This window comes from Cohnella thermotolerans DSM 17683 (assembly GCF_000429825.1).
Lineage (GTDB): Bacteria > Bacillota > Bacilli > Paenibacillales > Paenibacillaceae > Cohnella > Cohnella thermotolerans.
The window spans coordinates 1-47,571 of sequence record NZ_AUCP01000054.1; the positions used below are offsets into that span (position 1 = coordinate 1).

The 47,571-nt window shown below is 59.2% G+C and carries 40 protein-coding genes and 1 other annotated feature; of the genes, 38 read left to right on the forward strand and 2 right to left on the reverse strand.

From position 1 onward, the window contains the following. Positions 1-260, reverse strand: a 260-nt coding sequence (locus tag G485_RS26105; protein WP_027093796.1) for a transposase, incomplete at its 3' end; no start/stop codon positions are given. Positions 261-567: 307 nt separating this feature from the next. After that, positions 568-818, forward strand: a binding site (T-box leader). 47 nt (positions 819-865) lie between these two features. Between G485_RS26105 and G485_RS0111440 the strand changes: the two genes are divergently transcribed. The 38 genes from G485_RS0111440 (at position 866) to yajC (ending at position 46,275) form a co-directional block, all read left to right on the forward strand. After that, a complete protein-coding gene (locus G485_RS0111440; RefSeq protein ID WP_027092673.1) occupies positions 866-3,532 on the forward strand; it encodes a valine--tRNA ligase in 2,667 nt (888 codons plus the stop codon). Positions 3,533-3,548: 16 nt separating this feature from the next. Beyond that, complete coding sequence (locus tag G485_RS0111445) at positions 3,549-4,928, forward strand: bifunctional folylpolyglutamate synthase/dihydrofolate synthase (protein WP_027092674.1); 1,380 nt, start codon at positions 3,549-3,551, stop codon at positions 4,926-4,928. A 7-nt stretch (positions 4,929-4,935) separates the two neighbouring features. After that, positions 4,936-6,321: a UDP-N-acetylmuramate--L-alanine ligase gene (murC, locus tag G485_RS0111450; RefSeq protein ID WP_027092675.1), complete on the forward strand. Its 1,386-nt coding sequence runs from the start codon at positions 4,936-4,938 to the stop codon at positions 6,319-6,321. 403 nt (positions 6,322-6,724) lie between these two features. Beyond that, positions 6,725-8,140: an SPOR domain-containing protein gene (locus tag G485_RS0111455; RefSeq protein WP_169732312.1), complete on the forward strand. Its 1,416-nt coding sequence runs from the start codon at positions 6,725-6,727 to the stop codon at positions 8,138-8,140. A gap of 249 nt (positions 8,141-8,389) precedes the next feature. Then, positions 8,390-8,632 carry a DUF4321 domain-containing protein gene (locus G485_RS0111460; RefSeq protein WP_027092677.1) on the forward strand — a complete coding sequence of 81 codons (243 nt, stop codon included), beginning with the start codon at positions 8,390-8,392 and terminating at the stop codon, positions 8,630-8,632. Between the two features lie 41 nt (positions 8,633-8,673). Continuing rightward, positions 8,674-9,291 (forward strand): Maf family protein, encoded by a 618-nt coding sequence (locus tag G485_RS0111465; RefSeq protein ID WP_051318197.1) that lies wholly within the window; start codon positions 8,674-8,676, stop codon positions 9,289-9,291. A gap of 76 nt (positions 9,292-9,367) precedes the next feature. Further along, complete coding sequence (radC, locus tag G485_RS0111470) at positions 9,368-10,057, forward strand: RadC family protein (RefSeq protein WP_027092679.1); 690 nt, start codon at positions 9,368-9,370, stop codon at positions 10,055-10,057. Between the two features lie 39 nt (positions 10,058-10,096). Beyond that, positions 10,097-11,131: a rod shape-determining protein gene (locus tag G485_RS0111475; RefSeq protein WP_027092680.1), complete on the forward strand. Its 1,035-nt coding sequence runs from the start codon at positions 10,097-10,099 to the stop codon at positions 11,129-11,131. A gap of 61 nt (positions 11,132-11,192) precedes the next feature. Then, positions 11,193-12,044 carry a rod shape-determining protein MreC gene (mreC, locus tag G485_RS0111480; RefSeq protein ID WP_027092681.1) on the forward strand — a complete coding sequence of 284 codons (852 nt, stop codon included), beginning with the start codon at positions 11,193-11,195 and terminating at the stop codon, positions 12,042-12,044. Positions 12,045-12,046: 2 nt separating this feature from the next. Beyond that, entirely contained in the window at positions 12,047-12,571 is a 525-nt protein-coding gene (gene mreD, locus G485_RS0111485) for a rod shape-determining protein MreD (RefSeq protein ID WP_027092682.1), read from the forward strand. Positions 12,572-12,657: 86 nt separating this feature from the next. Next, positions 12,658-13,317 carry a septum site-determining protein MinC gene (minC, locus tag G485_RS0111490; protein ID WP_027092683.1) on the forward strand — a complete coding sequence of 220 codons (660 nt, stop codon included), beginning with the start codon at positions 12,658-12,660 and terminating at the stop codon, positions 13,315-13,317. Positions 13,318-13,321: 4 nt separating this feature from the next. Beyond that, positions 13,322-14,116: a septum site-determining protein MinD gene (minD, locus tag G485_RS0111495; RefSeq protein WP_027092684.1), complete on the forward strand. Its 795-nt coding sequence runs from the start codon at positions 13,322-13,324 to the stop codon at positions 14,114-14,116. Between the two features lie 6 nt (positions 14,117-14,122). Next, positions 14,123-15,271 carry an FtsW/RodA/SpoVE family cell cycle protein gene (locus G485_RS0111500; protein WP_027092685.1) on the forward strand — a complete coding sequence of 383 codons (1,149 nt, stop codon included), beginning with the start codon at positions 14,123-14,125 and terminating at the stop codon, positions 15,269-15,271. A gap of 196 nt (positions 15,272-15,467) precedes the next feature. Continuing rightward, entirely contained in the window at positions 15,468-16,721 is a 1,254-nt protein-coding gene (locus G485_RS28360) for a M23 family metallopeptidase (RefSeq protein WP_051318199.1), read from the forward strand. Next, on the forward strand, positions 16,714-17,589 hold the full coding sequence (locus tag G485_RS26115) for a M50 family metallopeptidase (RefSeq protein WP_035155829.1): 876 nt from the start codon (positions 16,714-16,716) through the stop codon (positions 17,587-17,589). The genes G485_RS28360 and G485_RS26115 overlap by 8 nt, the downstream gene beginning before the upstream one ends. A gap of 34 nt (positions 17,590-17,623) precedes the next feature. Continuing rightward, the gene (locus tag G485_RS0111515; RefSeq protein WP_027092686.1) at positions 17,624-18,859 is read left to right on the forward strand and encodes an Rne/Rng family ribonuclease; all 1,236 of its coding nucleotides are present in this window, start codon (positions 17,624-17,626) and stop codon (positions 18,857-18,859) included. A gap of 364 nt (positions 18,860-19,223) precedes the next feature. After that, positions 19,224-19,535, forward strand: a complete 312-nt coding sequence (gene rplU, locus G485_RS0111520) for a 50S ribosomal protein L21 (RefSeq protein ID WP_027092687.1) — start codon at positions 19,224-19,226, stop codon at positions 19,533-19,535. Between the two features lie 14 nt (positions 19,536-19,549). Next, positions 19,550-19,882: a ribosomal-processing cysteine protease Prp gene (locus G485_RS0111525; protein WP_027092688.1), complete on the forward strand. Its 333-nt coding sequence runs from the start codon at positions 19,550-19,552 to the stop codon at positions 19,880-19,882. Between the two features lie 18 nt (positions 19,883-19,900). After that, positions 19,901-20,212, forward strand: coding sequence for a 50S ribosomal protein L27 (gene rpmA, locus G485_RS0111530; protein ID WP_027092689.1), 312 nt, complete (start codon positions 19,901-19,903; stop codon positions 20,210-20,212). Positions 20,213-20,402: 190 nt separating this feature from the next. After that, positions 20,403-21,170, forward strand: a complete 768-nt coding sequence (locus G485_RS28365) for a Spo0B domain-containing protein (protein ID WP_051318200.1) — start codon at positions 20,403-20,405, stop codon at positions 21,168-21,170. 20 nt (positions 21,171-21,190) lie between these two features. Beyond that, positions 21,191-22,528: a GTPase ObgE gene (obgE, locus tag G485_RS0111540; RefSeq protein WP_027092690.1), complete on the forward strand. Its 1,338-nt coding sequence runs from the start codon at positions 21,191-21,193 to the stop codon at positions 22,526-22,528. Between the two features lie 170 nt (positions 22,529-22,698). Continuing rightward, positions 22,699-23,136, forward strand: a complete 438-nt coding sequence (locus tag G485_RS0111545; RefSeq protein WP_027092691.1) for an ACT domain-containing protein — start codon at positions 22,699-22,701, stop codon at positions 23,134-23,136. A 97-nt stretch (positions 23,137-23,233) separates the two neighbouring features. Next, complete coding sequence (locus tag G485_RS0111550) at positions 23,234-24,520, forward strand: homoserine dehydrogenase (RefSeq protein ID WP_027092692.1); 1,287 nt, start codon at positions 23,234-23,236, stop codon at positions 24,518-24,520. Positions 24,521-24,530: 10 nt separating this feature from the next. Beyond that, positions 24,531-25,565: a homoserine kinase gene (gene thrB, locus G485_RS26125; protein ID WP_084423263.1), complete on the forward strand. Its 1,035-nt coding sequence runs from the start codon at positions 24,531-24,533 to the stop codon at positions 25,563-25,565. Next, positions 25,562-26,440, forward strand: coding sequence for a prephenate dehydratase (gene pheA / locus G485_RS0111560; RefSeq protein ID WP_027092693.1), 879 nt, complete (start codon positions 25,562-25,564; stop codon positions 26,438-26,440). Before thrB ends, pheA begins: the two co-directional genes overlap by 4 nt. A 21-nt stretch (positions 26,441-26,461) precedes the next feature. After that, a complete protein-coding gene (gene ilvE / locus G485_RS0111565; RefSeq protein ID WP_027092694.1) occupies positions 26,462-27,343 on the forward strand; it encodes a branched-chain-amino-acid transaminase in 882 nt (293 codons plus the stop codon). 244 nt (positions 27,344-27,587) lie between these two features. Then, a complete protein-coding gene (locus G485_RS30625; RefSeq protein WP_027092695.1) occupies positions 27,588-29,585 on the forward strand; it encodes a LysM peptidoglycan-binding domain-containing protein in 1,998 nt (665 codons plus the stop codon). A 64-nt stretch (positions 29,586-29,649) separates the two neighbouring features. Then, positions 29,650-30,354 carry a BofC C-terminal domain-containing protein gene (locus G485_RS0111575; protein ID WP_035155847.1) on the forward strand — a complete coding sequence of 235 codons (705 nt, stop codon included), beginning with the start codon at positions 29,650-29,652 and terminating at the stop codon, positions 30,352-30,354. A gap of 672 nt (positions 30,355-31,026) precedes the next feature. Further along, positions 31,027-31,971, forward strand: coding sequence for a copper amine oxidase N-terminal domain-containing protein (locus G485_RS28375; RefSeq protein ID WP_051318203.1), 945 nt, complete (start codon positions 31,027-31,029; stop codon positions 31,969-31,971). Positions 31,972-32,525: 554 nt separating this feature from the next. Next, positions 32,526-38,699 carry a PKD domain-containing protein gene (locus tag G485_RS0111590; RefSeq protein WP_027092697.1) on the forward strand — a complete coding sequence of 2,058 codons (6,174 nt, stop codon included), beginning with the start codon at positions 32,526-32,528 and terminating at the stop codon, positions 38,697-38,699. A 156-nt stretch (positions 38,700-38,855) separates the two neighbouring features. Beyond that, positions 38,856-39,359, forward strand: coding sequence for a crossover junction endodeoxyribonuclease RuvC (gene ruvC, locus G485_RS0111595; RefSeq protein WP_027092698.1), 504 nt, complete (start codon positions 38,856-38,858; stop codon positions 39,357-39,359). Next, positions 39,356-39,982: a Holliday junction branch migration protein RuvA gene (ruvA, locus tag G485_RS0111600; protein WP_027092699.1), complete on the forward strand. Its 627-nt coding sequence runs from the start codon at positions 39,356-39,358 to the stop codon at positions 39,980-39,982. Before ruvC ends, ruvA begins: the two co-directional genes overlap by 4 nt. A gap of 39 nt (positions 39,983-40,021) precedes the next feature. Next, positions 40,022-41,026, forward strand: a complete 1,005-nt coding sequence (gene ruvB / locus G485_RS0111605; protein ID WP_027092700.1) for a Holliday junction branch migration DNA helicase RuvB — start codon at positions 40,022-40,024, stop codon at positions 41,024-41,026. After that, positions 41,023-41,484: a thiol-disulfide oxidoreductase DCC family protein gene (locus G485_RS0111610; protein WP_027092701.1), complete on the forward strand. Its 462-nt coding sequence runs from the start codon at positions 41,023-41,025 to the stop codon at positions 41,482-41,484. The genes ruvB and G485_RS0111610 overlap by 4 nt, the downstream gene beginning before the upstream one ends. Positions 41,485-41,486: 2 nt before the next feature. Continuing rightward, positions 41,487-43,592 carry a SpoIID/LytB domain-containing protein gene (locus G485_RS0111615; RefSeq protein WP_169732313.1) on the forward strand — a complete coding sequence of 702 codons (2,106 nt, stop codon included), beginning with the start codon at positions 41,487-41,489 and terminating at the stop codon, positions 43,590-43,592. Then, positions 43,589-44,641: a tRNA preQ1(34) S-adenosylmethionine ribosyltransferase-isomerase QueA gene (queA, locus tag G485_RS0111620; protein WP_027092703.1), complete on the forward strand. Its 1,053-nt coding sequence runs from the start codon at positions 43,589-43,591 to the stop codon at positions 44,639-44,641. The genes G485_RS0111615 and queA overlap by 4 nt, the downstream gene beginning before the upstream one ends. Before the next feature lie 101 nt (positions 44,642-44,742). After that, positions 44,743-45,879 (forward strand): tRNA guanosine(34) transglycosylase Tgt, encoded by a 1,137-nt coding sequence (gene tgt / locus G485_RS0111625; RefSeq protein WP_027092704.1) that lies wholly within the window; start codon positions 44,743-44,745, stop codon positions 45,877-45,879. 18 nt (positions 45,880-45,897) lie between these two features. Then, on the forward strand, positions 45,898-46,275 hold the full coding sequence (gene yajC, locus G485_RS26140; protein ID WP_051318205.1) for a preprotein translocase subunit YajC: 378 nt from the start codon (positions 45,898-45,900) through the stop codon (positions 46,273-46,275). 79 nt (positions 46,276-46,354) lie between these two features. On the opposite strand, the gene G485_RS0111635 is transcribed toward yajC, so the two are convergent. Further along, positions 46,355-47,224, reverse strand: a complete 870-nt coding sequence (locus tag G485_RS0111635; protein ID WP_027092705.1) for a phosphatase PAP2 family protein — start codon at positions 47,222-47,224, stop codon at positions 46,355-46,357. Positions 47,225-47,571 lie beyond the last annotated feature (347 nt).

The window sequence follows — 47,571 nt, forward strand, 5'->3', positions numbered from 1 at the left end:
AAAATGGCCTGAAACCAGCGGGTAAGCGGCGTAGAGCTGCCTTCCATGACGGTGCCGGCGATAACGGACGTCTGGTGGCCGCAGGAGGCGCATTCATATAAAGGAAGTCTCCGCGTGGAGATCCGATAGGAACGGGAATGGCCGCAAAGAGGGCAGCGGAAGCCGTCGGGCCAGCGGGCGCGGAACAGCGCGTCGGCGCAAGCGTGCTCGGAATCGTACATTCGGCAGAAGTCGGAAAACGACAGACGCTCGATCCCCATCCGCAACCCTCCACAAGAACATTTGTTCGCAACTTCATTATACCAAACAAACGTTCTCGTATCAATCGATTTGACTCAAAAAAAAAGTAAATTTCTTGACCGGCGATTGGCGAGCAAATTGCCGGTCGTTTTCCTTATCGAAGGGGATAGTGGGAGGAGTGGCAGACGAGGCGAATGAAGACACCAGACTGATCGAAAGGGATAATGGGAGGGGTCAGGGGAAACGAGACACCCGCCGGGGGGAGGCCCTGAAGGAAGGGGACAAGGCCTTATTGACTGCGAACAGCGGGAAAGGTATCATAGTGGAATAAAGACGAGGAAAGGGAAGAGTACGCAATACGCCCCTTCAGAGAGCGGAACCGCTGCCGACCGGCAGCGCTGGAAGGTCCCGCAGGATGGCCGTTGCCGAAGTCGCCCTGGAGTCTCCCGTTCGAACAGTGGGGTAGAGCGGGACGGCGGCAGCCGTTAACATGCTTTGGAGCGCCGGACGGCTATGAAGGCAAGGAACGCCGTTCGGAATGAAGGTGGTACCACGGAAGCGAACCTTTCGTCCTTTGCGGCGGGAGGGTTTTGTATTTTTGTCCCTAATGGAGGTTGTGTCCCTGATGAGCGAAACGCGCGAACCGAATTCCGTCGACATGCCGACGACTTACGATCCGACCAGCGCGGAGCAGAAATGGTACGACGCCTGGATTAAAGGCGGCTACTTCAAGGCCGGACGCCGGCCCGATGCACCCAAATATACGATTGTCATCCCGCCGCCGAACGTCACGGGCATGCTGCATATCGGCCATGCCCTCGATTTTACGCTGCAGGACATCTTGATCCGCTTCAAGCGGATGCAAGGCTACGACGCGCTCTGGCTGCCCGGCACCGACCATGCCGGCATCGCGACGCAAGCGAAAGTGGAGCAGAAGCTTCGAGAGGAAGGCAAAAGCCGCTACGATCTCGGCCGCGAGGCGTTCCTGGAGAAGGTTTGGGAGTGGAAAGAGACCTACGCGAACACGATTCGGAGCCAATGGGGCAAGCTTGGGCTGAGCCTGGACTATTCACGCGAACGGTTCACGCTCGATGAAGGGTTGTCCCGCGCCGTGCGCGAAGTGTTCGTCCGGCTGTACGAGAAAGGCTTGATTTACCGCGGCAAACGGATCATTAACTGGGACCCGGCCGCCCGCACGGCCCTTTCGGACATCGAAGTCGAGTACAAGGAAGTTAACGGGCATCTGTACCATTTGCAATATCCGCTCGCAGACGGCAGCGGTACGCTGACCGTGGCGACGACTCGTCCGGAGACGATGCTCGGCGATACGGCCGTTGCGGTGCATCCCGAGGATGAGCGGTACAAGCATCTGATCGGCAAAACGCTGAAGCTTCCGATTGTGAATCGCGAAATTCCGATCATCGGCGACGAATACGTCGATCGGGAATTCGGAAGCGGTGCGGTCAAGATTACGCCGGCGCACGATCCGAACGACTTCGAAGTCGGCAATCGCCACGATCTTCCGCAAATTATCGTCATGGACGAATCCGGCGTCATGAACGAGAACGCGGGGCCGTATCAAGGCATGGATCGCGCGGACTGCCGGAAGGCGATCGTGAAAGACTTGCAGGAGCTAGGCGTTTGCGTGCGCATTGAAGATCATGTGCACCAGGTCGGACACAGCGAACGCTCCGGCGCGGTCGTCGAGCCGTATTTGTCGACGCAGTGGTTCGTCTCGATGAAGCCGCTGGCGGAAAAAGCGATCGAATCGCAAAAATCGGGCCATGGCGTCAACTTCGTTCCCGACCGGTTCGAGAAAATTTATTTGCAATGGATCGAGAACGTCCGCGATTGGTGTATTTCCCGTCAGCTGTGGTGGGGGCATCGCATTCCCGCTTGGTATCATGAGCAGACGGGAGAAATCTACGTCGGCATGGAGGCTCCGGAAGGCGCGGATCGGCCGGATTCGCCTTGGCGCCAGGACGAGGACGTGCTCGACACGTGGTTCAGCTCCGCGCTCTGGCCGTTCTCTACGCTCGGCTGGCCGGACGACAGCGAAGACTTGAAGCGTTATTATCCGACCGACGTGCTCGTGACCGGCTACGATATCATTTACTTCTGGGTTGCCCGGATGATTTTCACGGCGCTCGAATTTACCGATTCGATTCCGTTCAAAGACGTGCTCATCCACGGGCTTGTTCGGGACGCCGAAGGGCGCAAAATGTCCAAATCGCTCGGCAACGGCGTCGATCCGCTCGAAGTGATCGAGAAATACGGAGCGGACGCGCTGCGCTTTATGATTTCCACCGGCAGCACGCCGGGGCATGATATGCGCTTCCGCTGGGAGAAGGTCGAGCAGGCTCGCAATTTCGCGAACAAGATTTGGAATGCGTCCCGTTTTACGTTGATGAACCTGGAAGGCTTCACCGCCGAACAAATCGATCTGTCCGGCCCCCTGTCGACGGCGGATCGCTGGATTTTGCACCGGTTCAACGAGACGGTTCGCGACGTTACCCGCTTGATGGAGTCTTACGATTTCGGCGAAACCGGACGGCTGCTTTACAATTTCATCTGGGACGATCTGTGCGACTGGTACATCGAATTCGCCAAGCTTACGTTGTACGGCTCCGATGCCGAGGCCAAGCGCAGCACGCAATCGGTTCTGTCCTTCGTGCTGGATCGGACGCTCCGCTTGCTGCACCCGTTCATGCCGTATCTCTCCGAAGAGATCTGGCAGCACCTGCCGCACGAGCCGGGCGAGACGATTACGCTCGCGGCTTGGCCGACATACGACGCCGCATTTGAGTCGCCGGAAGCGGTCGGCGAGATGGGGCTTCTGATGGACGCGATCCGCGCGGTGCGCAACGTTCGCGCCGAAGTGAACGTCACGCCGGGCAAAAAGATCGAGCTGCTCGTGAAGCCGACAAGCCCGGCGACGGAAGAAATTTTGCGGCGCAACGAGGAGTATTTGCGGCGTTTCTGCAACACGTCGCAATTGACGCTCGACGCCGGGCTGACGCCGCCGGACAAGGCGATGACGGCGATCGTCACGGGCGCCGAACTGTATTTGCCGATCGCCGGTCTGATCGATATCGGGCAGGAGATCGCCCGCTTGGAGAAAGAGCTCGCTCATCTCAACGCCGAAGTCGAACGGGTGGAGAAGAAGCTGGCGAACGAGGGATATATCGCGAAGGCGCCTGCCCACGTAGTCGAGCAGGAGAGAGCCAAGGGACAGGACTACCGCGACAAGCGGGACAAGGTACTGGCCAGAATCGCCGAACTGCGCGGTTAACGGAGGCGTAACAACGATGAACGACGACAGAGTGCAAGACGCGTTTCAAACGGCCGCCGAGGCGGTCGCCTGGATTACCGGTCTGATGCCGACCGTCGGCATCAGACCGGGCCTGGAGCGGATGAACCTGCTGATGGAGAAGCTGAACCATCCGCACCGGAGGCTCAAGTTCATTCATGTGGCCGGAACGAACGGCAAAGGCTCGGTATGCGCTTATTTGACGAGCGTGCTGCGCGAGGCCGGCTATGACGTCGGGACGTTCACGTCCCCTTACATTACTTCGTATTCGAACCGTTTCCAGTATAACGGAGAAGACATCGCGGACGAGGATTTGCTGCGGCTGGCCAACCGGCTCAAGCCGCTGTCCGACGAGCTCGCGGCAACCGAATGGGGTCCGCTTACGATGTTCGAAATGACGACCGCGCTGGCGATCCTTTATTACGGAACGGTTGTTTTTCCCGACTATGTCGTGTGGGAGACCGGGCTGGGCGGACGTCTCGACGTTACGAACGTCGTTACGCCCGTCGTCAGCGTCATCACGAATATCGGCCACGACCATATGGATATTCTCGGTCCGACGATCGCCGATATCGCTTCGGAGAAGGCGGGCATCATCAAGTCCGGCGTGCCCGTCATTTCGGCCGCCACGCAGCCGGAAGCGATCGAGGTCATCCGGCGGACGGCCGAGAGCAAGAAGTCGACGCTGTACCTGCTTGGGGAACGGTTCCGCTACGAGACGCTGTCCGTCGCCGAGGGAGAGACGCGCTTTTCATTCGAAGGGCCGTTCCGTTCCTTGCCGTCATTGACCGTCTCCCTGAACGGCGCTCACCAAATCGTGAACGCCTCGGTGGCGCTTATGACGCTCGAAGTTCTTCGTCAATATTATGCTTTGATCGTCGAAGACGAGGCGCTGGAGGCCGGACTCAAAAAGGTGTCGTGGCCGGGCCGGCTGGAGATGGTGTCGCGCGATCCGCGCATTTTGCTGGACGGCGCGCACAATCCGGAAGGCATGCAGGCGCTGGCGGACGCCCTTCGCGACGTTTATTCCTACGATTCGCTGAACATGATGATCGCGATGATGCCGAATAAGAATCACGCCGAATCGCTTCGGCATATACTACCAATGGTGAATTCTCTGATCGTTACCGAGCCGGATTTCCATAAAAAAATGAATGCCGCCGAATTGGCCGACATTGCGAAGCGGCTGCAAGGCGAACTCGGCGGACCTCGTAACATCGTGGTTGAACCGGACTGGCGGCGTGCTCTGGAGTTGCTGCAGCATAAGGCAGAGGAAGGGTCCGAACGAATTCTGTCCGTGGTGACCGGAACCTTGTACCTGATCGCCGATGTAAGGTCGTGGCTGCTCCATCAAACGAATTCAGAAAAAGGCTGGTGAAACTTCGTTGCGAACGGCAGAGCGCGTACATTTTATCGGCATCGGCGGGTATGGCATGAGCGCTATCGCCCGGGTCATGCTTGAAATGGGTTACGAGGTTACCGGGTCGGATGTCGCCCGGCAGGAGTTGACGGAGAAGCTTGCGGCCAAAGGCGCGCGAATTTATATCGGCCATGAGCCGGAACATGTGCGGGGAGCGAATCTCGTCGTCTATTCGACGGCGCTGCCCAAAGACAACGTGGAGCGCAAGGAAGCGGAATTGCTGAACATTCCGACGCTGCATCGGGCGCAAATGCTGGCCCGGCTGCTGAACGACCGCACGGGCGTGGCGGTTGCGGGGGCGCACGGCAAGACGACGACGTCCTCCATGATCGCTCTCGTCATGGAGACGTGCGGTTTGGATCCGACTTATATTATCGGCGGGGAAATCGTCAACGTCGGCACGAACGCCAAGGCGGGAAAAGGCGATTACGTCGTCGCCGAAGCGGACGAGAGCGACGGGTCCTTCCTGCAGTATCGTCCGGCGATCGCGGTCGTGACCAACATCGAGGCCGATCATTTGGAGAACTACGAGGGCGACTTCAACAAATTGAAGGAAGCGTACGTCAAGTTTTTGAAAAATGTGAGACCGGAAGGCTGCGCGGTCGTCTGCGCGGACGACGAGAACGTGCGGGACCTTCTGCCCCAAGCGTCGTCCACGAGGACGATTACGTATGCGATCGACGGCGAAGCGGATTATGTCGCCGCCAACATCCAGTTGGGCGATCGTTTGGCGTCCTTTGACGTGCTCCGGGGAGGACATACGCTCGGGACGATCCGGCTGTCGGTGCCGGGCCGCCACAACGTCTATAACGCGCTGGCGACCGTTATCGTCTGCCTGGAGGCTGGCGTGGCGTTCGAGCGAATCGCCGAGGCCATCGTGGAGTTCCGGGGCGCCAAACGGCGTTTCCAAGTGCTTGGCGAAGTGAAGGACATGCTGGTCGTTGACGACTACGCGCATCATCCGACCGAGATCGAAGCGACCATTCAGGCGGCGAAAGCGACGCATAAAAGGATCATCGCGGTGTTCCAGCCGCAGCGCTATACGCGCACGTTCTTTCTGCTGGATGCGTTCAGCCGGGCGTTTAAAGATGCGGACGAGGTGATTATTACCGATATCTACTCGCCTGCGGGCGAGCAGCGGATCGAGGGCGTCACTTCCCAGCGGTTGGTCGAGCTGATCGCGGAGAACAGCAATCCGAACGTATCATACGTTCCGACCAAGGAAGAGGTGCTTGACCTCCTTGCGGCGCGGATCGCTCCGGGCGATCTCGTGCTGACGATGGGGGCGGGCGACATTTGGAAAACGGCCGACAGCCTCGCCCGTTTGCTTCGGGAGCGGGAGGAAGGCTGAGCGATTGAGAAAGCCGTCTCTTCGGAGGGCATTGGCCCCCGGGAGGCGGCTTTTTTCACCTCGTGCCACTATCCCCTTCGATCAGAATCTCCGTTCAACTGCTCTCCATTCATTTCTGGGCCGGAAGAATCGGGGCAGTCCTCGTTACACTGAACCGAAGGGATAGTGAGACGGGCGGCGTACAAGGAGAACACCGGCCGCTTGCAACCAAATCTCTCTCATATTTGTTCTCTCCTCTTCATAGACTTTACTAGATTAAGGGACAAGGGGAGACCGACTCATGCAGCCAAAAGCGAGAATGACGTTTCGCTTCGACGGGACCGTTCCCGCGAAACCGGAGCCGCAACAGCCGAACAGGACCGAAAAGTTTCGAACGGAAGCGCATCGAACGGAAACTCATCGGGTGGAAGCGCATCGGGCCAAGGAGCATTCCGTTTCCCGGGAGACAGCCCCGCATACCGAAGGCATGCCGGAGACGGCGAACCCGGTGAGCCCCGCGAGCCCGGCGGCTTCGCGAACGAACGATTTTCAAGCTTGGAACGGTCCGTACCAGGACGATATACACGCGCTCGAAGAGATGATTCGAAATACGGACCCGATGCCGGTTGCGGGCTTCAGCAAGACGGCGAAAAGCGGCGGATCGCGCCCGCAGACCAAAACGCAGCCGAAGGCGCTTCAGGCGGAGCCGGCGATCGTCTCTCCGATCGAGCCGATTCTCCAGCCGCCGATCGGCGCCCGTATCGAACCCATGCCGGAGCTGCCCGAAAAGCCTGCGCATAATCGACAGCAAAGCGGGCAGACGGGGCGGACGATTCCTTTTCCCGGATCGTACCGGGGGAACCGGCCGGAAGCGGAGGAAGAAGAGGAGACGTTCGAGGAACAAGCCGAGTTCGATCACGGCTGGATCGCTGCGGAACGATATTCGCGTGGGGAAGGCCCCTCCTGGTGGAGGGTGTTCGTGACGGTCGTCGGAGCGATCGCCACCGGCGGCTTGTTCGGTTATTTGCTCTTGACGCTGTTTACGGGCGAACCGCTTTTTCCGAAAAACGGGGAAGCCAGCCCGGATGCGCTACCCGCCGCGGCGGCTCCTTATGCGCTATCGTCGGGCGAGCCGGCCGCCTCGCAGGGAGGGCAGGCTTCGTCCGGCACCGCCGCGGGTCAGGCGGAGCAGGGCGGTACGAAGCAAAGCGCGTCCATGCAAACGTTCACCGCACCGGCCGTCTCGCTGTATTTGCTGCAATACGGCGTGTTTCAAACGGAAGAGAGGATGAAGGAGGCGGCCAAGGAGCTGCGCGCGAAAGGAATCGCCGCCGCGACCGATCAAACGGACGGCTACCGCGTCTATGCCGGCGTCTCGCCGACAAAAGCGGAAGCGGAAGCGTTGGTCGAGCATCTTGCCGGAACGCAAGTTTATCTTAAGACTTGGGAAGCCGAAAAGCTTCAAATCGCCGGTTCCGAGCACGCTCGCGAATACGCCGATTTCTTGAGCGCAAGCGCGTCGCTGAACAGCAAAATCGCCGGTTACGCGTCGTCCGTCCTTGCCGGTTCGGACCCGGCCTCCGGAGACGACATTCAGTCGGTCCGCACCGCGCATCAGGTGTGGCTGGAGAAGGCGAAAGCCGCCGAATCGTGGCAAGGGGCCGCCAAGGAGTCCGCTCAAGCGGAGATCGTGCAATTGAACGCCGCCATCGCGGCCCTTAACACCTACGCCGACAAGGCTTCCGAATCGTTGCTGTGGGACGCGCAATCCGCGGCGATGGAAGCGGCGTTCGCAGATCGCAGTTTGCGTACGGCAATCGCGCAAGAGAGCGGGAGCTGAGCGCTGCAGGCGGGAAGCCGATTCTATTCCGGCGGAGCGGGACGCATCGCGGCGCGCCGGTCAAAGCAGGGGAGGGAGAAGAACGACCCGGATCGATAGGGACGAAGAGCTTGGCCGCCACGGGTCCAGGCTCTTACTGCTTTCGTTTGCGGTTCGGAGGTCCTGGTCGGAAATAGGCGTTGTGCGCTTCCCCCGGGGGGACGTATAATGGAATCGTTAGTGTCAAAAAATGGTGGGAGACGTTGAAACGTGAAGAAAAACGGTTGGATACTGCTTCTGTTCGTGCTCATCGGCTTGCTGGGCGGCGCCATGGTCTCTCGCTGGCTGGCGACGGTTCCCGGTCTGGACTTTCTGACCCGCACGTACCCGGTGAACTGGTCGCCTTCCGCCGACTTGCTGGTGATCAACTACCATATCCAGATCGGATTCAATCTGAGCCTCCTCAGCGTCGCGGGAGCCGTGCTGGCCATTTGGATCTATCGCAAAATGTAAAAAACGCGGCAAAATTGTCGACACGAAAGGAAACCTGAACGATGGGTGCAACGTCTAATTCGAGATCCCCGATTACGCTGGTGCTCGCCTCCTCTTCTCCCCGAAGACGGGAGCTGATCGCCACGCTCGGTCTTCCCGTACATATTCGACCCAGCCATGCCGACGAGACGACACCGCCCGGCTGGCCGCCCGCCAAAATCGTCGAGGGGCTGTCCCTGCGCAAGGCTCGCACGGTCGCGGAGGCGCTTGAAGCGCCCGCCGGCGAAACCTATATCGTCGTCGGGAGCGACACGATCGTCGTCCTGGACGGCGAGATCATGGGCAAGCCGAAGGATGCCGAGGACGCCGCGCGCATGCTCGCCCGGCTGTCCGGACGGGTGCACGAGGTGTTTACGGGCGTCACCTGCCTGGAGGCGGGAAGCGGCCGGACGGTCACCTCGCACCGGGCTACGAAAGTCCGCATGCGGACGCTCACGTCCGGGCAAATCGAGCGGTACGTGGCGACAGGAGAGCCCCTGGACAAAGCCGGCGCGTACGGCATCCAGGAGAAGGGCGCGTTGCTCGTGGAAGGAATCGAGGGCTGCTTCTATAACGTTGTCGGCCTTCCGCTGTCGTTGCTCGCCGGTATGCTTGGCGAATTCGGCGCGGAACTGCCCTGAGCCGTTCGCCATTCGAAGCCCGATGACCCCAGACGAAACCCGCGGCCGACGCGGACAACGGAGAAGAGGGTTCATGATGGAACAACGAGCTTATATGCTGCGGGAATTGCCGGCGGACGAGCGTCCGCGGGAACGGATGCAGCGGCAAGGGCCGGCCGCGCTCAGCCACGCGGAGCTGCTGGCGATTCTTCTGCGTACCGGCACCCGCAACGAATCCGCCGTCAGGCTGGCGGAGCGCATTCTGAACGAATGCGGCGGTCTCCGGCGGTTTGCCGAGCGCAGTTGGGACGAGCTGACGCATATTCGCGGCATCGGTCCGGTCAAGGCGCTTCAGCTGCAGGCTTCGATCGAGCTCGGGCGCCGGGTCGCCCGTTCGCGGCTGCCGGAGACGGTTCGCATCACCCGGCCGCAGGATGCGGCGGATTTGCTTATGGAGGAGATGCGGCATCTTCGCGAGGAGCATTTCGTCTGCCTGTTCCTGAACACGAAAAATCAGGTGATCGGACGCCAGACGCTCTCCATCGGAAGCCTGAACGCCTCCGTCGTCCACCCGCGAGAAGTTTATAGAGCGGCCATCCGGCGCAGCAGCGCGTCGATTCTGTGCGCCCACAATCACCCGAGCGGCGATCCGACGCCGAGCTCGGAGGACATTCAGCTGACCCGCCGTCTGGCGGAGGCGGGAAAGCTCATCGGAATCGAGCTGCTCGACCACCTGGTAATCGGTGACAATCGCTTTATTAGTTTGAAGGAGACCGGATGCTTGTAATATAATAAGAAGGATTGTCCCAACAGGAGGTAGCAGCATATGTTTGGTGGATTTACGCGAGATCTGGGAATTGACCTCGGAACTGCAAACACGCTTGTTTATGTCAAAGGTAAAGGAATCGCGGTCAGGGAGCCGTCCGTCGTCGCCCTGCGTACCGATACGAAAAAAATCGAAGCCGTCGGCGAGGCGGCCAAGAAGATGATCGGCCGCACGCCGGGCAACATCCGGGCCATCCGGCCGATGAAGGACGGCGTCATCGCCGACTTCGAGACAACCGCAACGATGATCAAATACTTCATCCGCAGGGCCCAGAAGGAGCGTTCGTTCCCGCCCCGCCATCCGAACGTGATGGTGTGCGTGCCGTCCGGCATTACCGCCGTCGAGAAGCGCGCGGTCGAGGATGCCACCAAGCAAGCCGGCGCCCGCGAAGCGTATACGATCGAAGAACCGTTCGCAGCCGCGATCGGCGCCGATCTTCCGGTATGGGAACCGACCGGCAGCATGGTCGTCGACATCGGAGGCGGCACGACGGAAGTCGCCGTCATCTCTCTGGGCGGCATCGTCACGAGCCGTTCCATTCGCGTCGCCGGCGACGAGATGGACGAAGCGATCATGCAATACATCAAGCGGCTGTACAATTTAATGATCGGCGAGAGAACCGCGGAGCAGCTCAAGATGGAGATCGGCTCGGCCCTTCCGCTCGACAAAGTGGAATCGATCGAAATTCGCGGCCGGGACCTCGTCACCGGGCTGCCCAAGACGCTTGCGATCACCTCGGACGAGATTACGGAGGCACTGTCCGACACGGTGAACGCCATCGTGGAAGCGGTCAAGGTGACGCTGGAGAAATGTCCGCCCGAGCTGTCCGCCGACATTATGGATCGCGGCATCGTCCTGACGGGCGGCGGCGCCCTGCTGCGCAATTTGGACAAAATGCTGTCGCGCGAGACCGGAATGCCCGTCATCGTGGCCGAGCATCCGCTCGATTGCGTCGCGATCGGGACGGGAAGGGCGCTTGAGAACATTCACTTGTTCAAGTCTTCCAAGAGCGGTTCGGGCTCGCGGAGACGTTAATTCTCCGTATGGATCGGAGCCCGGTAGGAAGGGAAGCAGGTGATCGGATATTTTTAAGATAATGCGCAACAAGCGTCTGTTCATTCTTATGATCGGGCTGATCCTGTTTATCGCTATGCTGGGCTTCACATCGGGACGAACCGGCCTGAGTTGGCCCGAACGCTTCGTCAACGACGCGTTCGGGACCGTACAAGGGGCGTTGTACCGGCCGGTCGGGGCGGTTACGGAATTTTTCCGCGACCTCGGCCGGCTTTCCGATGTCTACAAAGAGAACGAGCAGCTTCGGCTGACGGTCGCCCAATATACGCAAGACAAGATTCGCTACAATCAACTCGAGAGCGAGAATGCGAGACTGAAGGATGAGCTCGGTTTTACGGAACGGCAGAAGCAATTATACAATTATAAGTATTTGATCGCGCAAGTCGTCGCCAGCAGCTCCAATCCGTACGACAAAACGATTAAGATCAACCGCGGCGCCCACGACGGCGTCAAGCCGAAGATGGCGGTGCAGACGGTGGATGGGCTGGTCGGCATTGTAAGCAAGGTCTCCGAGTTCACGTCGACGGTTATGCCGATCACGGAGCTCGATCCGACCTCCAGCGACCGGATCTCGATCTCGGCGACGGTGCTTGGCAAAGAAGACCAGACGTTCGGCATCGTCGATTACGATAAAGAGAGAAATATGCTGCAGATGAGCAAAATCGACGAGAACGCGCCGATCAAGGAAGGCGATCTGGTCATCACGTCGGGGCTCGTCAACGTGTTGCCCAAAGGCATTCTTATAGGCACGGTAGTCAGCACCCAAGTAGGGGATTTCGGGTTGACGCACACCGCTACCATCAAGCCCGCAGCCAAATTCGACCATCTGACGGAAGTGTTCGTCGTCGTCGCCCCGGATGTGGACGCGCCGTGAAGATGCGCTTCAACCGGACGATTCTGCTGACGCTCGCGCTCGTTCTGATTCAGACTTCGATTGTGCCGTGGCTCGTTCCCTATCAATGGAGCGACCGCCTGCTGCCGAACCTGGCTTTCATTATGACGGTATACGTCGCCTTGTTCGGCGGCAGGCACGCGGCTTTTCTGTTCGGCCTCGGTTTCGGGCTTCTGGAAGATTTGCTGTTTTACGGCCATCTGATGGGGTCGTACGGCTTCGGCATGGCTTTGCTCGGCTATTTGATCGGGCTCGTAAGCGAACGCAGGCCCCGGACGCTGGCCTATACGCTGCTGGCCATCGGCGTCGGGAGCTATCTGCTGGACACGATCGTCTATTTGGTCTACCGGTTGTTCCAGCTTACGGACGTAACGTACGGATTCGCGGTTTATTGGCAGATCCTCCCGACACTTCTCTTGCAGTTGATTATCGCCCTGGTCCTCTATCTTCCGGTTCGGCGCCGGCTGCTCAAATCCGCTTCCGTCTCCGGCGAAGAGAACGCCGCTTGACGAACCGCAGGGCGCCTATTCGCCGCCGGCAGGAATTCGGGTTCGCCTGGCAGAATCTTAGATAACGTGGGGAGGGGCGGACGAAGGTGAGCGTCAAATCGGCCATTACGATTAAGGGCACGAAGGAAGGACTCGTATTTCTGCTTGACGATCAGTGCGATTTCGTGTCGCTGCTGGACGAGCTTCATCGGAAGCTGGACAAGCACGAGCAGCAGCTGTCCGGCCCGATCGTGCACGTTTTCGTCAAGCTCGGCTCCCGCAGGCTGAACGAGGAAGACAAGGAACGAATCCGCTCCGCGATTCGGCGCCAGGGCAATTTTCTCGTGCAGAGCATCGAGAGCGACGCTGCGCCCGAAGAGACCGAAGCGGCCAAAAACGTCATCAAGACGGTGACGGGCATCGTCCGCTCGGGTCAGACGATCCGGCACGAAGGCGATCTGCTGCTGCTGGGGGACGTGAATCCGGGCGGGACCGTGTTATGCACCGGCGATATTTACATCATGGGGGCGCTTCGGGGCACCGCCCATGCCGGCTGCGAAGGCAATGAGAAGGCCATTATCGCGGCTTCTCTTATGACGCCTACGCAGCTAAGGATTGCGGAAGTGATCAGCAGGCCGCCGGAAGAATGGGCTTCGGCGGAACCGTCGATGGAATACGCCTATTTGCGGGATGGCGTCATGGAGATCGACAAACTGACGCATTTGCATCAATGGCGCAGGGAACTCATGCCATTCAAAGGAGTGTAGAACGATGGGAGAAGCGATTGTCGTTACGTCCGGCAAAGGCGGAGTGGGAAAAACGACAACCTCCGCGAACTTGGGAACTGCGCTCGCGCTGCTCGGGCGCAAAGTGTGCATGGTCGACACCGACATCGGTTTGCGCAACTTGGATGTCGTCATGGGGCTTGAAAACCGCATCATCTACGATTTGATCGACGTGGCGGAAGGACGTTGCCGGTTGAATCAGGCGCTCGTGAAGGACAAACGGTTCGACGAGCTTTATATGCTTCCGGCCGCCCAGACGAAGGACAAGCAAGATATTACGCCCGAGCAGGTCCGCAAAATCGTCGAGGAATTGAAGCCCGATTACGACTATGTGATCATCGACTGCCCTGCCGGCATCGAGCAGGGCTTCGACAATGCGGTGGCCGGCGCGGATCAGGCGATCGTGGTGACGACGCCGGAGAACGCCGCGGTTCGCGACGCGGACCGGGTCATCGGGATATTGGAGCAGAGAGGCTTCAAATCGCCCAAGCTGCTCATCAACCGGATTCGTCCCAATATGCTCAAGTCCGGCGACATGCTGGAGATCGACGACATTTGCCAAGTGCTCGCCATCGATCTGATCGGGATCGTTCCCGACGACGAGATTGTCATTAAAGCCGCGAACCAGGGAGAGCCGACCGTCATGAACCCGTCCTCCCGCGCCGCAATCGCTTATCGCAACGTGGCACGCCGCATCCTCGGAGAGACCGTTCCTCTTATGCAATTGGAAGAGAAGAGCGGAATGTTCGGACGGGTGAAGAAGTTTTTCGGAATGGGATGAGCCGACTTGCTTAACCGATTCAAGAAAATCGACTGGCTGATGATGCTCATTCTGGGCCTGTTCATGGTCATCAGCACGCTCATTGTCCGCAGCGCGACGCACAACGATCCGAAGTATTACCATTTTGACGTCAAAACGCTCATCTACTACGCAATCGGCTTCGGAATCATCCTGATTTTCACGATGATCGATTACCGGTTGCTGCTCAAAAGCTGGTACATCTGGTACGCGATCGGCATCGGGCTGCTTGTCGCCGTTTTCTTCCTGGCTCCCGTCCGGAACGGCGCGCGAAGCTGGTTCGAATTCCCGGGCGGCCTGACTTTCCAGCCGGCGGAATTCATGAAGCTCATTCTCATCCTTGCCGTAGCCGCCGTCCTTGGCCGAAGGCAGGGGGATCCGCTGCGAATGCGCACCGACGTGTCGGCCATCGCCGCCGTCTCGCTCGTGCCGTTCATTCTCGTCATGATCCAGCCGGACCTCGGGAACGCGATGATTTACATTTTTATCGTGCTCGGCATGCTCTGGATCGGCAATATCCGCTACTCGTACGTCGTCATCGGACTGACGGCGGTCATCGGCGGACTGGTGCTGTTCGTGACGTTGTTCAACACGTTCAATACGGACATCAAGGATTATCTCGAGAAGCATCACAAGGAGCACTGGTACCAACGGATCAATACGTACATCCATCCGGACCAGGCCACCGCGGACGAGCGCCGGCAATCGGAATACGCGAAGATCGCCATCGGCTCCGGCGGCTTGGCGGGCGACGGCTACATGCAGGGAGAATCCAAAAACCGCAAGTTCATTCCGTATCCGTATTCCGACTCCATCTTTGTCGTCATCGGCGAGGAATTCGGCTTTCAGGGCTCGGCGGTGCTCTTGCTGCTTTACTTTATTTTCATTTACCGGATGATTCTGATCGCTTACCAATGCTTCGACTTGCGAGGATCCTTCATTATTATCGGCATCGCGTCGATGATGGTGTTCCAGATCTTCCAGAACATCGGCATGATGATCGGCCTGATGCCGATTACCGGCATTACGCTGCCTTTCATCAGCTACGGCGGCACCTCGCTGCTGCTCAATATGCTGTCGATCGGCATGATCTTCAGCATCCGGGCGCATCAGGAGAAGTATACGCTGGATACGTAACGATCTCGCAGCTTGCAGCGGCTTTGCGCCGCTGTTTGTTTTTTTATGGAGTTGTACGGTCTGTACGTCCGGGGTTGGCTTCGCCGTTCCCGTCGTTCCGTTGCCGGCTTGCGAGAAGCAAGTCCTCCCGTCTGGTCTAAACCCGGCCGGCTTGCCATATCGTGATACAAAGAAGCGGACAAGGGAGGAAGCGGCTATGCAGGTGCGGAACAACGTCCGCCAGCGCCGGCGGGACAGAATTCAACAGTTGACGGGAGCTCGTTCGGAAGGCTGGCGGGGGGCTCCCGAGCCGCCGCACGATTTCGCCGGGGAAGCTGCGGCCCCGGAGTTCGGGATGCCCGAAGCGGTCTCGCAAGACGGAGAGTTCGGACGTCAAGCCGGTCCGGGAGGAGGGGCGGAGGCGGGTCCGCCGATCGATACGCTTCGGCCGGAGGAAGGGGTGGACAGCCTGGCCGGTATGGACGAGCTTTTCGATACGCGGCAGGAACGTCCTATCCCCCCGGCTCAGAGCCGCATCCCGGCCTACCGCGGGCCGCTGGCCGACACCGAACCCGATCCCGAGAAATGGTGGAAGGAGAAGCAGCGCCAGGAGCGCTCGCGCACAAGCCATACCGGCCTTCGCGACTCGCTTGTTCCCGCGGGCCCCCCGCCGGCGGCTTCGCCCGATCCGCGGCTGCGTTCCTTATGGGAATCCGCCTCGCCTTCGGGCTCCAAGCCGCCGGGAAAGGGACCGATCGGCTCCTTGCCGAACCTGAGTTCCTTCGGCGGTTTGGCCGGTCCGCCGACATGGGACGACGGCCCTCCCGGCGGCTCCTCGGGCCCCTTCCTGAGCCGCATTTTCCGCGGGCTCACGATGCGCCTGGCGGTCGCCGCCGTTCTGTTCGGCGCCGTATGGGGCTGGTTGCGACTGGAGCTGCCCGGGAACGAGCTCGTTCGGGGCTGGACGGTGCGGGCGGTTACGGAAGATATGGATTTCACCGCCGTGGAAGCCTGGTACGAGCGAACCTTCGAGGGATCGTCGTCGTTCCTGCCGATATTCAAGCAGCAGGACGAGACGCAGGCCGTGTCCGCCGAATGGAGCCGGGAGGTGACCGTCCCGCCGCTAGCCGGCCGCATCTTGCAGACGTTCGCTCAAGACGGAGAAGGCATTCGCCTGGCGGCGCCGGCGGGCACGCCCGTCAAGGCGGCGCATACCGGCCGGGTCGCCGAGGTGACGCTGGACGCCAAAGGACTCGCGACGATTGCGATCCAGCACGCCAATGGCGTCGAGACCGTCTATGGCAACGTGGACAATGCGGCGGTCAAAAAGAACGACTGGGTGGAAGTCGGCCGAACGCTGGGCGAGCTGGCGTCCTCCACATCCGACGGCAAAGGGGAAGGAACGCTTTTTTTCGCCGTCAAGCAGAACGGCAAAACGCTGGACCCGGCGGAAGTGGTGCCTTTTGATTAAATGGCGGGGAGTTGCGATCAAGCTTCATCCGCTGTTCGTCATCCTCATGCTGCTCTCCGTCGCGACCGGACAGTTTCTGAACATCCTGACGCTGTTCGGCATCGTCCTGCTGCACGAACTCGGCCATTTGGCCATGGCGCTCCGCTTCGGCTGGAGAATCCGGGAGATCAAGCTGCTTCCGTTCGGAGGCGTGCTGGAGGTGGAGGAAGCGGGCACCGTTCCGGCACGCGAGGAAGCGCTCGTCGCGATCGCGGGGCCGCTGCAGAACGGCATCCTTGCGGCGTTCGCGGCGCTTGCGGGCTGGGCGGGCTGGGTCGACGCCCTCTGGGTGGACGAATTTATAAAAGCTAACGCGCTCATCGCGCTGTTCAACCTGTTCCCGGTGCTGCCGCTCGACGGGGGGAAGCTTCTGCAGACTTGGATGAGCTTCCGGATTCCTTTTCACCGCACCCTGCTCTGGAGCACGCGGATCAGCCTCCTGTTCAGCGCTTTGGCTGTGCTCGCTTCCTTTTACCCGCTGCTGGGCGGAGGTTTGCTCCACCTGAATTTGCTGCTCGTCGGCTCGTTCCTGCTCGCGACCAATTGGACGTACCGGCGCAACATGCCGTTCGTTTTTTTGCGCTTCCTCGTTCACCGGGCGAAGCGTTCGGAAGGGCGCATCGACGGCGGCACGTTGGCCCAGCCGATCGTCGTCTCCGAGCAGCGTCCGCCCTCCGCGGTCGTCAAGCTGCTCATGAGGGAGCGGTATCATCTCGTGTACGTGATGCGTCAAGGCAAAATCAAAAGGGTCGTCCCCGAAGGCCAGATGATCGACGGCTTTCTGAACTCGCTGACGAACGGGCATGCGGATTTGCGTTTTTTCATGTAAAATGAAGAAAAGGATTCGAAAGCGGGAGGTCGCCATGAAGCAGCTGTTCGTACACTGCACGCGCAACGCCACCTATTCGGCCCTCCTGGAAGACGGAAGGTTAACGGAGTTCGGCGTGGAACGGTCCGAAGGCACGTCGATCGTCGGCAACCTGTACAAGGGCCTCGTCGTGAACGTGCTGCCCGGCATGCAGGCGGCGTTCGTCGACATCGGTCTGCCCAAGAACGCGTTTCTTTACGTGGACGATGCGCTTCATCCGCACCTCGACAAGCAGCCCAAGGACAAGCCTTCCATTACCGAGCTGCTGAAGCCGGGGGACGAACTGATCGTTCAAGTGATGAAAGAACCGCTGGGCGGAAAGGGCGCGCGGGTGACGACCCACTACTCGCTCCCCGGCCGCTGGCTCGTTTATATGCCTGGCGCGGACTATATCGGCGTCTCGAAGAAGATCGAGCACGACCACGAACGGACGCGGCTCAAAACTTTGGCCGAGCAGCTGCGCAAACCGGGCGAAGGCGTCATTCTGCGGACCAACGCGGAGGGAGAGAGCGCGGATGCGCTGGCCGAAGATCTGAAGGCGCTGCGCGGCGTTTGGGCCGATATTGTGGCGCGGGGCCGGCGGGCGGGCGCTCCGGAGGAGCTGCACCGCGACTTCGGCCTCGTCCAGCGGATGGTCCGGGACGTGTTCACGCCGGACACCGAAGAGCTCGTCATCGACGACGAGACGGCCTACCGGGAAGCGTCCGCCTATTTGCGCCAGACGGCGCCCGCGCTGGAAAGCCGCATTCGGCTGTACAGGGAAGCAGAGCCGCTGTTCGATAAATTCGGCATCAACGAGCAACTGGATATAGCGTTCCAGCCCCGAATATGGCTGAAAAGCGGCGGCTATCTCGTCTGGGACCAGACCGAGGCGCTGACCGTGATCGACGTCAACACGGGCAAGTATACGGGGACGGTCGACCTCGAAGAGACGGTGTTCCGGACGAACCTGGAAGCCGCCGGGGAGATCGCCCGCCTGCTCCGGCTTCGGGACGTCGGCGGCATCGTCATCATCGACTTCATCGATATGGAGAAGGAAGAGCACCGGCAGCAAGTCGTCGGCCAACTGGAGCAGACGATGAAGCGGGACCGGACGAAATGCCAGGTGCTGGGCTGGACGAGGCTCGGCTTGCTGGAGCTGACGCGCAAGAAGGTGCGCGCCAACGTCGAGAACTACTTTTACGAGACTTGCGCCGCTTGCAAGGGGCGGGGGAAGATTTACATAAGGTAGCGGGGACAGGTAGGAGATTGGCCGTGGATAGGTGGCGGAGAGAGACGGCGGATCGCCGGGAGAAAAGACGCGGACTGCCCTGAGAATCGGGAGAGATAAGTAGAGGAGAAAGCTCCAGGCCTCAACTTCCGTTTCACCGACACAAGTCGCACCCCCACTACAGAAATCTCATTTTCCGGTTGTAATCGCGCTTGCGTTGTGATAGAATTCTATGGTGCGTGCAAAGTGCTCTTTCGGGAATTGCATGCTACAACCGCACTTACCCGGGTAAGGAAGACCGGCGCTGTCCTGGCTGTTATGGTACTGAAGCTGCGACATCCGGCACCCGACGAGGCGAGTCTTAGACACAAGGAGGTGCACACACATGTACGCGATTATCGAAACCGGCGGCAAGCAATACAAAGTCCAAGCGGGCGACGTTCTGTTCGTGGAGAAGCTCTCCGCTAACGAAGGCGACACCGTGACGTTCGACAAGGTTCTGGCCGTATCCGGCGACAACGGCTTCGTATCCGGAGCTCCGCTCGTAGCGGGCGCATCCGTTACGGCGAAAGTCGAGAAGCACGTCAAAGGCGAGAAAATTATCGTTTTCAAGTATAAACCGAAGAAAAACGAGCGCAAGAAGCAAGGCCACCGTCAACCGTACACGAAAGTGACGATCGAGAGCATCAAGGCGTAAGAGGCGAAGCCTGGATGGTCACGATAACGATTGTTCGCGGACAAGACGGTCGGATCCGGCAATTCTCCGTATCCGGACACGCGATGTACGCCGATCCCGGCAAGGACATCGTCTGCGCCGGCGTATCGGCCGTGACGGTAGGGGCCGTGAATGCGATCGAGAAGCTGACGGGACTCGTTCCCGAGGCGAAGATGCAATCCGGCTGGCTGTCGGCCGTCGCTCCGGAGAGCGAAGATCCGTCGAAGAACGACCGCGTCCAGCTGCTGCTGGAAGGGATGGTCGCTTCCTTGGAGACGATCGTGGACGAATACGGCAAGTACGTGAGAATAAAGGAAAGATTAACGTAGCGAAGGAGGTTGGCATCCATGTTGAAACTGAATCTTCAGTTGTTCGCTTCGAAGAAGGGCGTAGGCTCCACGAAGAACGGACGCGACAGCGAATCGAAGCGCCTCGGCGTCAAACGCGCCGACGGGCAAACCGTTCGCGGCGGCACGATTCTCGTGCGCCAGCGCGGCACGAAGATCCATCCGGGCACGAACGTCGGCATCGGCAAGGACGACACGCTGTTTGCGTTGGTCGAAGGCGTCGTCAAATTCGAACGCTGGGGACGCGATCGCAAAAAAGTGAGCGTGTATCCGGCCCCTCAAGCGCCCGTTGCGGCTGCTCTTGAAGGCTAATACGACATCACCTTAAGAACCCCGGCCATCATGTGAGGCCGGGGTTCTGGGCTTGTTGGGGGGGACTCTCCCTTACGCGGCCGGCGCGCGCAGCGAAGTTTGCCGCCGCCCCGGGGGAATCGCCGTCAGTGCGAAGCGCTCTCTTCCATCCGCAAATTCGGTTTATTAACGAAACGGAGAAGTCGCGAACATGTCGAGAAAATCGATCGCACGGGCTATCGTGGCCGCGGGCTCGCTTCTTGTTCCCGCAGCGGCGATGATTGGCTGGCGACAGGAATGGTGGCCGCCCATGCTGTTCGCCTTGTGGACGGCAGCGGCGGCGGTTCTGGTCGTCGTCGCGGAGCTCCGCTCCGAACGGCGGCGGTATGCCCGGCTGCTCGAGCTGATGCAGCATTCGGCCGTCGAGACGCTCAGCCATCATCGGCACGACTGGATGAACGAATTGCAAATTTTGTACGGATACTTAAGATTGGGCAAACCCGATAAAGCGATCGCCGTCGTGGAAAGAATAAGGGGGAGAATGGAGCAGGACAGCCGGATATCCCATCTGGGCGAGCCGAAGCTGGCGGCTTTCCTTCTGTCTTTTCGAACTACCTGCGATACGATGCGTCTTGAGGTCGAGGTGGAAGACGGCTTCAACGTGAAAGGCATGGGGTTGGACGGCGAACGCTTGACCTCGGCGGTTATCGGTTTGGTGAACGTCGTGCGCTTCCGTCTCGCCGCTCAGGGCGAGGAGGAGAACGTCCTCTGGCTGCGCTTCCATTCGGAAGAAGGCGAAGCGCGGCTGGATATGGCATATGCAGGCAAGGTTGCGGCAGCGGACGATCTCGCAAGCGAATTGGAGCGGGTGCTGGGCGGCTACGGACGAGTGTCGGAGGAGAGCGGCGCCGTCCGGGAAGACGGAGCCTCGCGCTGCTTCGCCGTTGTTTTCCCTCGGATGGACCGGCCGTGTAATTAGCTGAACGGAGTGAACTCATCATGTTTGTGGACAAAGCGAAAATATACGTAAAAGGCGGCGACGGCGGCGACGGGCTCGTGGCGTTCCGCCGGGAGCTGTACGTGCCGGAAGGCGGGCCCGCGGGCGGTGACGGAGGGAATGGCGGCGACGTCGTCTTCCGGGTCGACGAGGGCTTGCGCACGCTGATGGATTTCCGCTACCAGAAGCATTTCAAGGCGCCCCGCGGCGAGAAGGGCCGGAACAAGTCGCAGCACGGCGCGAACGCGGAGGATTTGATCGTTCGCGTGCCGCCCGGCACGGTCGTGTACGACGACGATACGGGCGAGATGCTGGCCGATCTGACCCGGCACGGCCAGGAGGTCGTCATCGCCAAGGGCGGACGTGGCGGCCGGGGCAACACGCGGTTCAAAAGCCCGGCGAACACCGCCCCGGCGATTGCCGAGAACGGCGAGGAAGGTCAGGAGCGCTGGGTGAGGCTGGAGCTCAAGGTGATGGCGGACGTCGGGCTCGTCGGCTTTCCGAGCGTCGGCAAGTCGACGCTGCTGTCCGTCGTCTCCGCGGCCCAGCCGAAGATCGGCGCGTACCCCTTCACGACGCTGACGCCGAATCTCGGCATGGTCCAGGTGGACGACGAGCGCAGCTTCGTCATGGCCGACCTGCCGGGCCTCATCGAGGGGGCGCATACGGGCGTCGGGCTCGGGCACGAATTTTTGCGGCACGTCGAGCGGACGCGGATCATTATCCATGTGGTGGACATGTCCGGGATGGAAGGCCGGGACCCGTTCGACGATTGGGTGAAAATCAACGAAGAGCTGAAGCTGTACAACGCCAAGCTGGCCGACCGTCCCCAGATCGTCGCCGCGAACAAAATGGATATGCCGGAGTCGGAGGCGAATCTGACGGTCTTCCGCGAGAAAGTCGAGGCGGTCCGGCCCGGCATCGAGATTATGCCGATCTCTTCGCTAACCCGGCAAGGCATCGGCGAACTGCTGTACAAGGTCGCGGATATGCTGGACGCCTTGCCCGATCCGGCGGAGACGGTTGACGAGACGGCGAACGAGGAAGAGGAGAGCGTCGTGTACCGGATGGAGGAGCGTCCTTCCGACCACGACTTCCGCATTACGCGCGACAACGAAGTGTACGTCGTCGAGAGCGAATCGATCGAGAAGCTGCTGAAGCGGACCCAGTTCGCTTCGTACGAGGCGGTCATGCGCTTCGGCCGGATTCTGCGGAACATCGGCGTCGACGCGGAGCTTCGCAAGCGCGGGGCCAAGGACGGCGACACGATCCGGATCGGCGATTTCGAGTTCGAGTTTTTCGAAGGCGGCTCGGACGAGTACTTGTTCGAAGACCGATAAGGCGTCCGGAACGCGGGGACGCGGCTATACGATAGGCTGGACAACGGGACGAAGCAGGCGACAGGATCGCCCGTCCCGTTTTTTTGTTGCTAAGCCTATTGCCGCCGTCCTTCCGATCCGATATAATGTCCACTATAAACAAACATTCGTCTTTCTTGGGAGGACGGAAGATGGCGGAGCGCTACTACGCCGTCCGCGAGGACCTGCTGCCGGAAGGCATTCTCAAAACCGAACAGGCTAAAGAGCTGCTGAGGCGGGGGGAAGCGGCCACGGTCCACGAAGCGGCGGAGCGGGTCGGATTAAGCCGAAGCGCCTTCTACAAATACAAGGACGGCGTCTATCCGCTGGAGCAAACGGGACGCGAGCGGATCGCCACGGTGTCGATGGATCTGGAGCACCGCTCCGGCGTGTTGTCGAAAGTGCTTGGAACGCTGGCGGCAAGCGGCGGCAACGTGCTGACGATCTCCCAATCCATTCCGCTTCAGGGAATGGCCAACGTCGTCGTGACGTTGGATACGTCCGGGCTGGCCGGTGCGTTGGCCGAGCTGATCGACGGCTTGAAGCGGCTCGACGGCGTCAAGCGGACGACGATCGTCGGCCGCAGCTGAGGGAAGTCTGGCGAGGCCGTTCGTCAACGCGCCTGACGCCCGAAGGCTGGGAAGCATGTTTTTCGCTTTGCGAAACACTGGAGGAGGAACTAAGCAGATGAAGCCGGTGAAAGTAGGTTTGTTCGGACTCGGAACCGTCGGTACGGGCGTCGTCCGTATCGTGGAGGGGCATCAGGAGGATTTGCAGAGCCAGGTCGGGTCGCCGATCTCGATCGCCAAAATTTTGGTCAAGGATCGCGCCAAAGCGCGCAGCATCTCGATCGATCCGGCCAAGCTGACGGAAGACCCGTGGGAGATCGTGCGCGACCCGGAGATCGACGTCATCGTCGAAGTGATGGGCGGAATCGCCGAGACGAAGGAATATATTCTGGAAGCGCTGGACCGCGGCAAGCACGTCGTTACCGCCAACAAGGACCTGATGGCCTTGCACGGGCAGGAAATTTTGGCGAAGGCCAGCGAGAAGGGCTGCGACGTTCTGTACGAAGCGAGCGTGGCCGGCGGCATCCCGATTATCCGTACGCTGATCGAAGGCTTCTCGTCCGACAGGATTACGAAGATCATGGGCATCGTGAACGGCACGACGAACTATATCCTGACGAAAATGAGTCAAGAAGGCGCCGCGTACGCCGACGTGCTCAAGGAAGCGCAAGCGCTCGGCTATGCCGAGGCGGACCCGACGTCGGACGTGGAAGGCCTTGACGCGGCCCGCAAAATGACGATTCTCGCGACGCTCGGCTTCCGGTCCAACGTGGCGCTCGAGGACGTCGACGTCAAAGGAATCAGCGCCGTCACTCAGGAAGACATCCGCTACGCGCAAAGCCTCGGCTACGAAGTGAAGCTGCTCGGCATCGCCGAGCGGCAGGACGACTACATCAGCGTCAGCGTGCAGCCGACGATGGTGAAGAAGAGCCACCCGCTCGCTTCGGTCGGCGGCGTGTTCAACGCCGTCTACGTCTACGGCGAGGCGGTGGGCGAGACGATGTTCTACGGCCCCGGCGCGGGCGCGATGCCGACGGCGACTTCCGTCGTCGCCGACCTCGTCGCCGTCGTCAAAAACATGAAGCTGGGCGTCAACGGCCGCCAGGCGGCGCTCGCCTACAAGGAGAAGAAACTGAAGACCGACGAGCAGATCGCCTCCAAATATTTCTTGCTGCTCCACGTGGAAGACCGCGCCGGCGTTCTCGCGCAGATCGCGCAAGTGTTCTCCCGCCACGAGCTCAGCATCGAGTCGGTCATGCAACCGGCGGCGCCGGATCAGCACGGAGCCGAACTGATCATTACGACCCACAGCGCCAGCAAAGCTTCGCTCGCCAACGTACTGGCCGAGTTCGGAGAGCTGGCGGCCATTCGCACCATCAAGAGCGTCTATCGGTTGGAAGGCTGAGGAACGGATCATGATGGTGAACGTGAGAAGCGAGCTTCGCAAGCCGGGTGTCCTGCGCGACCGGGTCGTCGCGAAGGTGCCGGCCAGCACGGCCAATCTGGGCCCCGGCTTCGATACGCTCGGCATGGCCCTCTCCCTCTTCGCTTGGGTCGATCTCCGGCCTTCCACGCCGGAAGAGGGAACGACGATTACGCTGATGGGCGACGGCATGGACGGTCTTCCGACCGACAAGACGAACCTCGTGTACGAAGTGGCGCAGATGGTGTTCGAACGCGCGGGCGTGGCGCTGCCGGAGCTGCATATCGCCATCCGCAGCGACATTCCGCTGACCCGCGGCCTCGGCAGCAGCGCCTCCGCGATCGTGGGGGCGCTTGTCGCCGCCAACGCCCTCATCGGCGATCCGCTCACCCAGGACGAGCTGTTCCAGATGGCGAGCGCGATCGAGAACCATCCCGACAACGTCGGGGCGTCGCTGTTCGGCGGCATCGTGGCTGCCGCCTGGGACGGGGAACGGGCGGAAGCGGTTCGCCTGGAGCCTCCGGCGGAGTTGGAGGCGCTCGTCGTCATTCCGGCGTTCGAGCTGTCGACCAAGAAAGCGCGGAACGTGCTGCCGGAGAGCGTCTCGATGCGGGACGCCGTCTTCAACGTCAGCAACAGCTCGCTGCTGACGGCGGCGTTCGCGACCGGCCGGCTCGATTTGCTGCGCCGCGCCATGCGCGACCGGCTGCACCAGCCGTACCGGGCGGCGCTTATCCCCGGCATGGAGAAGGTGCTCCGCGAAGCGGCCGACAACGGCGCGCTCGGCGCGGTGCTGTCCGGCGCCGGACCGACGCTGCTGCTGCTGGCGGACGGAGGTTCCGACCGGGCGCGGATGGAGCGCTTCGTCGCCGAAGCGATGGCGGCGGAAGGCGTCCCGGTGACGACGAGCTGGCTGAAGCCGTGGGCGAAGGGGCCGGAGACGGCCGTCGTCGATTCGGCCCATCCGGATTTCGGGCTGGAGCCGCATCTGCTGCTTCCGGCCGGAAGAACGGAGGTGAGCGCATGAGCAAGCTTCCGACCGCCGCTCTCCTGCCGAAGGGGACGTTCTCCGACGAGGCGGCGCGCTACTTTTTCCAAGGCGTTCCGGTTGAGCTGAAGTATCAGAAAATGATCGCCGACGTGTTCAAATCCACGGCCCGCGGCGACACCGACTGGAGCGTCGTGCCGATCGAGAACACGATCGACGGCTCCGTCAGCCTGCACATGGACTGGCTCGTCCACGAGGTCGATCTGCCGATTCGCGCGGAATGGGTGTTCCCCGCCGTGCAGAATCTGGTTGGCCGACGCTCCGAGCTGGCGGAAGCGGGGAGCTCCGCGTGGGAACCCGGCCGCATCAAGAAAGTGCTGAGCCACCCGGTCGCGATGGCCCAGTGCTACGAATTCCTGCGCTCGCGGCTGCCGCATGCCGAATTGGAAACGCTAAGCAGCACGGCCGAAGCGATCCGGACGGTTCACGACAATCCGGGCCTCGGCTGGGCGGCCATCGGGACGAAAACCGCGGCCGCCGATTACGGCCTGGACGTCCTGGAAGAGAGCGTCACGGATCACGACAACAACTTCACCCGCTTTTTGCTGGTCGGCAACAGGCCCTTCGGGAAGGCCGGCGCTTCGCACCATAAGACGAGCATCCTCATCACGCTGCCGGAGGACTATCCGGGCGCGCTGCATCAGGTGCTGTCCGCATTCGCCTGGAGACGGATCAACCTGTCGCGGATCGAATCGCGCCCGACGAAGAAGAAGCTGGGCAACTATTACTTTTTTATCGATATCGAGATGTCATTGGATACGGTGTTGCTTCCTGCGGCGATCGCGGAGATCGAAGCGCTCGGCTGCCAGGTTCGCATATTGGGTTCATACCCGAGCTTTCCCTACGAGGGATAAATACCGGAGGTGTCTGGGAACATGTCGGAGCAATGGATTTATCTGAACGGTGAGTTCGTCACCAAGGAAAATGCAAAAATCTCCGTATATGATCACGGTTTCTTGTACGGGGACGGGATTTTCGAGGGTATTCGGATTTACGACGGGAACATTTTCCGCTGCAAAGAGCATCTGGAGAGGCTGTACGACTCCGCCAAGTCCATCCTGCTGGACATTCCGCTTACGTTCGCCGAGATGCAGGACGCGCTGGTGGAGACGATCCGCAAGAACGGCATGCGCAACGGCTACATCCGTCTCGTCGTGTCCCGCGGACTGGGCAATCTCGGTCTCGATCCTACGCGCTGCCCTGCGGCGTTCGTCGTCATTATCGTCGAGGAGCTGTCGATTTATCCGGAAGAGGCGTACCGCGAAGGCTTGCGGTCCGTATCCGTCAGTCCCCGCCGCAACCTGCCCGACGCGCTCAATCCGAAGATCAAGTCGCTCAACTACCTGAACAACATTCTCGTCAAAATCCAGTCCAACCTGGCCGGCGTGGGCGAAGCGATCATGCTGAACTCGCAAGGGTATGTGGCGGAAGGGTCCAGCGACAACATCTTCATCGTCAAAAAAGGCGTCGTCTACACGCCTCCGTGCTACATCGGCGCGCTGGAGGGCATTACGCGGGGAGCGATCATCGATCTGTGCGGCAAGCTCGGCTACAAGCTGAAGGAAGAGCCGTTCACGCTGCATGACGTGTATACGGCCGACGAAGTGTTCTTCACCGGCACGGCCGCCGAAGTGATCGCCGTTCGCGAAGTGGACGGCCGGATTATCGGCGAAGGCCATGCCGGCCCGGTCACGACGCATCTGCTGCAGGAATTCCGCAAGATCGTCACCGTGGAAGGCGTGAAGGCGTTCGAATAAGGCCCGCCCGCGCTAATCGTAAGGCCCGCTGGGAACCGACTGGTTCGGTTGCTGCGGGCCTTTTTTTGCGTGGGCGGGAGACGGCGCTTCGCCACTTGGAGACCGCATTCCGTTCCTCTTCCCTTGGCTGTCTCCCACTTTTTTTTGCGGAGGGATGTCATTTGCCCATGTTCTGCATAGGATGTAGTGATTGTGCGAGGGCATTCGCCCGCACGTGAACCATGAGCGATCAGGAGGGAACGGATTGAAAATCCATATGGTTAAAAAGGGCGACAGCCTCTACAGCATCGCCCAGAAGTACAACGTCTCCCTAGAGGAATTGATTCAGGCGAATCCCGAAATTTCCAATCCGGATGTGATCGAAGTCGGGATGAAAATCAAAATTCCGATGCCTGCCAAGCCCGCGTATGAAATTATGCACCAGCACAAGGTTCAGCAAGGCGACACCCTGTGGAAGCTGTCCAAGGCGTGGGGAATTCCGCTTGAGACGATGATCAAGGCCAATCCGCAGCTGAAAAACCCGAACGTGCTGCTGACAGGCGAGATCGTCAACATCCCGAAGATCGCGGCGGGAGGAGACAACTCGGCGGGGGCGGCTCACGGGCATCATCTCGACGGGCATTTCGGCGAATGGCCTAACGCCAATGTTAATGCCAATGTTAACGCCAACGTGGAGGTGCACCCCGGAACGGGCGTGAAGCCGGGCACGGGCGTCAAGCCGGGCACGGGCGTCAAGCCGGGAACGGGCGTGAAGCCGGAGACCGAGCTAAAGCCGGAACCCGAACCGATGCCGATGCCGGAAGCGAAGGCTCCCGAGCACGCCAAGCATCCGCTTCCTCCGATTCACGTGCATTACGAGCATATCGATCTGTTCAAGCAGTATCAGATTCCGGCCGTTGAGGCCGTAAGCCCCAAGGCCGAAGAGAATTACCCCTTGCATGAAGCGAAAGAAGTCGAGAACAAAAGCTTCGGCTCGGAGTTGGAGCCTAAGCACCACGGGTACGGGCATGAATACGGACACGCAAACGTGCAGCCTTTTTACGGTCACGAATACGGCCATCCGTATGGATACGGTCATGAACACGGCTATTTCCCTGCGAATGAGCCCGTTCACGAGCATAAGCACGAATATGGCGTAAATGAAGCTTTCAAGGATTACGGCGCCCATGCACACGGGATCGGACATGAATACGGCCACGTTCACGGTCATGTTCATGAGTACGGCCATCCGTATGGATACGGCCACCACGTTCATGGATATGGCCACCACATTCCCGGCCACGGCCATCACGTTCATGGCCACCACGTTCCCGGCCACGGGCATCACGTTCATGGCCACGACCACCACATTCACGGCCACGGCCATACTCATGAATACGGCCATATTCCGGAAAACGCGCAAGCCGCGGAGAACAGTCCGCATCCCGTTTTCCCGACGGAAGATTTGGCGAAGATGTACGGCAGCGGGGGATGGACCGGCATACACACGTACGGAGGAGAACACCCGGGGTACGGGTATGGCGGCTACTATCCCAGCAACGTAGCCCCGTTTACGTCGCCTGCCAACGTGAGCCCGACCGCCGTCTCTCCGGTCGCCGCTTGGCCTCATCCAGGCTGCAGCACGTGCACGGGGTCCCCGGTTTGGCCGGGAACGGCCGTGTCTCCGGCCGCCACAAATGCGCCAAACGCGGCATATCCCAACGCGGGTTATCCGGGAGCGAACGTCGGAGCGGTTCCCTATGCGGCAACGCCGTACGCACCGACGGCGGTATCCCCGGCCGCGATCTCGCCCCAGGCGAACGTTCCGTATGGAACCGGTTATTACGGCGCGGGGCAGGTCAATGCGAACTATCCTTACGGGACGACTGCTTACGGTGGGGCTCCCTACGGCGAATTGCCCGTAGGCGACGGCAAGAAGACGAAGGTAGCGGGCAGCTTTGTCGCGAACGTGGAAAAGCCGAGTGCCGATCATTACAGCGCTCACCCTTATTTCACGGCAGCGTTTCCTTTTGCTCCGATCTCGCCGCTGCCCGGACTCGGAACGTTCGTGGACGATTGCCGGGACGAAGAAGGAGAAACGGGCGAAACGGCGGAAGCCAGAGGCAAAGATGCCGGAATCGCCTCCGCTTCGGCGGAATCTGCGCCCAAGAAGTCCGCCGCCAAAGCCAAGATTAAATCCAAATCGCCCGCCCGCTCCTCCAAGCCGAAGCGCAAGCCCAGCTTGCCGTGGGTGAAGTGGTAACGAATGACGCATAATGCCGGAATCCCCGGGCAACAATAGGAAAAAAGCAGAGAAGGGGATTCCGGTGTTCGGTTTACGGATCAAAGACCTCAAAAAACGAATCAAACGCAACCGTCGGCCGGTCTGGTCGTTAGGCATATGGATGGCCTTGTTCGTGGGGGCCGTCGTCTCGGGCACGTTCGTCTCGCGTCACTACATGAACGGATACTTCGAATCCGCCCTGCAGAGGGGCGATTCTTTGCCGGTCTGGTCGGACAACCTTCCGGTGTCATACGATCCCGACGATTCGCAGCGGGGCGAGACGCTGATTGCCTTGTCCAAATGGAAAGGGGACGTCGAAGTCGTCCTGCACCGCACCTACCTGTGCGGGGAAGAGACCAGGCAGCTCGGCCGCCATTCGGCTGCGGAGACGATGGACCTGGTGAAGGCGCATCGGGAATGGAACGCTTCCTTTGATACGAAAGGCCGGGTATACGTGGAGGAGGCGGTCGACGATTTATCACCGGAATGCCGCAAATCCGCTTATATCTCGATCGATCAGGTCGGCAATTTGTCGTTGTTCGACGGTCCTCCCCGCAAGGAGAAGGTGATACGGACGTTTTTCCAATTGGACGTCAAGTCTTTGGAGAGCAGTCTGTCCAAGGAAAAGCTGCACGAACTGACGCAAGGCATTCGCGTCACTGACCGCGACGAATTCAACAGCGTGCTGTCCACGTTCAGCGACTTCGCCGTTCCGAAGGCGACGGACGTGATGAAGCCGACGCGATAAAGACGGGCGCGGACTGCGGCCTGACTGGCTGGCGTCTCCTCCGATTCGGGGAGGCGCTTTTTTTGTTTCGACAACGGGTTGACGAAATTTGGCAGAGCATCCTATAATACAATTACGAAAACCGTATACCGAACATCAAACGCGAGGAAGCACCCGCAGACGAAAGGCAAGACGTCGGGTGCTTCTTTTTTGTTATTCCCATTTTTATCCATTTTCCAGAAAAGGAGATCTCTTCATGAAGAAACGAATGAAGCTTCTGTTGTCGCTTGTCGCCGCTGTAGGATTGTTTGCAGGAAGCGTTATTACATTCCAAGGGGTTTAATCCAACAAGCAAATCGGCGTCTTCGGACGGCAAAGAAGCTGTCCCAGCCGGCCTGCATCCCTCGCGGAAGCCGATCACTCTAACGAACCTGTCGAACGCTATTTGTTAAAAAAACGCGTTTTCGAAACGCTAACGAACCGACGAACCGTTATCGGCCGGATTTTCTTGGCGTGAGACTCCGATTCGAGCGAATAAGGGTATCTCAGTTCGTTAAGTTTCCCCAATAGGCTTGAGCAAGCTAAATAAGATGTCTGAGGTTCGTTAAGTTCCTAATATGCTAAGATTCACTTCCAAAAGTTAAACAAGGACTTCGCCCTTTCTTAAAAATTTATCGAAATGAGGTATACTCCATGCTGAAAAAAATTACGATGGTTTTAATTTTGGCGAGTTTGCTTGGCATGAGTTTTTCGGTACCTTCTTACGCTACTATCGATCCATATATTGATCAAAGTCGTACTAAACTTTCCCTTGAAGTGTTGGTCAACGCCCGTAAGGTTTCCTTTCCGGATGTAAAGCCGATGCAGAAGCAGGGGCGTGTCCTCGTTCCGCTTCGGTTTGTGTCCGATAGGCTGGGGGGCAAGCTTTCCCTCGCTGGAAAGAATATCACAATCGTTAAAGGCGATCGTACCGTCAAGCTTACAATCGGAGCGAAGTCGGCAACAGCCAACGGCAAGACGATCGCACTCGATGTTGCGGCGAACGCCGTGAACGGAAGAACGTTGGTTCCGCTGCGCTTTATTTCCGAAGCACTTGGGGAAAGAGTGGAGTGGGACACGCTAAATCAATACGTTTGGATCGGCAGCAAGGATGTACCGGACATTCTGGATGTCGTTGAATCCCAGGACATTAAGGGATATCTGAAATTTTATAAAGGCGATCTTAATGACCTGCTTTTGAAGGATGATTCGAGAAATTCTTTAACAGAAGTAAAAGTCATTGGAAAACAGGATTTCCCATTGAAAATTGGTAATTACATTTACTATCGAATCGACCGAGCATTCGATAATGAAGGGAAAGAATACGTGCGTCTCGTTAGTACCGAATCGAATGGGTTGGGGCGTCCGCTCTACATTCTTAGAGAAAACAAAGATACCAGAATGCGCGCAGAAAATTATAACATTCGTGAAGATCATAATGGTATCAGGGTCCAGTACAATCCTGTGGTTGATATAACGGACAAGATCGTTTATAAAGAGACGAATTACGACAAGTTAAGGCTGAAAGACATTGATTTTTTGGGCATGTATGCTTTGGAAAAATACCCCCTTCTTATCAAAACGGATTTTCTTTCCTAAGAAGAAGAGGGTGAATGGCATTCATGAAGAGCAAAATAAAACAAGTTCTTCATTTCCTACTGATAGTTTGCATTGTTCTTTCAGACTTTCCTGCCGTTCCAACAGCATCGGCGGCTGCTCCCAACTTGGATTTTGGCAATGCCTCGATTCAGCCGTACAAAGATCCTGCAGAAGCGCCGACCAAGCGTTTTGCGGTGGGCTTCATGAGCTATGAAACATGGCCCAAAGATAACGGCGGTTGGACGAACGCGGCTCCCGATACCGGCAATCCAATTCCCATTTCCTATACGTATTCGTTTACGTTTACGGACCGCACGGTATCGAATGTGAAAGTCTATACCATTAATGAGACTTCCAAAGCGAAGTTGTATTTCAACGAATCTAGGGCATCGAGTAGCGGAGAGGGTGATTACCGCCTATATAGCCCGTTTTTTTCGGAAATTGATTCCATTTCACAGGGGACAATTTCCGGGAAAGGGACAAGTACCGCTAAGATTCCCGTCACTATCAATGGGCTTCTTCAAACTGCCAATGCATACCGAATTCAGTGCACCATGAGCACCTGTGGAACCGAAAAAACGGGCTATCGCTTCTACTTTCCCGTCGTCTTCGAGTTCGAGCTCGACGGCCTTCTCACCACGAAGCCCTTTACCCGCAGCGGAGATAGCCTCGGTTCCGGAACCTCCAAGTCGATGCAGAGCGGCAAGTCATACACGACGAGCGTTTCGAACATCTCCAACTATACGTACGTTGGCTACAAGGAGATTATCGACGGGAAGCCTGGCAGCTTCATCGAGAGTACCAGTCCTCCGCCCGCAACCCATTACGACGGTTCTTACGACGAGAAGCAGATAAATCTCTACTACGAGTCCAATGCTGCAGCCGGTACGATTCACGTTCGGCACATGGTTCGCAACTCGTCTTCCGGATCGTTCAGCCAGTCCTCGGAGAGCAGCATTTCCGTCAAGACGCTTCCGGACACCCGGACCGTAACCCCGGACACGAGCTATGGAACCGTTGTGGGTAGCAGTTTAAGCTACAGCTCGTACAGCAACACCGTGTCGGGTTCCAAAACCGTGACCACGAGCCTGAAAACGGGCCAAGAGGAAGCTTGGGTCACATTCTTTTACGAGAACTCTTCCGACGTACCTGCCGATCCAGGGAGCGTTACCGCGAGCTTTGACATCCTGCCTGGCAATGTGATCAATAACGGAGACAGCTTTACGCTGCGGCCCAAAGATTTTCAGCTGAAATCCTGCACCTATCAATCGCATCGGTATAAGATTGTGGGCCCGGATGGTCAAACCTATTTCACGCCGAATGTCTACGGGATGACAACGGACAGCATGTATACCGCCGATACGTATCCACCCGTCATCAAGTACGATTCCCTGCATACGATCTTCATCCAGGTCTTCAGCAGTTGTGGATCGACGGGGTGGTTATCGCCGCAAACGCTGCAGCTGACGAGTCAGCCGCCCCCACCCGGACCGAGCGGTCCTGTGGCGGTCATTACCGGACCGAGCCGCGTGAAAGCCGGCCAGCCGTTGCCTTACCCGATTACCGGCGAAAGATCATGGGATTGGCAGGACAAACCGATCGTATCGTATACGTGGGACCATCACGTCGTCCAAACGGACCCTGTCTATAATGTACAGAAATACGACACGCCCGGAACGTATACCATTACCCTAAACGTCAAGAACAGCGCGGGCGTTCTGTCCGACGAAGCGACGCATCAAATCGAAGTTGTGCCGAACGATCCGCCGGTCGCCTTGCTCTTGGTTCCGCCGGAAGATACCCGCTTGGGCACGGCCATCATCAAGAGCAAGTCGTTCAGTCCGGACGGCGATGCGATCGTCTCGTACAAATTCGAAATGAAATATGACGCCAACAACAACGGCTTCTCCGATGATGCCTGGCAGACGCTCCAAGAGGGGGATTCGGATACCTATACGTTCCGCAATCCATCTCGGGTCGGCAAGTACCTCTTCCGCTTGACGGCTTGCGAGACCGGCAACATTTGCGGGACGAGCGATACGCAAACGGAAAGCGAACGTACGCTCAACATTCTGAATTTGGAGCCGACCGCGAACGTCAAAACGTCGTCGCCTGTTACGGAACCGGACACGCGCAAGCCGCTCACGATGGACGAGCTGTACAACTCCGGGACCATCGCCTCTCTCGGTACTGGTGCAACCGGCGACAAGTCCGGCTGGGTGCTTCAGGGTGGTAATTTATCAACGAAGAGCTATAAATCGGACTTTGGGATGTTTAATGAAAACTTCGGGGCAGACGACAAGTATTACGGAGAAGATTTCGTTAACCGAACGCTCTACGCCAGCCTTCAGAACAACCCAACGGTTAGCCTTCTGGGAACGTACGACCGGAACACGATCTTTTTCGCGGATGAGAAATACGTGTATTCGGTCGGCCGAGGATCGACGACAAGTACCGCCGTCCTGACTTCATATGATAAGCAGTTAAATGTTCGATGGCAGAATACTTGGACGATGGCGAATAATCACGGGGTTGTCGCAAGCAACAGCGAAACTATAACATCCGTTATGGTCAAGGGCGACAGAATCTATCTCTTGGTACGCGCCACATCGTTGTCGTTTATCGGAAGTAAATTTGATCCCTATACGTATATTTTTAACCGAGAAAATGGCGACTTAGTGGCGGGGCCTCTGAACATCGGGGATAGAATGCAAGACACGGTGAACAGCACGATGTATTATTTTAACAATTTCTATGCCGACAGCAAGGGATTAATTGCTAATACTCAACCTGGTTCCAGCTACGATTGTTCGACTTCGCTTTGTCGAATCTCGTATGATTTAAGCTCCTCCGAAGATTATTACGGGTATTTCGACATAAGTGAACGATACAGGAAGATGCCCTTTTATATCTCCCAGAACAATCAATCGATTTATTACAAAAGCAATAGCGGTGCTGATTGGGTAACTTACAACAACTTGACTCTAGCCGAGCAAAGCGTTCTTGAGTTCCCCTTCGCAACATACTGGCCGAATAGCGACGGTTCGACTCGTCTTCATCTGATCGGTGTAGACGATACCGGAAATTATTATTCGTCGATTGAATACTTGGGAAAAGTCTACATTGTCGTTCACAACTCTGCAGGCCAAGTCATAAGGCAATTTGAAGTTCCAAGTTACCTTCAGTATATAGAGACCGTTGGGACCCCCGTTGCTTATTATGAATACTTCCTCGACCCGAGAAACCCCTACACGGTGGACGGAAAGGGGAACATCTGGACTTCTGACTCTGGAGTCGCGTACGTTATGACGCCGGCAGGGGATATCAAAAACCTTTATACTCTTTCGACGGATAAAGGCACTGCCACGAACCAGGTCATCGCTATTTTAAACGGCTCGGATGGTCTGGTAACGTATATTTCGCTGTTCCATCCAACGAGCACAAGCGCGCCGCAGCTTGAATTTGTCACCTTCGATCCGGACACGTATCTGGTCGTGAATCATTCGGTATCCGGGACAACCATCTCGGCGGATGGCCGAAGCGGAAAGGTGACGACCAAGGATGCCAACCACCCGGATGCAAAAATGTACCCGTTAAATGTCATTCCGATTGGCGACCAGACGTACTTGATCCAGGGCTATGCGTACTCCGATAGCAGCACCTATAAATCCAACCTCTACCTGGTCAAGGCAACCGGAGCACTTACCTATCCGAAAGCATACGACATCGGAACGCCGTCCTCGGATGTGTGGATCGGCAGCGTCATTCCGGAAGGATACAGCTTCCAAGGCGATCTGAAGCCGAGCACCGCTTCGACCGCCGGTGCCGGGTATGTGTACCTCGCGCAAGACGCCAAGAATTACTACAGCGCGGAGTTCGAAGGCGGACAGCTGAAGGTGAAAAAGACGGTAAACGGTACGGCGGCGACCGTATTCTCGAAGTCGTTCGCGCTCGTCGCCGGTCAGACGTATTCGGTCCGCTTCGTTCCGGAGAGCGGCGGATTTTCGGTCTACGTGAACAAGGTGAAGCAAGCCACGATCGCCGAAACGGGCTGGACCAGCGGCAAGTTCGGCGTCATCAGCCGAGGCCAGCCGGGCGTTACGTTTACGAATGCCTTTACCGAAGTGTCCGGCCAAAAGATCGGCAGCATCACGGGCGTTGCGCTGGTCGGTCAGGTGATCGAATACGACGTAACGTTCGACGATCCGGAAGGCGACCCGCGGATCAGCGCGGACGAAACATGGACGTATACCCACAACCCGAACGTGTTCCTGCAGCCGCAAGGAATCTGGAGCGAGAGCGGAAAATCGGTGAAAGCGCCGGTGATGTCGTTTCCGCTGCCGGGCGAGTATACGTTCAAGTTCAAGACGAAGGATGATCCGATTCCGGACTATCCGTACCCGAGCAGCGTCTTTGCCGGCTATCGGAAGGAATCGAACGAAGTCACCGGTACGATCCGCGTTCACCGCAGGCCGGTGGCTGTCCCCGGCGTCACCGTAGGGTCGGACCAGTCCATCTCGTATACGGATAACTCCTACGACCCGGACCGCTACGATCCGGCGACCGGAGCGTATTCCACGGAGAATACGGGCATCGACTATCGATCGAACCACGGCATTATTGACCGCCATTGGCGCTACCGGCTGAAAAATTCCGACGTCTATACGGACGGCCAGCCGAAAAAGCTGTCCAAAGGGAACTATGTCTTCGAGCTTAACGTAACGGATGAATACGGTGCCGATAGCGGTTGGGTCGCGGTGGATGTGACAGTTAACGGTATTGTCGCGCAGCCGCCGATTCCCGGATTTACGGTGACGCCGGCGACATCGTACCGGAACGTCGATTTTACGATTGACTCGACGGCGAGAGACCCGCAGGACGGCGGCCGGGAAAATTTGATCCATCAATATTACATCAAGAACTTGACGACCAATGGACCGGAATATGAAACGCCGTCCACGCGGACAACCTGGACGAGGCGCTTCTCCGAAGGCGGCGCGTTCCAAATCCGCCAGGTGGTGACGAACAGCTTCGGTCTCTCCGCGCAGGCGATCCATACTGTGACGGTCATCAACCGCAAGCCGATGGTGACGGTGACGACGCCGGCCAGCGCCGACCCGAACAACCCGGCGATGCTCAATTCCCTTCGCCCGCAGTTCATTTGGTCCTTCACGGATGCGGACGGGGATTTCCAGTCATCGTACCAGGTCAAGGTCTATCGCTACAACGGTGCGTCGCAAGCGGCAACGCTGCTGCAGGATTACGGAGTCAAAAGCGGCAACGTTCGGACGCTGACCGCTACATCCGATCTGCCGCAGAACCAGACGCTGTTCGTCATCGTGCAAGCTTCGGACGGCCAGCCTGACGGTTTAAGCGACTGGAGCGCGCCGAAATATTTTAAAGTCCGGAACGTCTATCCGCCGGTCGCCGGATTTACGGTAACGCCGACCACGACGTACCGGGGCGTGCCGGTGACGATCGACTCGACGGCCAGCGATCCGCAAGACGGGGACCGGACGAATTTGGCGCATGCGTACTACATTCGGAACGCGACAGCCGGAGACGCAGAGACGCTGCAAAGCAACGTGCGAACGACGTGGACGAAAGCCTTCAGCTCGCTGGGCACGATGCAGATTCGCCAGGTGGTCACGAACAGCGTCGGACTAAGCGCCGAGGCAACGCATACGGTTACGGTTGTGAACCGCAAGCCGGCCGGCGAAGTGATCACGCCCGCAAGCACGAGCCCGAGCTCGCCGACCCAGTTTACGACGCAGCGGCCGACTTTTCAATGGACGTACACCGATGCCGACGGAGATCCGCAAAGCAAAGTCGACCTGCGCATTTACTCGGTCAACCAAAGCGACCCGATCCTTTCGGCCACAGTAACGGGAACCGGCACGAGCTGGACGCCGAATGTCGATTTGCCTCGGGGTCCGGTGATGTACATCCGGATTCTTGTCTACGATGCCTACGACGGGGCGGAGAAGTGGAGCGAGCCGAAGTATTTCCGGCTTAATCAGCCGCCCACCGGGGATTTTAACTGGTCACCCGCCTTGATCTACGAGGGAGACCGGGTCGTCTTCCAAACGGCGGTCGACGATCCGGACCGGGACACGCTGGACGTCACCTACGAGATCGAATCGCCGTCCGGCACGAAAGAAACGTTCCGTTACACGTTGAGCTATCCGTATGCTTCGACAGGCCCAACGCTGACTTCGGACGTTCCGGGCGTGTGGACGGCCACGCTGAAGGTCAGCGACCGCATCGCTCCCGAAGTCGTCAAAAGCAAAACGTTCCGCGTCTGGCCGCTGGGTTTGACGGGCCAAGTGCGCCATACCGACGAATGGGAGGCGAACCGTCTCCATTACAACGCCGAGCATCCCGGCGCGGAGAGGCCCGCCCATTGGTTTTGGGCAGGGGAGGCGTTCGTGCTGGACGCGCTGGCGACCGATACCGGAACCTCAACGACCAAAGCCGTCCGCATCGTCGCCGATGCCGGAGGCGGGCTGCGCAAAGCGCTGAAGCCTACGAACGCTCCGGTCATGAGCGTCTGGACGGAGACGCTCGGCAGCAAGGACGCCGGGTTCGAGCTAAAGGATCTGCCGGAAGGAAACTATACGTTCGTTTTCACCGTCACCTACAGCAACGGAGTCGTCAAAACCGCCCAGGCGACGATCCGCATCCAAGACACAGTCGACGATTACGTGGGAGTCCATCGAATACGCTAGCCCCCCGCGCCCGTTCCGCCGACGTTCGACCGAAACGTTGGAACGGGCGCTTGTCGTTTTCACCGAAACCCATGTTCGTCTCTTTGTTCTCATTCGTGCGAACATTTGCTATAATCTACTTTGGAACTTATAGAGCAGAGAGCGGGGAACAGGGGCATGCGGGTTTTGGGGATCGACCCCGGCATTGCGATTATGGGCTTCGGGTTCGTCGACAAGATCGGCCACCGGATCGTTCCCGTTCAGTATGGCAGCATTCAGACGGAGGCGAATACGCCGACCGAGTCGAGACTCGTTCAAATTTACGACGCTTCCTGCGAGCTTCTGGACCGATACAAGCCGCAGACGATTGCGGTGGAGAAGCTTTTTTTCAGCAAAAACGTCACGAACGCGTTTATCGTGGGGCAAGCGCGGGGCGTCCTGCTGCTGGCGGCGGCGCAGCGCGGCATTCCGGTGGGAGAGTACACGCCGATGCAGGTAAAGCAGGCGGTTGTCGGCTATGGAGGCGCCGAGAAAAAGCAGGTGCAGGAGATGGTTCGGCGGCTGCTGAAGCTGCCCGCCGTACCGAAGCCGGACGACGTAGCCGACGCGCTCGCCGTGGCGATCTGCCACGCCCACTCGATCGTCCTGAACGACAGAATGAACGGAGTGACGCCAACGTGATCGATTTTTTGCGGGGCCGCGTGGTCCATATCGAGACCGAGTACGTCGTGCTCGACGTGCGGGACGTCGGCTACCGGGTGTTTACGCCCAACCCTTACGCTTTGGCTCGCAGCGAGGAGCCGATCGTCCTATACATACACCACCATGTGCGCGAAGACGCGATTCAACTGTTCGGCTTTCCCACACGTGAGGAGCAATCGCTGTTCCGCCGGCTGCTGGACGTTTCCGGAATCGGACCCAAAGTGGCGCTCGGCGCGCTTGCGGGCGGCCGGCCGGAAGTGATCGCCACGGCCATTCAGTCGGAAAATATTCAATTTCTGACGAAGCTGCCCGGCATCGGCAAGAAGACGGCGCAGCGCATGATTCTGGATTTGAAGGACAAGCTGGGCGCCGTGGACGACCGTTGGACCGCCGCATCCTCGGTGCAACTCGCCATGGAAGCGGGCCCGGCAGCCGAATCCGGCGATTCCAACTGGGCGCTCGCCCGCGAAGCGTTGGCCGGTCTCGGCTACCGGGACGCGGAGCTTGACAAAGCCTGGCACGCGATGAAAGGCCAGGTGACCGGGGAAGAGTCGCCGGACGCGTTGATGAAGCGGGCGCTCCAGCAATTGTTCCAGGGATAGGTTGACAGCAAGGCGGCAGCGGGAGAGGAGGACTCGCGGGTGGAAGAGAGAATCGTCACCGCTCATTTGATGATGGAAGACCAGGCGGCGGAGTTCAGCCTGCGTCCGCGATATTTGGCCGAATATATCGGCCAGGCGCAAGTGAAGGACAATTTGAAAATTTATATCGAGGCGGCGAAGCTGCGGAACGAGGCGCTGGACCATGTGCTGCTGTACGGCCCGCCCGGACTCGGCAAGACGACGCTGTCGAACATTATCGCCAACGAGCTTGGCGTGAACATCCGCACGACCAGCGGTCCGGCCATCGAGCGGCCGGGGGATCTGGCGGCGATTCTGACCAATCTGCAGGAGAACGACGTCCTGTTCATCGACGAGATCCACCGGTTGCACCGAACCGTCGAGGAAGTGCTCTATCCGGCGATGGAGGATTACGCGCTCGACTTCATTATCGGCAAAGGGCCGAGCGCGCGTTCGGTGCGGCTCGACCTTCCGAAGTTCACGCTGATCGGCGCGACGACGCGGGCGGGCCTTCTGTCCGCGCCGTTGCGGGATCGGTTCGGCGTCGTTAGCCGGCTGGAGTTCTACACGGAAGAAGAGCTCGCCTATATCGTCTCGCGGACTTCGGATCTGCTCGGCATCGGCATTATCGGCGAGGCGTCGAGGGAGATCGCCAGGCGCTCGCGTGGAACGCCGCGGATCGCGAACCGGCTGCTGAAGCGGGTGCGGGATTACGCCCAGGTGCGCGGCGACGGCATCATTACCGAGGATTTGGCGCACGAGGCGCTGGAACGCATTCAGGTCGATCCGATGGGGCTTGATGCCATCGACCATAAGATGCTGCAAGCGATGATCGCCAATTATCGCGGCGGGCCCGTCGGCGTCGATACGATCGCGGCATCCATCGGGGAAGAGGCCCAGACGATCGAAGACGTCTATGAGCCTTACTTGCTGCAGATCGGCTTCCTGCAGCGAACGCCGCGCGGGCGCGTCGTGACCGCTGCGGCTTACCGGCATTTGGGGTTGCCCGTGCCGGAGAAGCCGTGAGCGGGCCGCGGGGCGAAGAAGGCAAGGCGCCCCCGAAGCTGTTCGTCGTCTATGACGGCGAATGCAATCTTTGCCTGGCGACGGCTGCCAAATTGCAACAAATCGACACCGTTTCGACGTTAGAATGGGTGACGCTGCAATCGCTGATATCCGGCGAGACGAAGCCATGGCCGGCGATCGCCGGGGTCGAGCCGGCTCAATTGGCCGCCCGGATGCACGTCACCGACGAGCAGGGGCGCGTGTTCGAAGGAGCCGACGCCGTCCTGCGGCTGTTGCGCGACGTTCCTTCCCTTCGCTGGCTCGGCATCGTCGGCGAATGGCCGGGCTTCCGAGGCGTTAGCCGATGGCTGTACCGGCTCGTCGCCCGATATCGCTATCAACTGTTCGGCAAGAACGAATCCTGCGCGGATGGAGTATGCACCCTGCCGCGAACGAAACCATCCGACGGAGGGAAATGATGATGATTAAACGACCGACCCTGTTGTTGGGGAAAACGGCGATGCTGGGCGCGCTGCTTGCGGCCGTCGCCGTGGGATCGACCGGAGCCGTGGCGGAAGCGGTTCAGGTTCCGGACCAAATCCGGGTTGCGTTGTTCGTGGACCTCGGGTCGAAATACCAATCGCTCACGCCCGTTGTCACGCTAGGTTCGACGGGAGCGATGAAGCTGTCGCTGAACGGCGTTCCGGTCGCTTCGGCCGCGGCCGGACAGACGCTGCGCTTCGCCGTGGACGGCTATCGCGCGAAGCTGCTCGAGACGGCGGATTACAGCACGGCGATTGCCGTGCTCAAGAAGGTGCAGGCGTCTTCCAAAGCCGGGTTCGTCACGGCGCTGAAGAAGAACGGCAAGACCGTTTACCAGGTGACGGAAGGCAACTACAGCACGGCTGCGGCGGCTGCCGCGGCTTTGACGAAATGGACGAACGCGGGTGTGACGGCCGGGATGCAATCGCTAACGGCCGCTTCCGTCGTCGGTCCTTGGGCGGTGGAAGCGGGCCCTTACGCCAGCGAAGCGGAAGCGTCCGCGGCCTTGACCCGGATCGGCGCCGCGGGACTGGACGCTTTCCTCGCGCGCAAGCCTGCGAACGGAAGCGTTGCCTATTATGTGCGGATCGGACAAGCCTCCGATCCCGCGGGGCTCGAGGCGCTTCAGCAAGCCGCCGCGGCGGCCGGACAGACGGCCCGAATCCCGAACGCTGGAGATCCGTACGTCGTCGTGCGAAGCGACGCGACTTCCGGAACGGCCGCGCAAACGTCGCCGCTGTATGCGCTGCCCCAGTCGGCCGGGATCGCCTTGAGAGTCGATCCGGCCGGCAACCAAGGCATTCAGGTTGCGGAGAGAAGCAAAGGAACGTATCGCGGAAGCATGGAGATCAGCGTGCTCAACAACAACCTCGCGCTTGTGAACGAGCTGCCGCTGGAGCAATATTTGTACTCGGTCGTCGGCTCCGAAGTCGTCGCGAGTTGGCCGCTCGAGGCCCAGAAGGCGCAAGCCGTGGCGGCCCGTTCCTACGCTTTGGCGAGGGGCGCCGGCTTTCAGATCGCGGACGTGGTCGATACGACCGTCAGTCAGACGTACACCGGCATGGCGAGCGAGAACGCACAAGCGATCGCGGCAGTCGACGCGACAGCCGGCGAAGTGCTGACTTACCAGGGGAAAATCGTCGAGGCGGTGTTCTCTTCCAACGCCGGAGGCATCACGGCCGACAATCTGACCGAAGCTTGGGGCAACGACACGCCGTATCTGGCCAGCGCGGTTTCCAGTCCGGACGCCGGCCCGCAGGAGGGCAAGCTCGATTGGTATCGGGTCGTGCTGTCCAGCGGCAAGATCGGCTACATCCGCAGCGATTTGCTCAAGGATAGCGGGACGAAGAACGAAGCGGGCATCCCGCTTTACGAAGTGACGGGCAACGGCGTCGCGGTTCGGCCGAGTCCGCAAATTTCGGCAACCGCAGCTCCGATCGCCACCGCCAACGCGGGAGAGAAAGTCGTCGTGCTGAAGCGCGTTCCGGAATATACGAGCTATAGCTGGGTTGAAGGTCCTTTAACCGCAAGCCAGCTTCTGACCTCCATCAACAAGCGGGCCAAGACGAAGCTGACGAATCTGACGACGCTCGAAGTATCGAAGCGCGGCCCTTCCGGACGGGCGGCGGAGATCGCCGTCAACGGCAAGCCCGTCGATGTCGGCGTACCGGACAATTTGAGGGGCGCATTAGGCGGAATCAGGAGCACCTTGTTCGAGATTGAGGAGACGGGCCGGTTTACGGTGCTCGGCGCGAACGGAGAGCGCAAGGAATTCCCCTCGGATGCGTCTTCCTTGCAGATCGAAGGGGCGAACGGGGCTCGCGCCCAGGCCGGGGACCGCAATCTGATCCTCTTGGGCGCCAAAGGCGAGCTGCGGGCGGCCACGACGACCCCTGAGTTTATTATAAGCGGCAAAGGCTACGGCCACGGGCTCGGCATGTCCCAATGGGGCGCCAAAGGGCTGGCGGACCAGGGGTATGACTATCAATCGATCCTGTTATACTACTACAAGAATGTAAAGATCGAGAAGGATGTCTCCGAATGAACGTTAGCGATTTTGATTTTGAGTTGCCCGAGCGGCTGATCGCGCAGACGCCGCTCGCGGAACGGACGGCTTCCCGTCTGCTCGTGCTTCACAAGGATACGGGGAAAACGGAGCATCGGACGTTTACCGATCTGAAATCGTACCTGAATCCCGGGGATACGCTCGTGCTGAACGACACGCGGGTGCTTCCCGCCCGTCTGTACGGGGTCAAGGCGGATACGGGCGCCAAAGTCGAGCTTCTGCTGCTCAAGCGCATAGAAGGCGACGCCTGGGAAGCGCTCGTTCGCCCGGGCAAAAAAATTCGCAAGGGAGCCGAGCTGCATTTCGGCATCGCTCCGGAAACTTCGATGAAACCGCTCTTGACCGCGGTCGTAGAAGAAGAAGGGGATATGGGCGCCAGGCAAATCCGGTTCCGCTACGAAGGCATCTTCCACGAGCTGCTCGACCGGATCGGGCAGATGCCGCTGCCGCCGTACATAAAGGAAAGGCTTGAAGACCGCGAACGCTATCAGACCGTTTACTCCAAGCATGAAGGCTCCGCGGCCGCGCCGACGGCGGGGCTTCATTTTACCGAGGAGTATCTGGAGGAGATTGAGCGCAAGGGCGTGAACCTGTGCCGGATTACGCTGCACGTCGGGCTCGGCACGTTCCGTCCGGTCGCCGTGGAGAACGTTCGGGAGCACGAGATGCACTCCGAATGGTACTCGGTGTCCGAAGAGAGCGCGGCCCTGCTGAACCGGACCCGCGAGCAAGGCGGGCGAATCGTCGCGGTCGGCACGACTTCGGCCCGAACCCTGGAGACGGTGGGCCAGCGGTTCGAAGGCTCGGCGATCGAGGCATGCAGCGGCTGGACCGATATTTTCATCTATCCGGGCTACCGCTTCCGCGTCGTTGACGCGCTGCTCACCAACTTCCATCTGCCGCGTTCCACGCTCGTCATGCTCGTCAGCGCGCTGGCGGGACGCGAGGCGATTCTGAACGCTTACCGGGAAGCGGTCGAACGGGAATACCGGTTTTTCAGCTTCGGCGACGCGATGTTCATCACCTAGGAGCCTCTGTCCGGACCAAATGGATGGATGCAGAATCTCCTAATCGTATCATTGATTCCAAGTTGTCCTACGGACAGACTCCCAGGAGGCAAGCTTAAGCCATGTCAGCCATTCGTTACGAACTGATCAAGACGTGCGCCCAGACCGGAGCCCGTCTCGGGCGCGTCCATACTCCCCACGGCGCGATCGATACGCCGACGTTTATGCCGGTCGGCACCCTGGCCTCGGTCAAAGGCGTCAGCCCGGAAGAGCTCAAGGCGCTGGGCGCGCAGATTGTTCTCAGCAACACGTATCACCTGTTCCTTCGCCCCGGTCACGAGCTCGTGCGCGAGGCGGGCGGCCTCCACAAGTTCATGAATTGGGATCGCCCGATTCTGACCGACAGCGGCGGGTTTCAGGTGTTCTCCCTGAGCGAGATGCGCAAAATCCGGGAGGAAGGCGTCGAATTCCGCTCTCATTTGAACGGCGACAAGCTGTTCCTCTCTCCCGAGATTGCGACGAACGTTCAGAACGCGCTCGGCTCGGACATAATAATGGCGTTCGACGAATGCCCGCCTTATCCGGCGGAGTACGATTACGTCAAGCAATCGACGGAACGCACGAGCCGCTGGGCGGAGCGCTGCCTGAAGGCGCATGAGCGTCCGGACGAGCAAGGACTGTTCGCGATCGTGCAGGGAGGCATGTTCAAGGATCTGCGCCAGATGAGCGCGCGGGATTTGACTTCCCTGGATTTTCCGGGGTATGCTGTAGGTGGACTAAGTGTGGGCGAGCCCAAGCATCTGATGTACGAGATGCTGGAGGAGACGGTGCCGCTGCTTCCGAGCGGGAAGCCCCGTTACCTCATGGGCGTCGGCTCGCCCGACGCGCTGGTGGAAGGCAGCATGCGCGGCATCGACATGTTCGATTGCGTGCTGCCGACGCGAATCGCGCGCAACGGCACAGCCATGACGAGCCAGGGCCGCCTTGTCGTCAAGAACGCCAAGTACGCGAACGACTTCGGTCCGCTCGATCCGGAATGCTCCTGCTACGCGTGCCGCAACTACTCCCGGGCTTACATACGCCATTTGATCCGGGCGGACGAGATGTTCGGCCTCCGCTTGACTTCGATTCATAACCTGCATTTCCTGGTCCATCTGATGGAACAGGTCAGGGAAGCGATTCGGGAGGACCGGCTTCGCGATTTCAGGGACGAGTTTTTCGAGAAATACGGCATGGCCGACAACGAAAGCGGATTTTAACGAGAGGAGGGGACAACAATGCTGTTAGCCAATAATTCCGGCGGGGGCGGCAATATGCTGATGACGCTGTTGCCGTTCGTGCTGATGTTCGTTATTTTTTACTTCTTGCTCATTCGTCCGCAGCAGCGGAAATCGAAAGAGCGCAATGCCATGCTCCGGGCCCTCAAAAAAGGGGACAGAGTGACGACGATCGGCGGATTGCACGGCACGATCGCGGAAATTACGGACGATACGGTCGTGTTGAAGGTCAACGACGTTACGAAGCTGACGTTCGACCGCTCGGCCATCAATAACGTCACGGCTCGCTCCGAGGCCAAAGCGGAGACCAAATCCGAGTCGAAGGCCGAGGCCAAAGGCGATGCCAAAGCCGAAGCGAAGGCCGAGGGAGAAGCGTAAGCAAGCCCCGCCGCCACCATAACGAAAGCCCTTCCCGTTGCGGACGACCGCAGGGGAAGGGCTTTTTTTCGTCTGCCGCTCACGAGCCCGAAGAGCGGGAAGCCTCCGCGAACCATTTGCGCCGAAAACCCGTCTTGTCCGGATCGAGCGCGGAACGGCGGCGATCGGCCCGTTCGCCGACCTTCAAGCCGATCGCGGTCGCCGCGGCGGCCAGGCACAGTCCGCCGATCATATCCGTAAACCAGTGAATGCCGAGATAAAAAATCGAGAACACGATCGTGACGGCGTTCACCGCCGCAAACAAGGCCCAGCGGCGATTGCCGGAACGCGCGGCAAGCAGGGCCATCGTAACCGACAGGGACGTATGCAGGCTTGGAAAGCAATTGTCGAGCCCCGACAGCGGGCGATAGTCCGCTTCGAAACGCGGGAATGCGTCTAGCATCAGAAAATGGATTTGGGGCGACACGAACCAGGCCTCGTCCACGGGCACGAACAGGAAGAACGGGAGAGCGATCAAATAATTGAGCAGCACGGCGACGCACAACGCATAATAAAGCTTGAAATTGCGTTCGTATGTATAGATGCCGATGGAAGCGACCAACGTCGACTGGAACGACACCAAATAAAAGAACGCGCAAACGAGCGTAAGCGCGTCCGAATGAAGGTAGCGCTGCAAGTCGCCTTGCCAGCTTCCCTCCCAGCCGCTCAGGGCGCGGGTCAGATTGTAGCTTACCGGGAACAGGGCTTCCAGCTTCAACTCGAATTTGTTGAGGATCAGGATGGCCAGCATCGCCAGGAAGTAGCCTAAATACATGGGCGACGTAACCAGCGACTTGACGAAAGCGCCCGCCGGGGCGAGAGGATGCCGGCCCGTGCCGAACCACAGCAGAAGCGCGACGGCGATAACCGAATAAACCACGATGGACATCATGGAGTCAAAAGCGGCCACAACGTCTCCCCCTTGTATGCTAAGAGCAGCTCCTGATTTGGGGGTTGCTCTTATGATTTTTGTACCTTGAAAACTGAATGTAATGGTCCCGGTGGGGGACGCAGCCCAAGCGAAGCGCGGGAGCGGCCCGAAGGGACGAAAAATAGGTGTTTACGATCTTGGGCTGTCCTTGGGAAAATGCCAGTAGGTGCTACCGACGGGAATGTTCCTTCTCCCCCTGTAGACTCGATCAGTCGGGTTCTTCCATCTGAGAGTGTCCCCTTGGCCTCTTCCGTATTTTCCTACACGCTGACTGTATCCCGCGCGTCGCCATCTCTTCCGCATAGCAGAGGAAGGTTCGTGCACCG

Coding starts and splice junctions, on each gene's coding strand:
- G485_RS0111440 (WP_027092673.1), top strand. CDS start 866: ATGAGCGAAACGCGCGAACCGAATTCCGTCGACATGCCGACGACTTAC.
- G485_RS0111445 (WP_027092674.1), top strand. CDS start 3,549: ATGAACGACGACAGAGTGCAAGACGCGTTTCAAACGGCCGCCGAGGCG.
- G485_RS0111465 (WP_051318197.1), top strand. CDS start 8,674: ATGGGTGCAACGTCTAATTCGAGATCCCCGATTACGCTGGTGCTCGCC.
- radC (WP_027092679.1), top strand. CDS start 9,368: ATGGAACAACGAGCTTATATGCTGCGGGAATTGCCGGCGGACGAGCGT.
- G485_RS0111475 (WP_027092680.1), top strand. CDS start 10,097: ATGTTTGGTGGATTTACGCGAGATCTGGGAATTGACCTCGGAACTGCA.
- mreC (WP_027092681.1), top strand. CDS start 11,193: ATGCGCAACAAGCGTCTGTTCATTCTTATGATCGGGCTGATCCTGTTT.
- mreD (WP_027092682.1), top strand. CDS start 12,047: ATGCGCTTCAACCGGACGATTCTGCTGACGCTCGCGCTCGTTCTGATT.
- minD (WP_027092684.1), top strand. CDS start 13,322: ATGGGAGAAGCGATTGTCGTTACGTCCGGCAAAGGCGGAGTGGGAAAA.
- G485_RS28360 (WP_051318199.1), top strand. CDS start 15,468: ATGCAGGTGCGGAACAACGTCCGCCAGCGCCGGCGGGACAGAATTCAA.
- G485_RS0111515 (WP_027092686.1), top strand. CDS start 17,624: ATGAAGCAGCTGTTCGTACACTGCACGCGCAACGCCACCTATTCGGCC.
- rplU (WP_027092687.1), top strand. CDS start 19,224: ATGTACGCGATTATCGAAACCGGCGGCAAGCAATACAAAGTCCAAGCG.
- G485_RS0111525 (WP_027092688.1), top strand. CDS start 19,550: ATGGTCACGATAACGATTGTTCGCGGACAAGACGGTCGGATCCGGCAA.
- rpmA (WP_027092689.1), top strand. CDS start 19,901: ATGTTGAAACTGAATCTTCAGTTGTTCGCTTCGAAGAAGGGCGTAGGC.
- G485_RS28365 (WP_051318200.1), top strand. CDS start 20,403: ATGTCGAGAAAATCGATCGCACGGGCTATCGTGGCCGCGGGCTCGCTT.
- obgE (WP_027092690.1), top strand. CDS start 21,191: ATGTTTGTGGACAAAGCGAAAATATACGTAAAAGGCGGCGACGGCGGC.
- G485_RS0111545 (WP_027092691.1), top strand. CDS start 22,699: ATGGCGGAGCGCTACTACGCCGTCCGCGAGGACCTGCTGCCGGAAGGC.
- G485_RS0111550 (WP_027092692.1), top strand. CDS start 23,234: ATGAAGCCGGTGAAAGTAGGTTTGTTCGGACTCGGAACCGTCGGTACG.
- thrB (WP_084423263.1), top strand. CDS start 24,531: ATGATGGTGAACGTGAGAAGCGAGCTTCGCAAGCCGGGTGTCCTGCGC.
- pheA (WP_027092693.1), top strand. CDS start 25,562: ATGAGCAAGCTTCCGACCGCCGCTCTCCTGCCGAAGGGGACGTTCTCC.
- ilvE (WP_027092694.1), top strand. CDS start 26,462: ATGTCGGAGCAATGGATTTATCTGAACGGTGAGTTCGTCACCAAGGAA.
- G485_RS28375 (WP_051318203.1), top strand. CDS start 31,027: ATGCTGAAAAAAATTACGATGGTTTTAATTTTGGCGAGTTTGCTTGGC.
- G485_RS0111590 (WP_027092697.1), top strand. CDS start 32,526: ATGAGCACCTGTGGAACCGAAAAAACGGGCTATCGCTTCTACTTTCCC.
- ruvC (WP_027092698.1), top strand. CDS start 38,856: ATGCGGGTTTTGGGGATCGACCCCGGCATTGCGATTATGGGCTTCGGG.
- G485_RS0111615 (WP_169732313.1), top strand. CDS start 41,487: ATGATTAAACGACCGACCCTGTTGTTGGGGAAAACGGCGATGCTGGGC.
- queA (WP_027092703.1), top strand. CDS start 43,589: ATGAACGTTAGCGATTTTGATTTTGAGTTGCCCGAGCGGCTGATCGCG.
- tgt (WP_027092704.1), top strand. CDS start 44,743: ATGTCAGCCATTCGTTACGAACTGATCAAGACGTGCGCCCAGACCGGA.
- yajC (WP_051318205.1), top strand. CDS start 45,898: ATGCTGTTAGCCAATAATTCCGGCGGGGGCGGCAATATGCTGATGACG.